The organism is Christiangramia flava JLT2011, assembly GCF_001951155.1.
GTDB classification, from domain to species: domain Bacteria; phylum Bacteroidota; class Bacteroidia; order Flavobacteriales; family Flavobacteriaceae; genus Christiangramia; species Christiangramia flava.
The window spans coordinates 2,178,090-2,235,760 of record NZ_CP016359.1 but is presented as its reverse complement, the minus strand read 5'-3'; the positions used below and the strand labels follow the sequence as shown (position 1 = coordinate 2,235,760).

46 protein-coding genes (2 of these 46 cut by a window edge) are annotated in these 57,671 nt (G+C 43.7%); 5 read left to right on the top strand and 41 right to left on the bottom strand.

Annotation, left to right across the window (positions count from 1 at the left end):
- From GRFL_RS09805 to GRFL_RS09645, 33 genes are all read right to left on the bottom strand, one after another.
- Nucleotides 1-1,003, bottom strand: partial view of an efflux RND transporter periplasmic adaptor subunit gene (locus GRFL_RS09805; protein ID WP_083644449.1) — the 5' portion only. Its footprint begins 275 nt before the window's first position; 1,003 of the gene's 1,278 nt are visible here — the first part of the coding sequence; the start codon lies at nucleotides 1,001-1,003; the stop codon falls past the left edge of the window.
- A gap of 7 nt (nucleotides 1,004-1,010) precedes the next feature.
- Nucleotides 1,011-2,441: a TolC family protein gene (locus GRFL_RS09800; protein WP_083644448.1), complete on the bottom strand. Its 1,431-nt coding sequence runs from the start codon at nucleotides 2,439-2,441 to the stop codon at nucleotides 1,011-1,013.
- Between the two features lie 60 nt (nucleotides 2,442-2,501).
- On the bottom strand, nucleotides 2,502-3,623 hold the full coding sequence (locus GRFL_RS09795) for an efflux RND transporter periplasmic adaptor subunit (RefSeq protein WP_083644447.1): 1,122 nt from the start codon (nucleotides 3,621-3,623) through the stop codon (nucleotides 2,502-2,504).
- Between the two features lie 24 nt (nucleotides 3,624-3,647).
- Entirely contained in the window at nucleotides 3,648-4,910 is a 1,263-nt protein-coding gene (locus GRFL_RS09790; protein ID WP_083644446.1) for an ABC transporter permease, read from the bottom strand.
- Nucleotide 4,911: 1 nt separating this feature from the next.
- The gene (locus tag GRFL_RS09785; RefSeq protein WP_083644445.1) at nucleotides 4,912-6,162 is read right to left on the bottom strand and encodes an ABC transporter permease; all 1,251 of its coding nucleotides are present in this window, start codon (nucleotides 6,160-6,162) and stop codon (nucleotides 4,912-4,914) included.
- On the bottom strand, nucleotides 6,155-6,856 hold the full coding sequence (locus tag GRFL_RS09780) for an ABC transporter ATP-binding protein (protein ID WP_083644444.1): 702 nt from the start codon (nucleotides 6,854-6,856) through the stop codon (nucleotides 6,155-6,157). Before GRFL_RS09780 ends, GRFL_RS09785 begins: the two co-directional genes overlap by 8 nt.
- Before the next feature lie 115 nt (nucleotides 6,857-6,971).
- Entirely contained in the window at nucleotides 6,972-7,205 is a 234-nt protein-coding gene (locus GRFL_RS09775) for a hypothetical protein (RefSeq protein ID WP_083644443.1), read from the bottom strand.
- 50 nt (nucleotides 7,206-7,255) lie between these two features.
- Complete coding sequence (locus tag GRFL_RS09770; protein ID WP_423738275.1) at nucleotides 7,256-7,792, bottom strand: DUF420 domain-containing protein; 537 nt, start codon at nucleotides 7,790-7,792, stop codon at nucleotides 7,256-7,258.
- Complete coding sequence (locus tag GRFL_RS09765) at nucleotides 7,789-8,523, bottom strand: SCO family protein (protein WP_083644442.1); 735 nt, start codon at nucleotides 8,521-8,523, stop codon at nucleotides 7,789-7,791. Before GRFL_RS09765 ends, GRFL_RS09770 begins: the two co-directional genes overlap by 4 nt.
- The gene (locus tag GRFL_RS09760) at nucleotides 8,520-9,179 is read right to left on the bottom strand and encodes a thioredoxin domain-containing protein (protein WP_083644441.1); all 660 of its coding nucleotides are present in this window, start codon (nucleotides 9,177-9,179) and stop codon (nucleotides 8,520-8,522) included. Before GRFL_RS09760 ends, GRFL_RS09765 begins: the two co-directional genes overlap by 4 nt.
- An 82-nt stretch (nucleotides 9,180-9,261) precedes the next feature.
- Complete coding sequence (locus GRFL_RS09755; RefSeq protein WP_083644440.1) at nucleotides 9,262-9,630, bottom strand: cytochrome C oxidase subunit IV family protein; 369 nt, start codon at nucleotides 9,628-9,630, stop codon at nucleotides 9,262-9,264.
- Between the two features lie 18 nt (nucleotides 9,631-9,648).
- Nucleotides 9,649-10,632 (bottom strand): cytochrome c oxidase subunit 3, encoded by a 984-nt coding sequence (locus GRFL_RS09750; RefSeq protein ID WP_083644439.1) that lies wholly within the window; start codon nucleotides 10,630-10,632, stop codon nucleotides 9,649-9,651.
- 45 nt (nucleotides 10,633-10,677) lie between these two features.
- Nucleotides 10,678-11,259, bottom strand: a complete 582-nt coding sequence (locus GRFL_RS09745) for a cytochrome c oxidase subunit 3 (protein ID WP_083644438.1) — start codon at nucleotides 11,257-11,259, stop codon at nucleotides 10,678-10,680.
- Complete coding sequence (gene cyoE, locus GRFL_RS09740) at nucleotides 11,250-12,161, bottom strand: heme o synthase (protein WP_423738274.1); 912 nt, start codon at nucleotides 12,159-12,161, stop codon at nucleotides 11,250-11,252. The genes GRFL_RS09745 and cyoE overlap by 10 nt, the downstream gene beginning before the upstream one ends.
- Nucleotides 12,162-12,240: 79 nt before the next feature.
- Nucleotides 12,241-14,388, bottom strand: coding sequence for a gliding motility protein RemB (locus GRFL_RS09735; RefSeq protein WP_083646060.1), 2,148 nt, complete (start codon nucleotides 14,386-14,388; stop codon nucleotides 12,241-12,243).
- A 117-nt stretch (nucleotides 14,389-14,505) separates the two neighbouring features.
- Complete coding sequence (locus GRFL_RS09730; RefSeq protein ID WP_083644437.1) at nucleotides 14,506-15,228, bottom strand: energy transducer TonB; 723 nt, start codon at nucleotides 15,226-15,228, stop codon at nucleotides 14,506-14,508.
- Between the two features lie 111 nt (nucleotides 15,229-15,339).
- Nucleotides 15,340-16,059 carry an energy transducer TonB gene (locus GRFL_RS09725; RefSeq protein WP_083644436.1) on the bottom strand — a complete coding sequence of 240 codons (720 nt, stop codon included), beginning with the start codon at nucleotides 16,057-16,059 and terminating at the stop codon, nucleotides 15,340-15,342.
- Nucleotides 16,060-16,081: 22 nt separating this feature from the next.
- Nucleotides 16,082-16,477 carry a VanZ family protein gene (locus tag GRFL_RS09720; RefSeq protein ID WP_236995784.1) on the bottom strand — a complete coding sequence of 132 codons (396 nt, stop codon included), beginning with the start codon at nucleotides 16,475-16,477 and terminating at the stop codon, nucleotides 16,082-16,084.
- The gene (gcvH, locus tag GRFL_RS09715) at nucleotides 16,467-16,847 is read right to left on the bottom strand and encodes a glycine cleavage system protein GcvH (RefSeq protein ID WP_083644435.1); all 381 of its coding nucleotides are present in this window, start codon (nucleotides 16,845-16,847) and stop codon (nucleotides 16,467-16,469) included. Before gcvH ends, GRFL_RS09720 begins: the two co-directional genes overlap by 11 nt.
- A 60-nt stretch (nucleotides 16,848-16,907) precedes the next feature.
- On the bottom strand, nucleotides 16,908-24,050 hold the full coding sequence (gene sov / locus GRFL_RS09710; protein WP_083644434.1) for a T9SS outer membrane translocon Sov/SprA: 7,143 nt from the start codon (nucleotides 24,048-24,050) through the stop codon (nucleotides 16,908-16,910).
- 26 nt (nucleotides 24,051-24,076) lie between these two features.
- Nucleotides 24,077-24,661, bottom strand: a complete 585-nt coding sequence (ruvA, locus tag GRFL_RS09705) for a Holliday junction branch migration protein RuvA (protein WP_083644433.1) — start codon at nucleotides 24,659-24,661, stop codon at nucleotides 24,077-24,079.
- A gap of 92 nt (nucleotides 24,662-24,753) precedes the next feature.
- The gene (locus tag GRFL_RS09700) at nucleotides 24,754-27,039 is read right to left on the bottom strand and encodes an NADP-dependent malic enzyme (RefSeq protein WP_083644432.1); all 2,286 of its coding nucleotides are present in this window, start codon (nucleotides 27,037-27,039) and stop codon (nucleotides 24,754-24,756) included.
- A 144-nt stretch (nucleotides 27,040-27,183) separates the two neighbouring features.
- Nucleotides 27,184-28,086 carry a tRNA epoxyqueuosine(34) reductase QueG gene (gene queG / locus GRFL_RS09695; RefSeq protein WP_236995783.1) on the bottom strand — a complete coding sequence of 301 codons (903 nt, stop codon included), beginning with the start codon at nucleotides 28,084-28,086 and terminating at the stop codon, nucleotides 27,184-27,186.
- Between the two features lie 123 nt (nucleotides 28,087-28,209).
- Nucleotides 28,210-29,541 (bottom strand): cytochrome P450, encoded by a 1,332-nt coding sequence (locus GRFL_RS09690; RefSeq protein WP_083644430.1) that lies wholly within the window; start codon nucleotides 29,539-29,541, stop codon nucleotides 28,210-28,212.
- 7 nt (nucleotides 29,542-29,548) lie between these two features.
- Nucleotides 29,549-30,577 (bottom strand): Holliday junction branch migration DNA helicase RuvB, encoded by a 1,029-nt coding sequence (ruvB, locus tag GRFL_RS09685; RefSeq protein ID WP_083644429.1) that lies wholly within the window; start codon nucleotides 30,575-30,577, stop codon nucleotides 29,549-29,551.
- A gap of 133 nt (nucleotides 30,578-30,710) precedes the next feature.
- Nucleotides 30,711-32,540, bottom strand: coding sequence for a cytochrome c oxidase subunit I (locus GRFL_RS09680; RefSeq protein ID WP_083644428.1), 1,830 nt, complete (start codon nucleotides 32,538-32,540; stop codon nucleotides 30,711-30,713).
- Nucleotides 32,541-32,566: 26 nt separating this feature from the next.
- The gene (locus GRFL_RS09675; RefSeq protein ID WP_083644427.1) at nucleotides 32,567-33,781 is read right to left on the bottom strand and encodes a cytochrome c oxidase subunit II; all 1,215 of its coding nucleotides are present in this window, start codon (nucleotides 33,779-33,781) and stop codon (nucleotides 32,567-32,569) included.
- A 34-nt stretch (nucleotides 33,782-33,815) separates the two neighbouring features.
- Nucleotides 33,816-35,219, bottom strand: coding sequence for a quinol:cytochrome C oxidoreductase (locus tag GRFL_RS09670; protein WP_083644426.1), 1,404 nt, complete (start codon nucleotides 35,217-35,219; stop codon nucleotides 33,816-33,818).
- A gap of 22 nt (nucleotides 35,220-35,241) precedes the next feature.
- Nucleotides 35,242-35,925, bottom strand: a complete 684-nt coding sequence (locus GRFL_RS09665; protein WP_083644425.1) for a c-type cytochrome — start codon at nucleotides 35,923-35,925, stop codon at nucleotides 35,242-35,244.
- Nucleotides 35,926-35,932: 7 nt separating this feature from the next.
- Nucleotides 35,933-36,457 carry a DUF3341 domain-containing protein gene (locus GRFL_RS09660; RefSeq protein WP_083644424.1) on the bottom strand — a complete coding sequence of 175 codons (525 nt, stop codon included), beginning with the start codon at nucleotides 36,455-36,457 and terminating at the stop codon, nucleotides 35,933-35,935.
- An 8-nt stretch (nucleotides 36,458-36,465) separates the two neighbouring features.
- A complete protein-coding gene (gene nrfD, locus GRFL_RS09655; protein WP_083644423.1) occupies nucleotides 36,466-38,271 on the bottom strand; it encodes an NrfD/PsrC family molybdoenzyme membrane anchor subunit in 1,806 nt (601 codons plus the stop codon).
- Between the two features lie 34 nt (nucleotides 38,272-38,305).
- Entirely contained in the window at nucleotides 38,306-41,353 is a 3,048-nt protein-coding gene (locus tag GRFL_RS09650) for a TAT-variant-translocated molybdopterin oxidoreductase (protein WP_083644422.1), read from the bottom strand.
- 31 nt (nucleotides 41,354-41,384) lie between these two features.
- On the bottom strand, nucleotides 41,385-42,740 hold the full coding sequence (locus GRFL_RS09645) for a c-type cytochrome (protein ID WP_083644421.1): 1,356 nt from the start codon (nucleotides 42,738-42,740) through the stop codon (nucleotides 41,385-41,387).
- Between the two features lie 226 nt (nucleotides 42,741-42,966).
- On the opposite strand from GRFL_RS09645, the gene GRFL_RS09640 reads away from it, so the two are divergent.
- Nucleotides 42,967-43,356 carry an SPOR domain-containing protein gene (locus tag GRFL_RS09640; protein ID WP_083644420.1) on the top strand — a complete coding sequence of 130 codons (390 nt, stop codon included), beginning with the start codon at nucleotides 42,967-42,969 and terminating at the stop codon, nucleotides 43,354-43,356.
- A 63-nt stretch (nucleotides 43,357-43,419) separates the two neighbouring features.
- On the opposite strand, the gene infB is transcribed toward GRFL_RS09640, so the two are convergent.
- From infB to rimP, 3 genes are read right to left on the bottom strand one after another with little or no spacing between them, the layout of a single operon-like run.
- Nucleotides 43,420-46,182 (bottom strand): translation initiation factor IF-2, encoded by a 2,763-nt coding sequence (infB, locus tag GRFL_RS09635; RefSeq protein ID WP_083644419.1) that lies wholly within the window; start codon nucleotides 46,180-46,182, stop codon nucleotides 43,420-43,422.
- Between the two features lie 52 nt (nucleotides 46,183-46,234).
- Complete coding sequence (nusA, locus tag GRFL_RS09630; protein ID WP_083644418.1) at nucleotides 46,235-47,467, bottom strand: transcription termination factor NusA; 1,233 nt, start codon at nucleotides 47,465-47,467, stop codon at nucleotides 46,235-46,237.
- Between the two features lie 12 nt (nucleotides 47,468-47,479).
- Complete coding sequence (gene rimP, locus GRFL_RS09625; protein ID WP_083644417.1) at nucleotides 47,480-47,941, bottom strand: ribosome assembly cofactor RimP; 462 nt, start codon at nucleotides 47,939-47,941, stop codon at nucleotides 47,480-47,482.
- 143 nt (nucleotides 47,942-48,084) lie between these two features.
- Between rimP and GRFL_RS09620 the strand changes: the two genes are divergently transcribed.
- Nucleotides 48,085-48,909 (top strand): universal stress protein, encoded by an 825-nt coding sequence (locus GRFL_RS09620; RefSeq protein WP_083644416.1) that lies wholly within the window; start codon nucleotides 48,085-48,087, stop codon nucleotides 48,907-48,909.
- Here GRFL_RS09620 and GRFL_RS09615 read toward each other — a convergent pair.
- Nucleotides 48,906-50,438: a hypothetical protein gene (locus tag GRFL_RS09615; RefSeq protein ID WP_083644415.1), complete on the bottom strand. Its 1,533-nt coding sequence runs from the start codon at nucleotides 50,436-50,438 to the stop codon at nucleotides 48,906-48,908. The genes GRFL_RS09620 and GRFL_RS09615 overlap by 4 nt on opposite strands.
- Nucleotides 50,439-50,624: 186 nt before the next feature.
- Between GRFL_RS09615 and GRFL_RS09610 the strand changes: the two genes are divergently transcribed.
- The 3 genes from GRFL_RS09610 (at nucleotide 50,625) to GRFL_RS09600 (ending at nucleotide 51,981) form a co-directional block, all read left to right on the top strand.
- Nucleotides 50,625-50,837, top strand: a complete 213-nt coding sequence (locus tag GRFL_RS09610; protein ID WP_083644414.1) for a hypothetical protein — start codon at nucleotides 50,625-50,627, stop codon at nucleotides 50,835-50,837.
- 66 nt (nucleotides 50,838-50,903) lie between these two features.
- Nucleotides 50,904-51,527: a metallophosphoesterase gene (locus tag GRFL_RS09605; protein WP_083644413.1), complete on the top strand. Its 624-nt coding sequence runs from the start codon at nucleotides 50,904-50,906 to the stop codon at nucleotides 51,525-51,527.
- A gap of 124 nt (nucleotides 51,528-51,651) precedes the next feature.
- A complete protein-coding gene (locus tag GRFL_RS09600) occupies nucleotides 51,652-51,981 on the top strand; it encodes a hypothetical protein (protein ID WP_083644412.1) in 330 nt (109 codons plus the stop codon).
- 50 nt (nucleotides 51,982-52,031) lie between these two features.
- On the opposite strand, the gene GRFL_RS09595 is transcribed toward GRFL_RS09600, so the two are convergent.
- From GRFL_RS09595 to GRFL_RS09580, 4 genes are all read right to left on the bottom strand, one after another.
- A complete protein-coding gene (locus tag GRFL_RS09595) occupies nucleotides 52,032-52,415 on the bottom strand; it encodes a response regulator (RefSeq protein WP_083644411.1) in 384 nt (127 codons plus the stop codon).
- Complete coding sequence (locus GRFL_RS09590) at nucleotides 52,412-54,763, bottom strand: sensor histidine kinase (RefSeq protein ID WP_083644410.1); 2,352 nt, start codon at nucleotides 54,761-54,763, stop codon at nucleotides 52,412-52,414. The genes GRFL_RS09595 and GRFL_RS09590 overlap by 4 nt, the downstream gene beginning before the upstream one ends.
- A gap of 147 nt (nucleotides 54,764-54,910) precedes the next feature.
- Nucleotides 54,911-56,248 (bottom strand): hypothetical protein, encoded by a 1,338-nt coding sequence (locus tag GRFL_RS09585; protein WP_083644409.1) that lies wholly within the window; start codon nucleotides 56,246-56,248, stop codon nucleotides 54,911-54,913.
- Between the two features lie 54 nt (nucleotides 56,249-56,302).
- A protein-coding gene (locus GRFL_RS09580) for a GumC family protein (RefSeq protein ID WP_083644408.1) crosses the window boundary here: on the bottom strand, nucleotides 56,303-57,671 show its 3' portion. The gene runs 1,034 nt beyond the window's last position; only the last 1,369 of its 2,403 coding nucleotides appear in the window; the start codon falls outside the window, past its right edge; the stop codon is at nucleotides 56,303-56,305.

The following is a 57,671-nucleotide window of genomic DNA, read 5'->3' as shown; positions in this document are numbered from 1 at the left end:
TCACGATAGAACTGATTGGCACAGCGATCACCTCTTTTGCCTGAGCCGTGATAATATCAACAGTGGCGGTCATTCCCGGACGGAACGGTGAAAAGTTTTCCGGTTTTCCTTCCAGAAGATCGCCATACGAATCTTTCAGAATACGCACTTTTACCTTAAAATTCGTTACCTGGTCTGTTGTCAATTCATTATCAGCCGTATTGGATATTTCAGTCACCACGCCTTTGAATTCCTTTTTCAGGTAGGCATCAACCTCCACCACAGTAGAATCTCCAACTGAAACTTTTACGATGTCGTTCTCATTCACGTCTACCTCAACCTCCATATTATCCAGGTTGGCTACTCGTAAAATTTCGGTTCCCGCCATTTGCTGGGTTCCAACCACACGCTCTCCTAATTCCGCATCCAGTTTGGAAATCGTTCCCGTCATTGGTGCATAAATATTGGTACGACCCAGGTTATCTGTGGCTTCGTTCACAGAAGCCGCCGCACTTTGCATGCTAAAATAAGCCGATTCTTTATTGGCCTGAGATACCTCAAAATCGCTGGTGATCTGGTCCCATTCAGATTTGGAGATCACCCCTCTTTCAAAAAGCGTTTTATTACGGTTGTAGTTCGCTTCAGATTGCTTCAAGGTTGCCTGCGCCTGCGAATAATTCGCCCGAGCATTCTGGTAACTGGCACGAACCCTCTCCAGGTTGGACTGGTAAATATCAGGATTGATGCGAACCAAAAGATCACCTTTCTGCACCTGCTGGCCTTCTACCACGGGAAGCTCGATAATTTCTCCGGAAACTTCCGAAGACAATTTCACTTCCACTTCCGGCTGAATTTTTCCAGTTGCCGAAACCGTTTCTACGATATCCATAGGCTTGATATCTGAAACTTCAACCTGTTCCACATTGTTGGAATTGCCGAACCAGCCGGCTTTCTTACCAACGATCAATAAAATGATGAGTACAGCGATGACTGCAACGATGATGAAAAGTGTCTTCTTTTTCATTCTTTATTTAAAATTTTAGGTCCCTTACCGGAACACCGAAATATAATTCTACGACTTTTAATTTGAAAATATAGTCATACTTCGCCCTTAAAACTTCGCGCTGGGCGTTCTCATAGCGCACTTTTGCCTGGTTAAAATCGAATGCATTGGTCAGCCCAACATCATAACGATCATTGGCATATTGAAAAGCTTTTTCCTGTGCTTCCGCAGCGGCGAGGGCCGCTTCATAACTTTCGTAAGCACCTTTAGCATCTGTATACGCCTGATAAACGTTCGCTTCCAGGTCAAGTTCAGCCTGCTCCAGGTTAAATTCTGCGCGTTTTACGGCAACTTCATTTCTGCGTACCTGGTTTCGGGTCGCGAATCCGTTTAAAATTGGAATATTTAGTTGAAAACCATAGGAAAAACCGTCGTTTCTGGAGAGCTGGTCAAAGAATGGGAGCGGTGCCCCAACGCTTGCCACCGTATTGGGCGTTACAACTGCCTGCTCCGTTTCCTGAACAAAACCAATGGTATTAAAAGTTCCATCAGCTGAAAAACCGGTGATCCTTCCCTGCCCAGATTCCCTGGTGTTGTAATTGAAGAAAGCTCCAAGGGAAGGCATATAGGCTCCTTTGGAAATGGCGACGTCCTGCTCTGCCAGGTCTTTATTGGCTTCGGCGATCTTAATCTCTGAACGCTCTTCCTTGGCTCGTTCGATAATATCATAAACCGAGCGGTCTAACATTTCATTTCCAATAATATCATAGTCCCGCTCTTCAATATCGAAAGTTTCGTAATCTTTGATGCCCAGGGTCTGCGCCAGCGAGATCAGGGAGATCCTGATCTGGTTCTGAGCGATGATCATTTGCTGGTTTTCATCAGCCATTGAGGCCCTGATCTCCAGTAAATCTCCTTCCGGAAGCACCCCGGCATCGACAAGTTCCCCGGTTCTATCAAGTTGTTGCTGAGTTACTTCGTTCTGAGCTTTCAGCACTTCCAGATTCTGCTTATTGAACAATACCTGCAGGTAAGCATCAGCTACGAAAAGCGCGATATCATCCTTCATCTTATCTAAAGAATACTGGCTTGCCAGTCTGGACAAACGGGCTCGTTGCAGGGATTTAAAGTTTCTTAGGCCGTCGAAAAGCGTCAGACTCGCGGTCGCGTTTGCTGAAAAGTTTCGTACGGTTTGATTCTGAAGAATACCCGTGGTCACGTTCTGTGTGAGACCGGTATTCCAGGCATTGGTAGCCTGTGCATTGAGATTTGGAATAAAATTCCCAATCGCATCTTTCTTTTCAATGTCGCTCAACTCCACGTCCAGTTCACTTTGTTTGATGGAAATGTTGTTTTCCAGGGCGTAGTTCACACATTCTTCCAGGCTCCATTTTTTCTCCTGTGCCTGAAGAATGCCACCGAAAAGCAATATAATGGCTAGTAAGCTATAATTTCTCATAATTGTATTCTGTAAGATATGTATGTAAAAAGTGCAGGATGTTACACCTGATTGTAAAAATTAGTTTTGGCCGATTTCGTTAGGTGCCGGTTTCAGCTGGTTCCAAACCTTGATCTTGTCGCCTTTCTTCACACCGCTGATCACCTCTACATTGATCCCGTCGCTCACTCCAAGTTCCAGGTCCTGTCTTTTGAATTCCTGGTCACCGGTCATGACTTCCACATAAGGCTTCTGGGTTTCGTCATCAAACTGCACCAGTGCTTCCTTGATAGCCAGCACATTTTCAGCTTTTGCCAGGATGATCGAGGCGTTCGCACTCAAGCCGGCGCGGATGAAAGTTGTATCAGCCTTGTCTAAAGTTCCTTTGATCTCAAACTGGATAGCGCCATTTTCCTCAACTCCTTTCGGGGCGATATAATCCAGTACAGCATCAAAAGATTTATTTTCAATCGCTCCTACTGTTACTTCCAGCGGAAGATCTTCCTTGATCTTCCCCACTTCACTTTCATCAACCTTACCTTCAAAAATCATATTATTAACGTTGGCCAGGGTCGCGATGGTTGTTCCGTCGTTGAAATTATTACTTTCGATCACCTGGTTTCCAGCCTTTACCGGAACATCCAGCACCATGCCTTCCACAGTTGAACGGATCAAGGTATTTGCCGCACTGCCAATTCCGCTGGTCGTACCGGTGCGAACGATCTCGTAATTCTGCTGGGCCGATTTATAATTTTGTTCCGCTCGTTTATAGGAAACTTCCACATTATCAAAATCGTTGGCAGAGATCACGCCTTTATCAAACAAGGCTTTCTGGCGATCGTAGTTTTTCTTCTCATTATCCAGGTTGATCCTCGCAGTAGAAACAGCGTCTTTAGCGCTTTGCAGAGAAGACACATTCGGAATGACCCGAATTTTAGCGATCAGATCTCCCTGTTTCACCTGGTCTCCGGCCTCAATATAAATCTCGTCAATAACTCCGGAAATATTTGGCTTGATGAGCACCTCTTCCTTCGGAACGATCTTCCCGGTAGCCACTGTTTTCTTCACAATGGTCTGCTCGAAAGGCTCTTCGGTTTGATAAACAACAGGGTCTTCTTGATTTTTCTCATACAAATAGTACAGAGCCCCGACAAAGGTAATGGCAATGACTGCCAGGATTAAGATGGTTACGTATTTTTTCATTTTTTGATTGTTTACACTTTAAATTTATTCGGTACGCAAAGCGTCTACGGGTTTAACTTTTATCGCTTGCTGAGCGGGAATGAGTCCTGCCAGCAATCCTGAAATGATCAAAATGGCCAGGGCCGTAAAGACCACTAAAAGATCTACGGAAGGATTCAAAAACATGGTTTCTGAAGTATCCACACCTTCCAGCTGTTGATTCACCAGCCAGATAAGACCGGTAGCCAGAATGATTCCCATCATTCCTGAAATGATTGTTAGGAAAATTGACTCCAAAAGGATCTGTCCCCTAATGGACCAAGGTGTTGCCCCAAGTGCTCTGCGCACTCCAATTTCATTGGTTCGTTCCTTGACCACGATGAGCATGATATTACTGATCCCGATAATTCCCGAAAGCAATACCAGGGTTCCCACAAAATAGGCCACACCTTTCAGCGCAATAAAGAGCTGGTTCACGCGATTGAATTCCTGGTAAAGATCAAAATTACCCACCGCACGGTCATCTTCCGGGTGAATAAGATGGCGCTTCTTCACCACATCCATCACGTCCTGTTTGAGATCGGTGATCGGGTGACCATCATCTGCCGTGATCGCCATCCAGCCAACGCGGTTGCCCATATTAAACGCCTGGGAAAAAGAGGTAAACGGTACATAGATCTCCTTTTGCATCTCCTCGGCATCACCGTTATTTCCTTTTTTCTTATAGATACCAATCACCATGAAGTTCACCCCGTTTATCTTGATATAGCTACCCAGCACTTCCTCCTCTTTATCATAAAGTCCGGCTTTGACCCCGCCACCAATGACCGCGACCTTCCGCTTTTCATTGATATCTGAATAATTTATAAACCGCCCCTCCAGGATATCCATGGGTTCCTGCTGAATGATCTCAGGGTAATCGCCATAAATATTATAGGCCCCGGTATTCAATCCCCTGGTGACATTATTATTCCCGCGAAAGCCTCCTAACTGATTACGCGGTGAAACAATCCGAAGATTAGGCACATCGTTTTTAATGGCCGCCACATCTTCCACTTCAAAATTATACCGGCGTCCTTTTGGCATCCCTTTATAAGGCTTGGAAGCCACCTGTGTCCACATGAACATGGTATTCGTGGCAATTCCGCCAAACCCCTGTTTAACGCCATTTTCAAGTCCTTTTCCGGCAGCCAGGAGAATTACAAGAATGAAGATTCCCCAAAGCACGCCGAATGCGGTAAGCAATGTCCTGAACCAGTTCGAGGTCAATGCTTCTATTATTTCGTTCCAACGATCCCTGCTAAACATATTATTCGTCTCTTAATGCTACAATAGGTTTAATTCTGGCCGCGCGCCAGGCCGGGAAAAATCCGGCAACAGCCCCCGCGATGACCAGTAGGATCACCGTATTTACAGCCACGGAAAAGTTTACAGAAGGATTGTAAATATATTCGGTGATATCTTTCACCTGTGGACCGAATACTTCCAGTAATAAAAGGCTTAAAATAAGGCCTGTAAATCCCGCAATGGCCGTTACGAAAATGGATTCGTGCAGGATCATCCCGATAATCGACCAGGGCTGCGCACCAAGTGCTTTCCTGATCCCGATTTCACGGGTGCGCTCTTTAACGATGATCAGCATAATATTGCTTACTCCAACAACTCCGGCGATAATGGTAAAAATCCCAACACCCCAGAAGAACAGCCTGATCATCTTCATAAGCATAAAGAATCTTTTGGCATTTTCCAGAGTATTATTGATATAGATCGCACTGTTGTCATCTGGCGCAATGGTATGCTGATTCTTCAGAAATTGTTCCAGTTGGCCTGTAAAATATTGAGAAGTTGCCACGGCCTCATCAAAATTATCGTCCTGTTTCAGAGTGATGTACATCCTGGCAATATCATTTCCACCGCCGTAAATGGTCTGGGCAGTGGTAATAGGAATAGCAAAACGTGATTCTTCGCGCTCACCACCGGGATCTGTAAACGTCCCGATCACCTTGAAACCTACCCCACCAATTTTAACCGTTTTCCCGATTGGATCTTCTTTTTTGAAAAGGTCCAGCTGAATTCTTCGACCAATCACCACTACTTTCTCACGGTTTTCGAGGTCATTCATATTGATAAACCTCCCTGCGGTTAAACTGATGTTCTCCAACACCTGAAAGGCGGGAAAAACCCCGTCTGAGCGATAACTTCCGTTTTCCTTTTTATATACCATATCTCCGGTTGGCAACTGGTACACAGCAGAAGTTTTATCCAGCATATCTGCATGCTGCAAAAGTATCTTGTTGTAATCTTCATTTTTCAACTGGATCCTTCGGCCGGGATTCAAACCTTTATATTCTTTGGAAGTAACACCTGGAAATACGAAAATCAGGTTGGAAGCATCGCGTTCAAACTCCCGGGCAATCCCATTTTGCATCCCCTGGCCAACACCTAAAAGAATTACCAGGATAAAAATTCCGGAAGCAACCGAAAGGCCGGTTAAAAAAGTTCGTAATTTATTTTTCCGGATGGTCTCAAAGATCTCATCCCATCTTTCCAAATCAAACATTTTCCAGAGCTCTTACTTGTTGAACCGGGGTGTCTTCGATTATCAGACCGTCCTTAAGGTTTACGATCCTTTTGGTCATATGAGCGATGTCATTTTCATGGGTCACCACCAGGATGGTTCGTCCCTCGTCGTTGATCTGCTGGATGAGATCCATTACCTCGTAAGAAGTTTTTGTATCCAAAGCCCCGGTGGGCTCATCTGCGAGCAGAACTTTTGGATCACTGGCCAGGGCTCTCGCGATCGCTACTCGTTGTTTTTGTCCTCCGGAAAGCTGATTGGGCAAATGCCCGCTCCAATCTGCAAGCCCCACCTTTTCCAGGTAGGCCATCGCACGATCCATACGTTCCCCGCGGGCCATTCCCTGATAGTACAAAGGCAAAGCCACATTATCCAAAGCCGATTTGTAGCTGATCAGGTTAAAAGACTGAAAAATGAATCCCAGGAATTTATTTCGGTAGCGAGCTGCCTGCTTTTCATTCAGGTTTTTAATGGTCACTCCGTCCAGGACGTACGAACCAGTATCGGCTTCGTCCAGCATTCCGAGGATATTCAGAAGCGTTGATTTTCCGGAACCGGAAGATCCCATAATGGAAACCAGTTCACCTTCTTTGACACTGAAGTTGATGCCCTTCAGTACATGTAAAGAATTAGAACCCGTTTTATAGGATTTGTGAAGGTTGGTAATCTGAATCATGATTGATGGTTATTAAGCGAAAGAGATGATCTTTCACTCATAAGACTACCAAAAAACCAAATTGTTACAATAAAATCTTAAAAGAGTAGAATTTCGATGAGTTTCTGCAGATAAATTATTCGGAAATCGTCTTTTTCTTGCGCCTGCTTCGATACACGGCATACCCCACACCGCCAATCAGCAGGTAAGGAAAAACCATAAGGTATAGGATCCCGTCATTGATGCCTTTGGCAGCGCTTTGATCGGCCTCGCTCTCGAGAACTGCGCGGCACATGGCACACTGCGCATCGGCAAGAGACGGCGTTAGCAGAAGCATCAAAACCAGTAAAATCAGCATTTCTTTCTTCATCTTCAGCAACTTAAGTGTAAGACTGCAAAGTTAAGGAAATTCCGGCAGAATTAGTAATAGGGATACATCAGCACGAACACCAACACACCGGTAACAGCCACATACAGCCATATTGGGAAAGTCCATCGAGCCACTTTCCGATGCTTTTCATAATCTCCGCTGAGTCCGCGATACATGGTGAACAACACCAACGGCACAATGATAGCCGAAAGCACAATATGGGTGATCAGGATAAAGAAATAGATATAGCGCAACACGCCATCGCCCCCGTAAGGCACCGGCTCATTGCTGATCTTGGAAAGCACGTAACTTACCAGGAAAATACTGGAAAGCCCGAACGCAGCGATCATCGTATTTCGGTGTTTTGTAAACTGCTTATTCAATTGGAAATTATAGCCTAAAATGAGTAAAAAGGCGGTTAGGAAATTCAAAATTCCGTGGAAGGTTGGAAAGGTAAGGCTATCTGTTCCGAAAAGATTGTACCGCTCAGGAAGCAGCATCAATATCAAAACGATTAATGGCACCGCCAGGGAAAGCCCAATGATCACAGGTACCGCGACCTTATCTGAAGTATTTATAGTTTTCACAGTAGTTGTTTTATGTCTTCAATAAGAATGTTGATTTGCGGCTCTTCTTCTCCTTCAGCAACACTTTTATTGCGCTTTACAGAGCCTTTGTAAAAAATAATCGGGTTTCCGAACTGGTCTTCCCGAGAACGCACATAACCGTCCTGATCGATCAGCACAAAAAATCCCTGATGAGCAAAACCTCCGGCAGCATCTCCATCTTCCCCGGCATAGATCCCGAATTGCTTATTAGCCAGGTTATAGATCGTATCGCGATCGCCGGTCAATAAATTCCAATTTGGGTGATTAATGCCGTGATCCTTGGCATATTGTTTTAAAACGGCAGGTGTATCATGACGCGGATCAATGCTGATGGAAGCGATCCCAAAGTCTTCCTGATTTTTGAACTCTTCCTGAATTTCCACCAAGTTGCTGTTCATGATCGGGCAAATCGTTGGGCAGGTGGAAAAGAAAAATTCCACTAAATAAACTTTTCCATCATAGAATTCATCAGAAATAGTATCGTCATCCTGGTTGACCAGTTCAAAACTGGGCGCTTTTTTACGCTCGCCATTGATCTCGATGTATCGTAGCGGTTTGGTATTTTCTGAAGGTTTTTCAGAAACACCGGAAGTAAGCCTGTCGGCATCCACTACATCACCATTTTGCACCCGGTTGATAATTTTCGGAATGAAGATGATCCCGAAAATCAGGATAATAAGGCTAACGCCTACGTAGGAGTAATTCTTCATTTCGTTAATTTTTGCTTTTCTTCATTATACTTCTTCAGTGCCAGGCGGTATTCTGCCAGAATCACTTTCACGTCATCGTTCATCTTATTATTCAACTCAGCCACCGATCGGGAATCGTAGCCGTAAAGTTTACCGTCTTTTGCATCCTCATCATCGGTACGACCGCGAAGACTTCCGTCTTTATCAATTATAAAGACATAAGGAGAATATGAATGTTCATCAAGCTGGTAGGGTGTTTGAAAACTGCTGAAAATCGCTGCAACTTCAGCGGGTGCGCCATAGGCAAAATGCCATTTTTCAGATTCGGAAATCTTTTTGAATTCCTCTACATATTGACGCGTTTGATTCTGCGCATTTTCCGGAAGGACGATCACGAACTGAAAATCATCAAAATCGTAATATTTTTCCAGGATCTTTTTATCGAGGTTGAAGGTATTGCCCTTGATGCTGTCCAGCTGAGAACCGAAAAACGCCACAATACTGATCTTATCCTGAAAACTCAGGCTGCTATCAGTTTCCGTCTGCAAATGGTCAATATCCTTCACATTTTCAGTAAGAACAGGAAGATGCGCGAAGTTGTTCTTTCCGGAGGCAAAAAACAAATAGGCAGTGATGGGCAGGGCAAAGAGAATCCCGAGAACCAGAAACTTTTTCATAAGCTGAAAAACCTGTTTTACAAAGGGCTACAAAAATAAAAAGACGGTTTAAGAAAACCGCCTTCAATTACTTTTTTAACTTTTAGAAGTCCCAGGCCATAAAGCCATTTTTGTAGACCTCGTAAATATAATCACCTTCCGTGAGCAAAATAAAGATCAGGTAAGAGATCAGGAAAATTCCTGTCCAGACAATAGATCTTCGCAAACCTTTTGATTCGTGTTCCAGATGCATGAATGCCCAGGCAATATAATATGCTTTATAAAGTGTTAGAACGATGAATACCCAGTTCAGGAGTCTCATGTTCAGGAAATAGGTATGTGTTAAGAAATGTGGTCTTATGATACCTAAAGCGACTTCAACGATTGTTACTGCGGAAAGAATGGCGAAAACGATCCAAATTCTTTTTACCGCGCCTTCGTGATGTCCTGTATGTTCAGTATGGTGAGCCATAACTATATTTTTCAGAAATTAAACCAGATAGAAGAATGTAAATACGAATACCCAAACAAGGTCTACAAAGTGCCAGTAAAGTCCCACTTTTTCGACCATCTCATAAGAACCGCGTCTTTCGTAAGTCCCAATCACCACGTTAAAGAATATGATGATATTGATCACGATTCCAGAGAATACGTGGAAACCGTGGAATCCAGTGATAAAGAAAAAGAAATCGGCAAACAATGGTGGGCCGTATTCGTTTTCTACAAGGTTCGCACCTTCCACAATTCCTACTGCATCATTATTTAGCCTTTCCAGCGATTCTTCACGGGAAAGAATGGTTTTTTCGTCCCTGTTCTCGTTCAGGTCCATGGTTCTGATCAGCAAATCTTCATTTGCAGCAAAACCAGCCTTTACTTCTTCCAGCGTGTACGTACTAAGACTTCCTTCAGATTCAAACCAGATGCCCTGGTCTTCTGTGTGGCGGGCTCTTTCGCTCACTCCCGGAACAGCAATTTCAGAGATCGCAACGCGCTCCCCTTCTGTATTCACCAGCTGAAGGATTTGCCCTCCGTGGGTTTTCACTGCTCCGTATTCCCCTTTAATGAAAGTACTCCATTCCCAGGCCTGAGAACCTACGAAAATAATACCTCCAATAATGGTAAGGAACATATACAGGATCACTTTTCCCTGCTGCATACGATGACCGGCATCTACTGCCAGCACCATGGTTACAGAAGAAAAAATCAGGATAAAGGTCATCAATGCCACGTAATACATAGGCGCTTCCACACCATGTAAGAACGGAAAGTGAGTGAACACTTCATCGGCGATTGGCCAGATGTCTATAAATTTAAATCTAGAAAAACCGTAAGCGGCAAGGAATCCTGAAAATGTTAAAGCATCGGAAAGGATGAAAAACCACATCATCATTTTTCCGTAGCTGGATTTTAGCGGCTCATTTCCGCCTCCCCAGGTCTTTCCTTCGGTGCCTGTTCTAACAACAGTAGCCTCCATAGAAGTAGTTTAATGTTAAAGGTTGCGCAAAAATACGCATTTTTATTATCTAAAGAAATATAAAAACAAAATCAAGTACAGCCAAAGAAAGTCAACGAAATGCCAGAAAGTCGCACCTAGCTCAAATCCAAGCATTTGACCCTCCTGGTAGCGCTGTTTAAAATGGTTATAAATTAACACCAAAAGCACGATTATCCCGGCCATAAGGTGAATAAGATGCACGACTACCAGAATGTAAATAAATGAGGTAGTGATCGAACTTTCACTCCCCGTAAAGTAGTATCCGTTGGCAATAATTTCTGAAAAACTGTAAAACTGGAACAGCACGAAAAGCACAGCCAGGATCAGTGTTCCAACTAATAAGGCGGAGGCGTTCTTTCTTTTATTCTGAAGAATGCTCTTTTTAGCCAAATACAAGGTGCCACTACTCAACAGGATCACGATGGTACTCCACAGAAAAGACTGCGGAAGTTCAAATTCATTCAGCCAGTCTGGCCGGTTCTTGCTCACCACGTACGCGCTGGTCAGGCCGGCAAAGGTCATCACCATACTAATAATCCCAAACCAGAGCATCATCTTCTTGGATCTGGCGGTCTTTACCTCTAAAGAATCTTCGGTTAAATCCATTGTCTGATAAATTTATCTAACACATATACAATTTGAAGCAAGGTGATGTAAGACACACTTGCGAACATTAATTTTTTGGCAGCCTCTGCCGTTTTTTCTTTATATAGTTGGAAGGCGTAGTACAACATTCCCAGTCCCAGGATAAGAATGATTGCTGCGGAAACCGGCGTGAGGAACAATTTTCCCGTAACACCAAAAGCAGGAATCAGCGACACCAGGATCGTCCAGCAGGTATAAAGAATCACCTGGATAGCGGTTCCACGATCTCTTTTGCCGGTGGGCAACATAAAAAACCCTCCCTTTTTGTAATCTTCAAACAACCACCAGCCAATAGCCCAAAAATGTGGGAACTGCCAGAAAAACTGGATCATGAATAAGGTTCCGGGCTCAATACTGAATTTACCAGTTGCGGCCACCCACCCCAACATGAACGGAATGGCACCTGGAAAAGCTCCAACAAAAACCGAAAGCGGCGTCTTGGTTTTCAAAGGCGTATAGATGCTCACGTATAAAAAGATACTGATCGCACCGAACATCGCGGTTTTTGGGTTGATGATATATAAAACTATCAGCCCCAGAATGGTAAAAATCGTAGCAATGGTAAAAGCAGTTCCAACGGTCATTCTCCCAGCAGGAAGTGGCCTGTTTTTCGTGCGATCCATCAGCGCATCCAGATTTCGTTCGATGATCTGGTTATAGGCATTGGAAGCGCCGACCATGAAATAGCCACCGATCGATAAAAGGAAAACCACTACAAAATCGATCGTTTCAGCACCCAGAAAATAACCGGCAACCGATGAAAAAACCACGCTGATAGCCAGCCTCATCTTGGTAATTTCCTTAAAATCTGAAAGAATGGAAGCGCTCGAAGTATGTACGCGGGTGCTGCTCAAAAAGGCCATTTTTTAACTGCCGCAAAGATACTCCTTAAAAAGGTTTTGGCAAGGTTGCCAGGCTGTTAATTTTCTGAAGGATTTTCTCCTAATAATCGAAGTACCAGTTGAAAATATCCGTCCGAACACCAAAATTCAGCCAGACGGTAGAATTATCAAAATGACTAACGGTATTTTGCAGCGTATTGAAATCGCGGTAAATTAACCTTCCGAAGAGTTTCAGATTGGTGGTGGGATTCACGATATAACCTGCTTCCAACGATCCAAAAATCGAATTCGTGGTATTTCCCTGACCTATCTTTACGCCGGTTTCCAGGGCACGCTCTTCTTCGGTCCTATATATATTCTGCCCGTAATTGGTATTGGATCCTTCATCCACAAAATCAAAACCACGCTTACCAATGATGAGCTTGGCATCACCGTACCAGCGATCCTTCCGGTATCTCGCGATCGCAATATACTCCCTGAAGTTCGCTCCCCACTGGTGTGCCATAGACTGGTTATTGTGACCATAATTCAGCACAATGCTATTATGGGAAAAAGTATAGGGTCGCACCTGGTTGTATTCTGCCTGCAGGAACAAATTTGGCACATCGAACGCTTTCGAATATTTCAGCCCCAACTGAAAGCCCAGCTTATTCTTCCAGCTGCCTTCCCCTCCAAAAACATCTACGGAGGAAAATTCATCGATCACCCATTGCCCGTAGGCATAAAGCTGATCGGTAAATTTGTATTTTCCGGTAAGGCCGATGATCGCATTTCCGCCGTCGGCGCCGGTAGAAAATTCAATGGCCCGGTAAAAAATCACCGGATTCAGGTAATTGATATCAAAACCACGACCGTTATCATTCTCCCACATGACCGACTCAAAGAAACCAATATTTAATCTCTTGGTCGCGTTCCAGCTCAGGTAATGATTCGCGATATATTTGGTTCGGTAAGAACCGCTATTCACCACGTCATCCCGAACGTCCCGCAAAGACATCCAGGTATTGGTATATTTCAATTTCCAGAAAGTGGTATTCAGCTTAAAAAAAGGGTAAGGAGAGGCATTGTCGCTCAATAACAACGAACGATAGCCATCCCCGATAAAATTCTTTCCGTGGCCAAACTGAATATTGATGAAATCCCCCGGCGAAAACGACAAATAGCCTTCCGCAACCGGGTAATCATACCCGTCGTTCATAAATTCCTTGGCAATACCACGACCGGGAACGATAGCAGGATCACCGCCAGCCGGACTTATAGACTCAGCATACCGGTTGTAATAACCGGCAAACCGCCCCTGGTTCTCGTAAACAACGGTGTAAAAATTCAGGTTCTTACCCAGGCCTCCCTGGATAATTGCCGCACGAGTATTGTTGTAGGTGAAATCAAATTCTTCATCTTCAAAATCCTTCCCGATTTCCAGGTCAAAACCGGCGTCGATCGTGAACCAGTAATCATCGGCTTGAAAGCGAATAAGGTGTTCATTCCATAATTTTCTACCGGCCAAGGTCGCGGTTGATCTCTGGAGTTTCCCTAATTCATCCTGAAAATCATAATACTTATTTACCTCGTTAAAAAGAAAGGGTTTGGAAGCGGAATGCGTGTTAAGGCCAATCTGATTAAAGGCCGCATCGAACCGACCATAAAATTCATGTGATAATGGAATATTGATCGAACTTTTATATCGCGGACTGGTAAATTCCCCGGAACGAATCTGGTCATATTCGTCCAGGCCTGTATCGCGAATGTCAGAAACAGGATTTTTAACTACTTCTTCTTCGGAAGAATCTGGTTCTTTTAACCTAATTTCATCCTCCCTCTTCACGGGATCCACGACACTGTTACGAGACAACGGAATTTGTATCGGCATTTTGAACTGCATATGGATTGGCCTGCCGTTATAAGTAGCCGGCTCGATAACCGGCAGCTGACCAAAGACCCGCTTCATTTCTTCTTTGAGCTCCTCATATGCTGCATCCTGATAAATCAGTTCGAATGCACCTTCTTCGGTAACTTCAAAAATAACGGTAAGCGTTCCATGATAATCTTCGGAAGCAACCTTTTCAGGAACCTGAAATGCGGATACCACCAGGTTGACAAGCGTTTGATCGAAGCATTGCTGCTGACTTTCATAAGCCGCGGTTTCACATTCAGGAAATTTCGGATAGATCTCAGAAAAATTAGTGGTTTCCTGAGCACTTAAGTATAAACCGGAAATGAGAAAAAGTAGTAGTAAAAAATGCTTCATATCCTCTGGGGCCTTTATTTCAAAGCGATCGTAATATACATTTTTTCTGAAAGCGAAGTAAGCGAAAATAAAAAATCCCGGCAAAACCGGGATTTGATAATATCATTATGGATGATCTTAGTCCTGAACTTTGAAAGCGATCGGCAAAGAGTACATTACCCCAACAGCTTTTCCTCGCTGCTTACCAGGCTTCATTTTAGGAAGGCTGTTGATCACTCGCGCAGCCTCCTGTTCCAGTCTTGGGTGGGGAGCACGAGCTCTTACCTGACCAATATTACCTTTCTCATCGATACGGAACTGCACGATTACACGGTTGATTCCCGTTAAACCAAGTTCTGCACCAAGATCAGTATCAAATTCTTTATTCACGTAATTCGAGATTTTCTCACTCATACATTTCTTACGCTCATTGTTGTTCGAAAATTTCTCACAACCAGGGAAGATCGGCACATCCTCAATAACCGCAAAAGGAACGTCTTCTACCTCTTCTTCTACCGGAGCTTCCACTACTTCTTCTACCTCAACGATCTCGTCCAGGTTAGTTTCAGTAGACTGGATCTCGTCTTCTTCCACTTCTTCCTCATCTTCAACAACTTCAATTACTTCAGGTGCTGGAGGTGGCGGTGGCGGTGGTGGAGGCGTATTCTGCATTTCAGTAATTGGCACATCCTCTTCATCTAGAGCGTCCATATTTACCTGTCCAATATCAATTTGGTCGGGATCGTACGTCTTCCACTCGATTGCCTGCCAAGTAATGAACAGTACAACGATAAGACCCAGCTGAAGGAAAAGAACACGGTTTTTGTTCAGATCAGCTTTAGGATTTTTCTTCGGTTCCATAATGCTTAGTATTATTAAGGGTTGCTAAAATAAAGATTTTTTCTAAAAAATTAAATTTATCACAAGAGAATAAGTAATTAATCATCACATCTCTCGTTAAGCGGATCATTTTCAGTCCTGAATCCGAAACCTGATCGGAATAGAATACTGTACCGGCACCGCTTTTCCTCCCTGCCTGCCGGGTTCCATTTTCGGCAATTTGTTGATCACCCGCCTGGCTTCTTCTTCCAGCCTGGGATGGGGAGCACGGGTCTTGATATCGGTAATTTTACCCTGGGTATCCACTGTGAACATAACCAGCACAAGATTCGTACCAGTAAGATTCAGGTCTTCACCTATCCCTGTGTTGAAATTTTTAGTCACAAAACTATTCACTTTATCATTGAGACAGGCTTTTCGCTTTTCATTTGAAGCCAAGGCATCGCAACCTGGGAAAAGCGGCACTTCTTCCACACCCAAGACATTGTAGATAATATCTTCCGGGTCGTCTGGATCTACGATGTCTATCACTTCCGAGATTTCATCAAACTCCAAATCAGTAGAAAGGGTCGCATCTTCTTTATCTAGCTCATCATCTTCGATAGGCTCGATCTTATCTATCAGCATTTTTGGAGGTGGCGGTGGTGGGGTAGTTTCTGGAGTAATAGTAGCAGGCGGGGTTTCTTCCATAATTATTTTCGGAGTAAGACCGGAAGTATCGGCTGGTTTGGCCACCGAAGTTTCCCATTCGATCGCCTGAAGGGTTAAGAAAAGAACAATAATGAGCCCTATTTGAAGGAATAGCACCCACCTCCGATTAAGGTCGGCTTTCGGGTTTTTCTTGGGTTTCATAATAAAGATTAGTTAATAAAGGTTATACGATCTTCTGTTTCCAGTTGATGATCTTCGGCGCCAGAACGATCAAAAACAGGGCAGCAATGGCAATTCCGGTAGAATTGGCGAGCACATCCCACCAATCAGGAGTCCGGTAACTGGTCATCGTTCCCTGAAGAACCTCAATTAACATACCAAAAAGAACACAGCCTAATCCAACCCACAGTAAATTAGACCGGTACGCTTCATTTTTTTCATTTCGGAAGATGAAGTAAGACTTCCACAAAAGCATCAAAAATAAATATGCTCCGGCGTGGAGCATTTTATCGGTAGGATTGAATCCGCCTATACTGATTTTTCCCAGGTGCGTTAAGGAAAGCCAGGTGATCAAACCAGTATAGGCAGCCGCAAGAATAAAAAAAATTCTAGCTACCAATTACTTCCTGATATTGTTCAGCAGTTAGTAATGAATCCACTTCAGAAGGGTCTGAAAGTTTTACTTTGATCATCCAGCCTTCACCGTAAGGATCATCGTTCACCTTCTCAGGCTCGTCTTCCAGGCTATCGTTAAACTCCACGATCTCACCGGAAACCGGCATAAAAAGGTCTGAAACGGTCTTCACGGCCTCAACCGTACCGAAAACCTCTTCTTTTTCGAGGGTGTCATCCAGGGTTTCTACCTCAACGTAGACGATATCGCCAAGCTCTCCCTGAGCAAAATCGGTCACACCAATGGTTGCGACATCACCTTCTACACGAACCCACTCGTGGTCTTTAGTGTACTTTAATTCTTGTGGAATGTTCATCGTTTCAAATTATATGAAGCAAAGTTAATTTTTTAGCTGAATTGTTCAAATAAGCCTGCGTTAATTTCCGAAATTATAGATAAGCGTAAAGCCAGAGCGAATCGTGGTTTGCGGGAAGGCCGTGGAAACAGCATATTTCGAGAAACTGTGATCGTAGTAGAAACGTGCGGTCAGGTTCCTGGTAAGTGCATAATCTGTCGTGAAATTGATGGCCCAGATGTCCTGCCCGGATATCGTCTGGTTATTCGAAAGATCCAGGTAGCGAACAATAGTCCTGTTCTTTCTATAGGAGACATCAGCCTTGAAATTCAGATCGCTGCTCAAAACCCTTCGGTTTCCGCCCAAATTTGTCACGATTTTCAGGTCTTTCAGCCTGTAACCCAAACCAAGAGTGTATTCATTTCCGGAGTATTCTGTCAATAAGTTATTGTCGAAACTGAAGGCCAGGGAGCGGTCTTTTTCCATCTGCGCCAGTATCTGGATGTTATCTTTGGTCTCAAAATCCACGCGTGCAAGCGGCGTGAATAATTCGGTCAGTACCACGTTAGAATACAGAATAGGGTTCTTGAAATCTCCCGCCTGGTTGCGCTCTTCGGTATTCTGCGGATCGTAATCCAGGTTCGTCTGGTACTGGTTCAGCGTATAATCTGATCGATACCCATGGTTGATCGAGAATCTTCTGAAATTGTCCCGGAACCATTTGATACGCATGAGCCCGGTATATTTAACATTCCAGTTTGGTAAAGGCGTGTTCCTGAAAGGTCCAAGCTTGATACTACCGGGATCTGCGCCGGTGTAGGCCGCAATAAATGCAGGAAGCAGCACCGCCTGGTTGCTTTTTCCAATCCCATCCGGGTAACCTTCCTCATCAACCTCGTTCGGGTCCAGGCCTCTTTCTGCAGCCAGTCTGCGAGCAATTTCCAGCCTGTTCTGCCGGAAGGTTTCAAAGGTTTCTGAAGAAATTTCCGTAGTTTGATTAAACGCGGTTTTGATCAAAATGGTGGAAATATTGAAATTCCCATAGGTATAAGGCGTTAAGGCCTGGTATTCCAGACTTACCGGGTCTATGCGGTAATTTTCTGAAAAATTCTCGGAATAATTTTTTCTGCCGGTCACTTCAATGGTCAAGTCTGGAAGCAGATCGATCGTGGCCTGTGCATCCAGCTGCTCATTTTCCACGGAAGTATACTGCTGGTTGAAATTCTGGAAAAGCGTAAGCCAGCCCCTTTCAGCGGCCATATACCTGATCTCGTCCTGGAAACCAAGCGTGAAACCAAAAGTAGGCCTGGTAGTGCCCATGAAACCAACGCTTGGCAAGTACCCAGGCAAAAAGATCCCGCGACTGTTTCGGTAATTCACCTGCAGGGTTTTTACCCCGGTAACGATCTTTACCAGGGTGTTGAAACCTTTGTTGGCATCAGATTTTGGAGCGACTTCAGGTTTCTGTTCCTGCTGCCGTTGTTGATCTGGTGGACCAATACTAGGAACTCCCCGGCTGCGTTCCTGGATACTGGTTCCAACCTTCTTTGGTTTTTTCTCCACCAGCCCCACATAATTGTACAAATCCTGCAAGTTCAAACTGGCATTGACCTGGTGAGAATTGGAATTCTGTACACTGTTCCCAATATTCGGGATATTTTCCAGCGTCTGGTATATCCTCGATCCACGCTGCCACTGGAAATCCCCGGTGTAAGAATACGTAGCCTTGATGAATTTTAAGGCTGGTATCTTCTGAAATGGCACTTCATAGTTTACCTGCAGCGTTTGATAATGAATATCAGGATTCCCAATATTGAAGAAATCATTCCAGATACCCACCGTATTGTCAGCAAAACCATCTTCATCAATATAGTTCCGGATGATGCGGTTATTGCTGGCGTTAAAAGAGAAACTCAGCGAACGTGTGAGGTTGTAATTCACCCCATACTGCCAGTCGAAAAGATAATTTCGCTGGTACAGCGTTGGGATACCGATATCGTTTGTGGAAAGCTCCAGCGAACGGAATTTCTGTTCATTGTACTGCCTGAAAATATTAGTACTGGCATTGATATTTGTAGGCAGATAATTGAAATTGAAATCCCTGAAGATCGCCAGGTAATCACTGCTGTCCAGAATGGCAATTTTGCGCAGAGGTTCGAGTTTCTTTTCCGGGAAACTATATTCGTAGGTTCCGCCTAATCTTACGCTTTGATCCACACTCTGTTCAATCTCAAAATCCCGATGTTCCACCTGGTTGTATGAGGAAGAGAACGTGAAATTTTCCACATCATAAGGCATTGGCTTTTTATCTCCGGTTCGTTCTTTTCGCAAGCCGATCACGTTCACGCTTTGTCGTTTCGTATACGACTGAGATTGCTTTTTAACGCGTTCCCTTTCGGTGTTATCTTCGATATTCGCCAGCCTGGTATCCAGTTCCACATCCAGGTATTCCTGGTCGTATTTAGGCGTGATCAGTTCTTCGCCCCTGGAATAATTCACCGGCACTTTAATCCCCCATTTCTTCGGAAGCAGTTGCCCCATATTCACGTTGGTCACAAAATCGTACTGCTGAAGATCCTCCCGACTACGCTGGTTTGGCCCCTGCTCGATACTACCGAAGCCTACGGTACTCCTTCTTCCGGTAGCTGAAACATTTGCAAAATCAGCCAGATTCCCGTCAACGCTCACCACCCCGGCCCAACCTCCTTCGTTCTTGAGATCAGAAAGTCGCAATTCATTGAACCAAACTTCCCCGCAAACGTCGGTTACCCCGTTGGTAGAAGTTCCGTTCTTCACGCCCAGCATCAGCAGCCTGATATTCCCAAAACTCGGATTCCCTTTTATACCCAATCGCAATTTCCCCATTTCGTAAGGTGCTTCGGCATCGATCTCCAGCAGGTCTTCAGTAAAGAAATTCAATTCCGTAGAGATCAGGGAAGGATCACCCAACACACTTGTTTTGACCTGCTGAAGCAGATCCAGGTCCAGGTTCAGGTTATTGATTTCAGGCCAGATCTCATCAGCCGTGCTTGCCCCAAATTGTGTTGGCGAAAGCGGAATTTCTATCTGGTAATAGTTATCGGTAAAATCAGTTCCCATACGAACAAAAGCTACCAATTGCCCATCTTTCAATGGCTGGCGATTTGGCAGCGATTCGGCATGCAGGAACATCTCCAGATTTTTGTACTGGCGCATGTCTACCTGGAAATTCTTGTAAACACCACGTGCATCCTGGGGCTGCAGATCACAGGTCGTCAAAGACAGGGACTGTTCGTTCTGCCGAATATTGGTGTTATTTTCATACAACTGCTCGCGGCGAACACCCGGAGGCAACACATAAGGAATAGGCTGGCGATTCTCATTTTCTTCTATGTTCACCGCCTTCACTTCAAATAAGGTATTCGGGTTTTCCTGTTGCCCGTCTTCTTCGATGAGGCTCTGCGTGTAGCGTCGGTAATCTCCACGAACCAGGTCCATCGTTCCAAATCTTAGCAGGATAGGGTTCTCAAAATCGGTCAAAAACATCCTGATAAACCTGATCGATCTAAAATCAGCAATTCCACCAATCGCATCGGTAGGTTCGAAAATCGGCACTTTGAACTGAATCCATCTCACCGGCAACTGCTGCCCATTTCGAAGGGTTGTGGTGATCTCTTTCACATCGGTGATATACCGGTTATTTTCGATATTCATCCCACGGAAGAATGGCACTTCGTAATCAAAATAACTATTGATGGTATTCATCGTATTATCGCGGTTAATATCTTCCGCCGTGGGAAGGGTGGTATTTCCACGATTGGTATCGGTTACGTCAGTTGGCGAGTTGCCCTGAGTCCCGTTATAATTGCGATAGCGCTGGAGGATGTTTCCTTCGGTATTCAGGAAATAGGTATAGTTATCAGCGGCAGGGTCTTCCAAAGAGCCAAAATTCGGAAACTGCACTGCTTCCTCCGTATCCAGCAACCCGTCATAACCGGCATCCTGGTTGACCCTCGCCTGCCCTTCCGTATCAAACGCATACACCAGGGACTGGTCTGCCGGGACCTGCCCGAAAGCCGTACTGATCACACTGGTATTATCCTCGCCTTCCGGAAGTCCGTTTTCATATTGTTTTCTGCCGTCTTTCAGCACATCTTCGGAAATATTTCCGAGGTTGAAGTGAATGGTTCCGGGCCCGTTCGAAGCATTTTCAGCATAAATATACGGGTCCATTACCCAGAACTGGATATACTCGACGTTAGATTGTTCAAAATTGGTGGTATTGATCGAACGCATGATCCCCCCGAAATTATCACGCGGATTGGGGATCGAATTGCTGCCGTTGGCCGACGGGTTGAAATTGTAGGGTCCACGTTCGGTAGGATCATAATTCACGTCCATCGTATAAACGACCTGAGGTTGCCCCTGCACTACATCGGTATTCGGGAAAATCTCGCTCAGGGCCACTCTTCTGGCCGCATAGGTGGAGATATCAGAATCTGAAATTCCCGCAGGCCTTCTATTGCTGTAAAAAATAGGGTCGATGGTATACCAGGAAAGTTTTCCACGTTTGTAACCCGCGGCAAGCTCCCCGTTGGCACGCTCTCCCCCGAAACCAATAGGCGCACTGGAAAGCTCCCAGCTCAACGGATTGTTAATATCTATACTGGTCTGTGCCGCCTCAAAATCATCAATATAAGTTGTTGCCTTTCCGTCAAAATCACTCAGGTTGGGCTGTCCGGGCAGTAAATACGCAAATTCCCCACGCACGGAAACGTTCGATTGCACATCGGTATCGATATTAGGCAGTTTATTGACCAGCCTGGTCAAAAATGGAACTTCTGTACTGTAATTCAGGTTGAAACCAAGAATGGTATTATTGATCGGCTCGTAACTGTAATTCGCCTTTTGAGTTAAGGGCCGCTCCTTCAGGTTGATAAAAGTACCGCCAATCAGGAAATTTTCATTGAACTGATGCTCCACATTGATCCCGGTAAAACGTTTGGTTTGCTGGCCGAACAGCGCATTGTTCTCCGTATTGACCTGGATCGGGATATCGGAAGCCAGCAAGGCTTCGTCCAGGATCTGGACACGGCCCAGCTCATAATTTACCACGTAATCCACGCCTTCCTGGAGCACACGACCACCGGCAGTCACGGTGACTGATCCTGGGGGCAGGTTAAAACCGATTGGAATCCCCTCCACTTCAGCTGATTTGTACCGGCCTTTTAACTGAAATTTGTTCTTATCAGCATCCAGCTGTTCCGCCTGGGTTTTGGTGGTTTCATACATGGAACGGAACACGTACTTCTGCTGGTTCTGGTTCCAGGTTTCCGGAATATCATAATCTTCGGTTCCGCCGTTCGGGTTGTCATCCAGCTTCTGAAAGAGCCAGCTTCCGAAGGGTTCCACCGTGGTAAAGATCACATTTCCATTCTGTGGATCGATCGTTATCTGCGGAACGTAATCAAAGAAACCATCCCCTCCCTTGATCGGGTCATTGTTCGTATTCAGCTGGTCTAACCTGAAAACGCGTAAAAGCGGAGTATCAGCCACATCAGCTGGCAGGGTCGTTCCCTCAGCGGGCTTGATATAATTCAGCGGTTGCGGATCGGTATAGAGAATATTCATTCGGAAATCTTCCCGCTCCAACTGGTAGGCCCCAAGACTGTAAATGTTTTTCATCATCAGGTCCCAAACCGGCTCGTTCACATTAGTAATTGTACTTTTCAGCAATTTCACCACGAGGTTCTGGTTAGCCCGCGGATTGGTACCCTGCTGCGGTTCCTCCTGATCTGTGGTACTGGTGGAATTTACACCATCATTGGCAAATTCTCCCACCTGGTATACCTCGCCATTAATCGTATACTGAAAGGCTACCGCCAACACCTCGTCGTTGCTCAGGCGCTGGTTCAGGGAAATATATCCTAGCTGAGAATTGACCGTATATTCGTTTGGTTTCAGCTGCCTGGCATTTTCCAGCTTCACATAATCGGTCCCTTCGGAAACCGTCACCCCGCCAAAGCCATTATCAACCGTAGCGATATCGCGAATTGCCGGTGTAAGCACCGATTCCCCCACGCCGGTAATCCCGAAGGGGTTGAAATCGTTGTTCGGGTTGTCAGGGAACGAACCGGCAGGCTGATTAAAGAATCCGCCGGGAACGGTAGCGAGCCCGATATTCCCCGGAACATCGGTTTCCCCAAGATCCTGGATCGCCACAATATTGCGGGTATCGGTTAAGTTTTGAATATTATTGGTCCTGTTCGTGATCCATACCTGGATACGCTTGATCTGGATATTAGAATCGATGAACGGGTAATCCTGCAGCGCTCCGTCATAATGATCACGGAAGTAATGCGCGAGGAAGAAGTGGCGATCCTGGTCATAATCCAGGATGAATTTTTCAAAATCTTCTACAGTGGCGCCGCCTTCCACGTTCACTGTTCTTCTTTCCGATTTTTGTTCTGAAAAGACTCCAGTCACGGTCGTTTTTCCAAACTGAAGCTGGGTCTTGAAACCAAAGAGACTTTGCGCTCCCTGAATCAGGGCGTTGTTCAGTGGCATGTTCACGTTACCCACCTCGATCTTCTGAACGATATCATCCTCATTGGGAGTGTATTCCAGTTTGAGCTGGTTCTGAAAATCGAAGGTTGATTCGGTATCGTAATTGGCAGTAACCTGAAGCCTTTCCCCGATCTGGCCCAACAGGCTTAAACTGATGCGCTGGTCAAAATCAAAAGACAGATTGCGACGGTTCCGGGGTGAAAAAGCGGGATTATCCTGCTTGGTATAGAGCAGGCCCAGATCCATTTCAACTGAACCCTGTGGCACAATATTGATCTCGCTTCCACCGAAAATACTTTCAAAGAAATTGTTGTTCACGTAAAAGTCGGGCAACAAATCCCGCTGAATATCTTCCGAACCTTCTTTTCTTCCGGTGAGTGCATCGTTCTTCAATTTAAAATAATTACGCATCTCCTGGTCAAGCACCATTTCTTCGTATTCTTCCGGAGTGAGCACCAAAGGCAGACCCAGATTCATCGAGCCGAGTTTCTCCTTAAAGAAATAACGGTCCAGGATAGGGTCATATTCATAAAAAGATTCTATGCTTTCGGGATCGGGAAGGGACAATTCGCCCAGGACAAAACCGGTCTTGGTGGAATCCTGCGAAGTTTCCTGCGCCGCAGCGTCCATGCAATAAACCAGTAATATCAGGAAAGTCAGCCTTACCGGCAAAGACATTTTCAGGTAATTGTTCCTCAATGTATTTACAGCTTTTTAAGAGCCAGTTTTATAATCGATTCTACGGATGAGTCAGGATCGTCGTTCAAAATCTTATCTACTACTTTCCCTGCCTGGCGACGGTTGTATCCCAAGACCTCTAATGCTGATAACGCTTCTTCCTTGTTTGTATTGCTTTGCGAGACTAAAACTTCATCACCTTCAGCCATCACTTTCAGAACTTTATCTTTGAGATCGAGAATTACGCGCTGAGCTGTTTTGGCTCCAATACCTTTCACGCTCTGGATGGTCACGACATCTCCATGGGCGATAGCGGTGGTTACCTCGCGTGGCTGCAGCGATGACAACATGGTCCTGGCCGTACTGGTTCCAACTCCGGAAACCGAAATTAGCAATTTAAAGATCTCCCTTTCAGATTTCTCCATGAAACCATAAAGGGTGTGCGAATCTTCCTTGACCTGTAAATAGGTATATAAACTAATAGCTTCTGAATTTGCCAGCAGCGAATAGGTATGAAGGGAAATATTGACCGTGTAGCCTACACCATTACAGTCTATTACTACATAAGTTGGGTTTTTCTCAATCAATTGCCCCTTTAAGTGATGAATCATGAAAAAGACTTAGGTTAGCACTCAAATGTAGTAAAATAAACTAAAGGCAGAAATTGTAATTCCCGCCTTCAGCTACTATAGTTTGAAAAACCTTATTTTTTGGCTCTTTTTTCCTTCTCCTGAGCATCCACTACTGCCACGGCAGCCATGTTCACCATTTCTTCCACGCTGGCTCCAAGCTGAAGTACGTGCACTGGTTTTTTCATCCCCATCATAATGGGACCAATGGAATCGACATTATTCAGTTCCTTGATAAGTTTGTAGGTGCTGTTCGCAGAATCCAGGTCTGGATAGATCAATGTATTCACCTTTTTACCAGCTAGTTTCGAAAATGGAAACTTACTCTGAAGCATCTCGCGGTTGAGCGCAAAATCTGTTTGCAATTCCCCGTCTACGCTAAGATCAGGATGAAAACGGTGCAAATAGGAGACCGCATCTTTTACCTTTTTCGCACGCGGATCTTTAGACGAGCCGAAGTTCGCATACGAGATCATGGCAATGACCGGCTCCATTCCGAATAACTGAACGGTACGTGCCGTCATTTGGGCAATTTTTGCCAGGTCTTTGGCAGGTGGATCAATATTAATCGAAGTGTCACTGATGAAAATAGGTCCTCTGGAAGTATTCATCACGTTGGTAGCAGCTACCCGTGAAACGCCTTTGGCCATCCCGATCAATTCCAGCATCGGCTTTACAACGGTAGGATAGGCTCTTGAATAACCTGAGAGCAGCGCATCTGCATCGCCCTCGTTAACCATCATCGCGGCGAAATAGTTTCGTTCGCGCATCAGTTTTTCCGCATCGTATTTGGTCACGCCGTTACGATGCCTGTTTTCCCAATATTTTTGAGCGTACCGGTCGAGTTGTTCCTGGGCTTCGTCAGATTTTGGATCGATAATGGCCACATCCGCATCAAAATCGATCTCGTTCATCAATTCCTTGATGATCTCATGTCTTCCCAGTAAAATTGGAATCCCAATTCCTTCATCATTTACGATTTGAGCCGCTTTCAGGACATCCAGGTGATCCGCTTCAGCAAAAACAATCCTTTTAGGATTGGTCTTCGCGCGGTTCATCAACAGCCTGGTGATCTTGTTGTCGCTACCCATTCGCTCCAATAACTCATCTTCATACTTCTGCCAGTCGGTAATTTCCTGTCTGGCCACACCGCTCTCCATGGCCGCTTTTGCCACGGCAGGCGGCACTTTGGCGATGAGTCGGGGATCGAATGGTTTCGGAATAATATATTCCGGTCCAAAATTCAGCCGGGTTTCGCCGTAGGCAATATTGACCTGCTCCGGCACGGCTTCTTTAGCCAGTTCAGCCAAGGCTTTGACCGCGGCCATTTTCATATCCTCATTGATCTTGGTGGCACGAACATCCAGTGCTCCCCTGAAAATGAACGGGAAACCGAGCACATTATTCACCTGGTTAGGATGATCACTACGACCGGTCGCCATGATCACATCTTTTCGGGTTTTCATCGCCAGTTCATAATCGATCTCCGGGTTGGGATTGGCCATTGCGAACACGATTGGCCTTTTCGCCATACTTTTCAGCATTTCAGGCGTCACAATATCAGCAATGGAAAGACCGATAAACACATCGGCATCCTTCATGGCTTCGGCAAGAGTATCTATTTTTCTGGAAGTCGCAAATTCTTTCTTTTCTTCGGAAAGGTTTTCGCGGTCTTTCCGGATAACCCCTTTACTGTCCAGCATGACAATATTTTCAGCTTTCGCTCCGAAGGCTTTATAGAGTTTCGTACAGGAGACCGCAGCAGCACCAGCACCACTTACCACGATCTTTACTTTTCCCATTTTCTTTTTAGCGAGCTCCACCGCATTGAGCAAAGCGGCAGCAGAAATGATCGCCGTACCATGCTGGTCGTCATGCATGACCGGGATATCCAGTTCTGCTTTCAAACGTTGTTCTATTTCAAAGGCTTCGGGCGCCTTGATATCCTCCAGGTTGATCCCGCCGAAAGTGGGCGCGATATTTTTGACCGTTTCAATGAATTTATCTACGTCTTTTGTATCTACCTCGATGTCAAAGACGTCAATATCAGCAAAGATCTTAAACAGCAGGCCTTTTCCTTCCATCACCGGCTTGGAGGCTTCCGGACCAATATCACCCAGACCCAGCACAGCTGTTCCGTTGGAGATTACAGCTACCAGGTTCCCTTTGGTGGTATATTTATAGGCATTCTCTTTATCTTTTTCGATCTCCAGGCAGGGCTCGGCCACACCGGGCGAATAAGCCAGGGAAAGATCACGCTGAGTCGCGTATTTTTTAGTTGGTACAACTTCAATTTTTCCCGGTTTCGGCTTGGCGTGATAAACCAGGGCCTCTCTTCGCTTTCTGGAAGAATTACTCATAGTTCTAATTTTAGAGGAGAAACAAAGTTAAGAAGCTTCCTATTCTAATTGAAAATTTTTGATATAAAAGATTTTAGCCGACTTTGATACAAAATAAACCTGTTTTGAAAACTGGCATTTTCTATGCGCAATACCTATCGCGGGCTAAGTACGTTTTTTCAAAAATTCCATATTGCGCCTCAAACCTTCAAATTTGGTTCTTTTGACAGCCGACTTCCGGAAAATCTCATTAAATGTCTCGCGAGTGATCTCTTCCCAGTCTTTTTTATCGTACTCCAGAATCGCAGGGTGAGGATCAAATAAAGGTTCCCGATGGGCTTTTGAAAATCGGTTCCACGGGCAAACATCCTGGCAAACGTCGCAACCGAACATCCAGTCATCAAACTGCCCAGCCATGGAATATGGGATTTCGTCTTTCAGTTCAATGGTGAAATAGGAAATGCATTTGCTCCCGTCTACTTTATAAGGTTCCACAATGGCGTTGGTTGGGCAGGCGTCGATACAGGCGGTACAACTTCCGCAGTGATCGGTAACCGCCGTATCATATTCCAGATCAAGATCAACGATCAGTTCGGCTATAAAATAAAAAGAGCCTGTTTTTTTAGATAATAAGTTGGAATGTTTTCCAATCCAGCCGAGACCGCTTTTCGCTGCCCAGGCTTTATCCAGAACTGGTGCGGAATCGACAAAGGCGCGGCCATGAAAATCCCCAATTTGCTCCTGAAGACCGCTTAATAATTGCTTCAGTTTATCCTTGATCACAAAATGATAATCCCGGCCGTAAGCGTATTTACTGATCTTATACGAATCTTGATTCTGAAGTTCTGAAGGATAATAATTCAGGAGAAGAGAAATGACACTTTTGGAGCCTGGCACCAGTTTCGTGGGATCAAGACGTTTATCGAAATAATTTTCCATATAACGCATTTCACCATGCATATTCTGCTCCAGCCAGCTTTCCAGCCTCGGTGCTTCCTCTTCCAGAAATTCGGCTTTACTGATACCACAAGACAAAAATCCGAGACGTTTGGCTTCAGATTTTATCAATTCGGAATATTTTGAAGACAGGCCGTTCAAATTTCAAATTTGCTGCCAATTTATGAAAAATTGACCCGTAACAGGGATTTGAAGAACCTGATTTGAGTAAAAGAAGGTACTTCGGAAAATAATTTAGCTTCGCTGTTCGAACTTCAGAATAGCATTTTTCGGCTTTAAGGTGATCAAGGGTTTTATGTCAATTTGAGGCTTTACTGGCTTAATCTTGTATTTTGAAATGATCTCCAGAACCGCCAGGATCATCTCAAACATTGCAAAATTATTACCGATACATTTTCGCGGCCCGGCACCGAAAGGAAAATACTGGGAACTATATTTCATGCTGTTTCCCCCAAAACGTTCCGGTTTGAAATCATCCGGATCTTCCCAGAAATCAGGATGGCGATGCATTTCATAAATCGACAAGAGCAAATTCGATCCTTTCTCAAATTTCATATTCTGAAATTCATCCTTTTCTATATTTACCCTATCAATGAAATATGCCGGGGGATACAAACGCATCGATTCTTCGATGACCATTTGAGTCGAGGGAGTTTGAGTGACCAAACTCATTAAGTCATTTTCTGAAGAAAGCTTGGCGTATTCTGCAAAAATTTTGTCCTGCCATTCGGGATGATGAGCCAGCAGCTGCGCAATAAAGCTCAACGCGTTGGAAGTGGTTTCATGACCGGCAGTAAAAAGGATCAGGATCTCATCTATAAGCTGTTCTTCATCCATAAAATTGCCATCCTCATAGCGCGCATCCAGCAACATATCCAGCAAATCATCATATTTTTTACCCGATTCCCGCCGATCATGTACGATCTTTTTCAGAATTTCACGCGATTCCCTGGTCAGGGCCAGGTAAGATTCCAGTTTTCCGCTTAGCTTGAAATACCAGCCGAGATAGGGTTGCCGTAATTCGCGAACCAGCATTTTCTGTGCTTCCTCTGTAATAAACTGCAGCCTGTTGATCTCTTCCTTGGAGGCCGCATCTTTAAAAAGGGATTTCACGACTGTTTGAAACGCCAGATCATTGAAAATTGGAAAAATATCGATCGATTTTTCCGGTTCGATCCGCCTTAATTCCTGCTGAATGGCTCGCTGAACCGAATCCAGCAATTGAGCGAGCTGCTTTTTATGAAAGGCAGGCTGGATCAATTTTCGTTGTCGTTTCCAGTGATCACCTTCGGCAGTGAGCAACCCACGACCAATATATTTTGCCAGGTCTTTGGTCTGAATCTCGGTTTTGGAATAATTCTTCTGATTTTTCTGAAGCACATATTCCGCTAGTGCCGGATCGCGGCTAAAAATGACCGATTTCCCGGGACCGATGTTCAGCCGAAACGTATCGCCTTTCTGCTCAAAATTCTGATGATGAAATGGCAGCGGATTCTTCAGAATTTCCAAAGAATGTTTCAGAAACCGAAAAAGAGATACTTCAGGAATATGGTCGTTTTTACCCATTTTGAGCTTATTGGTCAAAGAGTCCGCCCTGAGGACCACCTTTGATCCTTCCGAGGTGTTTGTAGGCCGCTTCCGTGACTTCCCGTCCACGCGGAGTGCGGTAAATGAACCCCTGCTGAATCAAGAATGGTTCATAAACTTCTTCGATCGTTTCGGCACTTTCGCTAACAGCCGTAGCCAGTGTGGTGATACCAACCGGTCCTCCTTTAAATTTATCGATAATGGTCGCCAGAATTTTATTATCCATTTCATCAAGCCCATGTGCATCAACATTCAGCGCTTTCAAACCATAGCGGGCGATCTCCAGGTCGATCCTTCCATTACCTTTGATCTGTGCAAAATCACGTACGCGACGCAGGAGTGCGTTAGCAATTCGGGGTGTTCCCCTGCTCCTACCGGCAATTTCAATAGCCGCGTCCAGGTTAATCGGAACTTTTAAAATTTCGGCGCTTCTTTCAACGATCCCTGAAAGCAGTTCTGTAGTATAATATTGTAACCGGCTAGAAATACCAAAGCGTGCCCTCATTGGCGCTGTTAATAGTCCTGAGCGCGTCGTCGCTCCAATCAGCGTAAACGGATTCAGATTGATCTGCACCGTACGTGCATTGGGACCAGTTTCCAGCATGATATCGATGCGATAATCTTCCATAGCTGAATACAGGTATTCTTCCACGATCGGGCTCAGCCTGTGAATCTCATCGATAAATAAAATATCTCTTTCGTCCAGATTGGTGAGCAACCCTGCCAAATCGCCAGGCTTGTCCAGAACAGGCCCGGAAGTAACCTTAATACCTACGTTCAGTTCATTGGCCAGGATATGAGCAAGCGTGGTTTTTCCCAATCCGGGAGGGCCATGAAACAAGGTATGATCAAGCGCATCGCCACGCATATTGGCCGCCTGTACAAAAACCTGAAGATTTTCCAGGACCTGTTCCTGGCCGGCAAAATCTTCGAAACTCAGCGGACGTAAAGCTCTTTCAATATCAAATTCTTCCGATGAAAAATTCTCTCCGCTTGGATCGAGGTTTTCGTTCATAAATACCAGATTAGTTCGTTTGAATATATGGAATTCGTATCAAATTCCGAAGAAATAGCAATGACTCAAAGATAATTAAAAAAGCCTCTCCGGTTTCCCGGAAAGGCTCTGATGTTTATTGAAGTAATCAATTTTAGTGATTTAGCTCTTCTTCGTTTTCCTGAAGCGGCACCGTTTGTGGCACAAAATCCTGACCCTGGATCACGTACTCACCGTTTTCCAGTTGTTTGGAATAGTCATAAGGCCAGCGATAAACTGAAGGAATTGCTCCAGGCCAGTTTCCGTGGATGTGCTCCACCGGAGTGGTCCATTCCAGGGTGTTCGATTTCCATGGATTCTGCGTTGCTTTCTTTCCGAAGAACATGGAGTGGAAAAAGTTGTAAATGAATACCAATTGTACCAATGCCGTGATGATGGCTGAAACAGTAATGATCGTATTCACATCAGCGAAATCCTCAAAATAAGGGAACGCTGTATTGGTATAATATCGTCTTGGAAGGCCTGCGATACCTATGAAATGCATTGGGAAAAATACCCCGTAAGCTCCTACTGCAGTCACCCAGAAGTGTATGTAACCAAGGTTCTTGTTCATCATTCTTCCCCACATTTTTGGGAACCAGTGATAAACCCCGGCAAACAATCCGTACAACGCGGAAATACCCATTACCAGGTGGAAGTGAGCCACCACGAAATACGTATCGTGAACGTTGATATCTAAGGTAGAATCTCCCAGGATGATACCTGTAAGACCACCAGTGATGAAAGTAGAAACCAAACCGATTGAAAACAGCATGGCCGGGTTCATCTGCAGGTTACCTTTCCATAAAGTGGTGATATAGTTAAATGCTTTTACCGCGGAAGGAATTGCGATCAACAAAGTGGTAAAGGTAAATACCGAACCAAGGAACGGGTTCATACCAGAGACGAACATATGGTGTCCCCAAACGATTGTTGAAAGGAATGCGATCGCCAGGATCGACGCCACCATCGCACGGTAACCGAAGATCGGTTTACGCGAGTTGGTAGCAATAATTTCTGAAGTGATCCCTAGTGCCGGAAGCAATACGATGTATACTTCAGGGTGACCAAGGAACCAGAAAAGGTGTTCAAAAAGAACCGGTGAACCACCCTGGTGACTTAATACTTCTCCCTGGATGAAGATATCACTAAGGAAGAACGATGTTCCGAAGCTACGATCCATGATCAGCAACAAAGCTGCAGAAAGAAGTACCGGGAATGAAACCACACCGATAATGGCTGTTACAAAGAATGCCCAGATCGTAAGCGGAAGTCTGGTCATAGACATTCCCTTCGTTCTAAGATTCAATACAGTTACGATATAGTTCAAAGAACCAAGAAGCGAAGAAGCAATGAAAATGGCCATAGAAACCAACCAAAGCGTCATCCCTGTTCCGGAACCGCTAACCGCTTGCGGCAGCGCACTTAAAGGAGGATAGATCGTCCAACCAGCCATTGCAGGTCCCGATTCTACGAAAAGGGAGCTAACCATGATCACACTCGATAGAAAGAACAACCAGTATGAAACCATGTTCAGGAATCCTGAGGCCATATCACGTGCACCGATCTGCAACGGAATAAGCAGGTTACTAAACGTACCACTCAAGCCCGCCGTTAATACGAAGAATACCATAATAGTACCGTGAATCGTTACCAGTGCCAGGTAAATACTTGGAGACATCACACCATCTGGAGCCCATTTTTCACCTAATAAGACTTTAAATATCCAGAAAGACTGTTCCGGCCAGGCCAGCTGGATACGGAATAGAATAGACATCGCGATCCCGATAATACCCATGATCAAACCGGTGATCAGGTATTGCTTAGAGATCATCTTATGATCTGTACTAAAGATATACTTGGTTATAAAAGTCTCTTTGTGATGATGATGTCCGTGATCGTCGTGGTGATCGTGTGCCGGTGCTGCGTTTGCAATTGCTGACATATCTCTAATTCTTTATCTTAATTTTTTTAATTTTCTTCTACAACAGCCACAGTAGTCTCTTCCTGAGTCCCTTCAGCTGATTCTCCGTTTTCGCTTCCATTTTCTCCTGCAGGAGCTTCGCCAGCTTCATCAGCCGGTTTTGGATCTTCGCTTGCAGCGTCTTCAGTTCCAGACTGGTTTTGCCCTTCCATAGTAGAAGCAAAAGTTGGCTGTTCGTCTAACCAGGCCTGGTAGTCTTCTTCAGACTCTACAACGATCTTCATCTGCATGTTGTAGTGACCCTGGCCGCAAATTTTGTTACACAGCAGGAAATATTCAAACTCGTAAGAATCTTTTGCCGGTTCTCCCTGCGCAGCCAATTCTTTGTTCTGTTCATTGATCAGATCGTTGACAGACTTCACCTTTTCCTGCATGTACTTGCTGGAACGCATCTCGTCTGAAGTCATGGTTGGAGTGAAACTGAATTGGGTGATCATTCCCGGAACCACGTTCATCTGTGCCCGGAAAAATGGGAAATAAGCGGAATGCAGAACATCCTGAGAGCGGAACTTGAAAAGGACCGGTCTATTCACCGGAAGGTGTAATTCGGTAGTGATCTTATCATCATCTCCGTAAGAATCAGATTCATCAACACCTAACTGATTCACTCCTTCAATAAAACGAACGTTGGCTTTTCCAAGCGTGTTATCTTCCCCAGAATATCTGGCTCGCCATGCAAACTGATAGGCGTAAATTTCCACAACCATCGGGTCTTCATCTTCATTCACATTCATGATGTCACTCCAGGTGAACAATCCGTAGATGATCAAACCAGCCAGAACAATCACCGGGATGATGGTCCAGATGAATTCCAATTTATCATTATCAGCATAAAAAAGTGCTCGGTTGTTCTTATTTCCTTTGTATTTAAAGGCAAAAATATGCAACAATCCCTGGGTTATGATCTGTACCACCATGATCAAGGCGATAGAAACAAACATCAGGGTATCATATTGTGACCCATGCTCAGAAGCTGCTTCCGGAAGGTAGAACTTTCCGTAGTTCCAGAAACAGAAGATGGTAAGGATATAAAGGAAAATTACAAATCCCAGCATCAGTTTACCATTCATGCGGTTGTCACTATCATTGGCAACCTGGGAAGTATCGGCATCTGGTTTTTTAGATAGCTGAACGATCTTGGAGATCTGCCAACCTGTTACTGCCAGAAGTGCTAGAACTATGATTACTAAAAATACGGTCATTTTATAAATTCTTCTTTAAACAATCAGTCTTTTATTAATAATGATAATGTTCACTCTCTTTCAGGAACGGGTTACCTTTAGGATACAGGTTGATCTTGCTCAACCCGCTGCCTACTACCAGAACGAATAGCCCAAGGAAGAACAGCAGCCCTCCAATTTCAGCAGGCCCTATACTCCAGTTTGGTCCAACCGTTGAAGGAGTTACCAGTAGGAAAATATCAATATAATGCCCTGTAAGAATTACCAATCCGGCCAATACGATAAAGATCGGCACACGTTTGTAATCGCTGTTCATCAAAAGCAGGATCGGGAACACAAAGTTCAGGATCAGCATTCCGAAGAAGAACAGGTTGTAATTTTCAATTCTCATGATGAAGTATGTAACCTCTTCCGGAATGTTTGCATACCAGATCAGCATGAACTGCCCGAACCACAGGTACGTCCAGAATACACTAAAGGCAAACATGAACTTTGCCAGATCGTGCAGGTGGCTGTCGTTCACGAACGGCAGGTATCCAGCTCTTCTCAGGAAGACCGTCACGATCGCGATCACGGTGATCGCAGATACGAACATACTTGCAAAGATATACCATGCGAAAAGGGTGCTATACCAGTGTGGATCCATACTCATGAACCAGTCCCAGGCCATCATTGATTCTGAAAGAATGAAGAAGATCAGGAAGAAAACAGCTGCCTTGAAACTTTTTCTGTAAGGCCTGTAATCTTTCCCGGTAACCTCTGCCTGCTCGCTTGAGAATTTCAAAGCGAAATATCGGTATAGGTTCCATCCTATAAGATAAAGGATCCCTCTAATCAGGAAGAACGGGAAGTTCAGGTATCCTGATTTTGCCTGTAGGATCTTATCTTCTGAAACTAGCTCTTCATTTTGCCAGGGATAGAAATGCGTTCCTGCGAAAATAACGATCAGGAATACAATGATCGATCCGGGTAGTAAGTAAGAGGTGATTCCTTCTAAAACTTTAAATAATACGGGTGACCAACCGGCCTGAGCTGCATACTGAATCGCATAGAACACCATGGCTCCAAGGGCGATCATAAAGAAAAAGAATGCAGCCACATAGATTGCAGACCAGGGTTTGGTTTGCAGCTGGTGTAGCAAATGCTCATAATGTGCATCTCCATGCTCACCTCCGTGTGCCGCTTCCCCGTGGGCTTCCTCGCCATGTTCTTCCGAAGCTGTTTCGTGGGATGCTTCAGCATGACCAGCAGCATTCATTTCAGCGTCTTCCATGTGCGCGGTTTCACCACCTTCTTCATGAGTAGCTTCAGCTCCATGATGGGCTTCCTGTTCAGCCATCATTTGCTTTACATCATCAATATTATCTGGTGCAGCCATGAATCCCCATACAATGCCAATAACACCTACAACCATTAAGATGATTGCACTTAACTTTAATTTGCTTGAAAACGTATACATACTAACAGATAGATATTATTGCTTATTCTTGACTTGCGGTTTCTGCACTGGCCATGTCTACTGATGTAGAGTCCTGACCGGCTTTCACCTTTGGAAACAAGGCTTCCTTATTAGTCATATTGGTTTTTTCAAAAGGTCTTTCTGCCTGACCGTCCAGCTGAGCTTTCAGGCTCATCACGTAGTAGTCAATTTGCCAACGCTCTTCTTCATTGGTCTGCACGGCATAAGAACCCATATTGTTGATCCCGTAATACATCACGTGATATACATCCCCTTCGGTGATGGCACGTCCAGCATCGTTATATGCCGGAACCCCCAGGATCTTCTCTCTCTGAACCAGGATCCCTTTTCCGTCTCCCTTGTCACCATGACAAACTGCACAGTAAATGGTATACAAAGCTTTCCCCTTGTTCAGGTTATCCTCGGTATACGGAAGTGGGTTTTGAAGATTTGCCTTGGCATCAGCTTTCCCTTCAGGAGTGTTTGGATACTCATAAGGCATCCAGCCTCTTGGAACTGAACCATCTACAGGAAGTTTTGCTTCCTGCTCGTTCTGAAAGATCGGGTATGCTCCGTAAGCCTCGTAAGGTACCGGCTCATACATATCCGGGAAATATTGATAATTTGGTTCATCCTTACCTGCACAGGAAACCAGCAGGCCTGCAAGGACAACAGCAAATATGGATTTATTGAACAAACTAGTCATTAGTTTTTTAATTTTCGATTAGTTTAATTTCAGCTGCACCGGTATTGTACAGAAAATCTGTTAACTTATCTACATTGTGATCAGATGCATCTACTTCAATTAAGAAGTGATCATCAGTAGTTCTTGGATCTGGATTTTCAGCTTTTCTGAAAGGCCACAACTTCGAACGCATGTAAAAAGTAATTACCATAAGGTGAGCTGCGAAAAATACCGTAAGCTCAAACATGATCGGGACAAAGGTTGGCATGTTCTGGTAAAAGTGGAAACTTGGTTTCCCACCAATATCCTGAGGCCAGTCCTGGATCATCATAAAGTTCATCATCAAAACGGCTACGGTAAGACCGGTAATACCATAAAGGAAGGAACAAATTGCCAGCCTGGTAGGTGCCAGTCCCATCGCTTTATCGATACCGTGTACCGGAAATGGCGTATAAACTTCGCCAATGTGATAGCGCGCATCCCTGATTTGCTTTACGGCCTGTAAAACAAGATCGTCGTCTTTGTAAATAGCGTGTATTAACTTTGAAGCCATCTCTTAAATTACTTTTTAATCTGTTTATTTGCCTGTGCAACCCAGTCCTCACGCTTTTCAGCATTTGGGAAACGCTCAATCACACGATCCAGCAATTCAAAATCTCTATCTTCTAACCTGGCCACCTGGTGGAATTTGTAGATTCCTACCTGATGCAAACGCTGTTGCATTAATGGTCCTACGGCCTTCAATTTCGTAAGTTCGTCAGCTTCTTCAGAAGCTGGATCATAAGTCCCGATGCGGTCCAGCATATTGTCCAGCTCATCTTTATCTACTTCAGAAAAAGTAAGCGCATCAGCATTTACGGTTTCGTTGTGATGTGGTTTCTCATCATCAAATTGAGAAGTCAAATCAGGATTGATATTTGATTCTGGCTCTACAGCGGTAGGATCATTATCTACATGTACGTGGCTCACATCATCACCATGCTCAGCTCTTAATCTCTTATACTTATCTCCTGAAGATTTCAAAATTGTTTTTACCTCTGCCTGTGCAATTACCGGGAAGGTACGAGCATAAAGAAGGAACAACACAAAGAAGAAACCGATAGTCCCGATAAATACTCCAATATCCACAAAGGTTGGAGAGAACATCGCCCAGGACGAAGGTGTTCTACCGTGGCTAAGATCCACCACGATAATGTTGAAACGCTCGAACCACATACCAATGTTAATGATCAGGGCTACGATGAACGTCCAAAGAATGTTTCTTCTTAGACTTTTCACCCATAAAGACAACGGCACGATAAAGTTGCAGGTAATCAATGCCCAGAATGCCCACCAGTAAGGTCCGGTTGCAGCACCATAAGAAAGATAGGTGTAATTCTCATAGCTACTTCCAGAATACCATCCAATGAAATACTCGGTGATGTAGGCAATCGAAACGATACCTCCAGTAAGCAGGATCACCTTGTTCATATATTCGATATGAAGCAATGTGATGTAGTTTTCCAGATTGATCACTTTACGCATGATGATCAATAACGTCTGTACCATCGCGAATCCAGAAAAGATCGCCCCGGCAACGAAGTAAGGAGGATAAATGGTAGAGTGCCATCCCGGAACAACCGAAGTTGCAAAGTCAAACGATACAATAGTGTGTACCGAAAGTACCAGTGGTGTCGCCAAACCTGCAAGAACCAAAGAAACTTCTTCGAAACGTTGCCAGTCTTTTGCACGTCCACTCCATCCAAAACTTAACAGACTGTATATTTTCTTCTGAAACGGTTTTGTTGCTCTGTCACGAATCATCGCGAAATCAGGAAGTAAACCTGTCCACCAGAACACCAAAGAAACCGAAAGATATGTCGAGATCGCGAAAACGTCCCAAAGCAGCGGAGAGTTAAAGTTCACCCATAAAGACCCGAACTGGTTTGGGATTGGAAGTACCCAATATGCTAACCAAGGACGCCCCATGTGAATAATCGGGAACAAACCTGCCTGAACAACCGCGAAAATAGTCATCGCTTCCGCAGAACGGTTTACAGCCATTCTCCATTTTTGACGGAATAACAAGAGTACCGCCGAGATCAGTGTACCAGCGTGACCAATACCTACCCACCAAACGAAGTTGGTGATATCCCAGGCCCAGCCTATGGTTTTATTCAAACCCCATACTCCAATACCAGTGGAAACGGTGTAAATAATACAACCCAATCCCCATAAAAATGCTACTAACGAGATAGAGAAAACAATCCACCAGGATTTGTTAGCTCTTCCTTCAATTGGAGCAGCAACATCTACGCTTACATCGTGATAAGATTTTTCCCCGGTAACTAGAGGCTCTCTTATAGGCGCTTCGTAATGTGACGACATATTTATTAACTAATTAGTTTTTTAATTCTGTTTTTTATGCTTCTGAAGTATTTCTCACTTTCATCTGGTACATCACATTTGGCTGAGTACCTAAATATTCCAGCAGATAATACTTCCTGTCATTTTCTTTCAACTTCACGATTTCAGCATCTTCATTGTTCACATCTCCAAACTTGATCGCTCCTTTATCACAAGCATCAGAACATGCTGTGCTAAATTCACCATCCTCAATCACTCTTCCGTCGCGCTTAGCATCAAGAATCGTTTTCTGAGTTCTCTGGATACACATAGAACATTTCTCCATGACCCCTCTTGAACGTACAACCACATCTGGGTTCAATACCATTCTTCCAAGGTCGTTATTCATGTGGTAGTCGAATTCATCATTCTGAGCATAGTTGAACCAGTTGAAACGACGTACTTTATAAGGACAGTTGTTAGCACAGTAACGTGTTCCAACGCATCTGTTATAAATCATCTGGTTCTGACCCTGTCTACCGTGTGAAGTTGCCGCAACAGGACAAACAGTTTCACATGGTGCATGGTTACAATGCTGACACATTACCGGCTGGAAAGCTACCTCAGGATTATCATATGAAGGATTTTCGATCACATCATAATTCTCAAAAGCTGGAAGCTCCTCAAGAGTCTTCTGCTCTTCCTTGAAAGTATCTCCGGCAGAGTAGTATCTATCAATACGCAACCAGTGCATATCACGGAACTTTCTAACCTCTTCCTTACCAACAACAGGTACGTTGTTTTCAGAATGACAAGAGATCACACAGGCACCGCAACCAGTACAGGCATTAAGATCTATTGAAAGGTTGAAATGATGCCCCACTGAACGGTCAAAAGAGGTCCAGATATCAGCATTTTTATCACTGGTCGGAATTTCTTCGTGGTTGTAGCTTACCTCCGGAACCGGATTGAAAGCATGTTTATCTTTAGTATTAAAGATTTCCAAAGTAGTTTCTCTCACCACTTCTTCACGACCCGCCATGGTACTCTGCATCTGCACGGAAGCAAATTCATGAACACCACCAGTTTTTTCAATTTTCACGTTCTGGAAAGACTTGAAGTCTTTGTAAAGCGGGTAGGCATTTACACCAACCTGCATTTCTTCCTGAACGCCTTCTTTTTTCCCGTAACCTAAAGCCAGACCTACAGAGCCTTTCGCCTGACCAGGCTGAACGATTACAGGTACATTTTTCAAAGTAATGTCACCAACAGTAAGATTTACATAATTACCGTTTAGCGCACCGTTCGAAACGATTTCATTCTCCAATTCTAAAGCATCAGCATCAGCTTTAGAGATCATTAAATAGTTATCCCAGGTAGTTCTGGTGATAGGATCTGGCATCTCCTGCAACCAAGGGTTGTTGAATTGCTTCCCGTCACCCATAGAGGTCTTGGTGTAAAGCACCATTTCCATACCACCCTGGCCTTCAGATAAACTTTCAGTTTCTGAAGCTGTACCGGCAGACATATCAGCAGTTACAGAAACAGGACTTGATCCTTCAAACACTCCATCATGAAGCGCTCTAGCCCATCCTTTTCCTGAAAGTTGTCCTGCCCAGGTTTCCTTTAAATAATCATGATAAGAAGTGTCATTATCAGTCCATGCCAATAAACACTCCTGAAACTGCTTAGTATCAAAAAGAGGCCTGATCGTAGGCTGCGTCAATGCAAACTGCTTAGCAGTGAACTGAACATCACCCCAGCTCTCCAGGTAATGAGGAGCAGCAGCGACAAATTTACAAAGCTTGGCAGTTTCATCTTCCTTTTCAGTAAAAGAAAGGGTCATACCCACCTGCTTCAAACCTTCTTTAAATTCAGCAGCGTTTGGCAAACTGTAGGCAGGATTTACACCCGCTATCAACAATGCACCTACGCTACCGGCATTCATATCTTCTACAAGCTGTTTTACAGCCTGAGCATTTCCCTGCCTGGTCATTCTGGCGTTATCAGTATCCATCACGCTGCTACCAAGAGCCTCGTTGATCTCCAACACCATTTGTTGAGCTTTTACATCTGGAATTCCAGACACTACCACCCCGTTACTTCCGGCTTTTCTTAACTGACTTGCAGCTTTCACCACTACATCATCCAAACCTGAAGGCAGATCACTGGTAGAACTTCCTCCTGCAACATAACCATGAAGCGCCGCCAGAACTTTCTTCTGGTCAGACGGCTTTACAGGCACACGCTTATCAGCTTTCGCACCTGTTTGAGTAAGATTTGCCTCGAACTGAATGTGACGAGACATTTTTCCATCCTTCGGAAGTCGGCTTTCCGCGTAGCTCACATCGTGGCCACCACCCTGCCAGTCTCCAAGGAAATCAGCTCCAACACCAATGATTACTTCGGCATCACAAAAGTCATAATTCGGTAAAGCTCTTTTTCCGTATTTGGAAGCGAAAGCATTTAAAGCCGCATCTTCAGAAACCGCATCGTACACTACGTGACGAACGTTTCCGTATTTTGAAGAAAACTCCTGGATCAACTTTGTGGTAGACGGGCTGGCAAAAGTTTGCGTCAATAACACAATTTCACCATCTGCACCTTCCAGAGCTCCTTTTACTTCTTTATCAAATTCTTCCCAAGAAACGTTGCGACCCTCGATCATCGGGCGCTTCACCCTCTTGGTATCATACAATGACAATACTGACGCGTTCACTCTCGCACCGCTACCAGCCTTAATAGTCGCCAGTTTATTCGACTCAATTTTGATTGGTCTACCCTCACGAGTCTTTACTAAAACAGGTGAGAAATCATAACCATCAGAAATTGCAGAGGCATAATAGTTAGCAACACCAGGAACGATTCTTTCCGGCTGAACTACATAAGGAATAGATTTGATCACCGGCCCTTCACAGGCAGCAAGCGAAGCTGCAGCAGTAGAGAAACCTACATACTTTAGGAAGTCCCTACGCGAAGTCTTCGAACTTTCAAGAGATTTTTTATCTCCTAAAAACTCATCAACCGGGATCTCCTCGGCAAATTCCTTATTTTTTAGCGTCTCAACAATAGAACTGTTATTCAGCTCTTCAACACTTTTCCAGTATTTTTTGTTTGATGACATATAGAATAAAAATTAACTTCTTAAAACAAGATTAGTAGTGACACTTACCACATTCGATTCCACCCATCTGTGCGGCGGTAAGTTCTTCCACACCATATTTCTTAGACAACTCCTCATGGATCTTTTCGTAATACTCATTACCTTCCATCTTAACGTTGGTTTCACGGTGACAATTGATACACCACCCCATTGTTAAAGGAGCTTCCTGATGCACTATTTCCATTTCCTGGATCTGCCCGTGACAGTGCTGACATTCAACCCCGGCAACACTTACGTGCTGAGAATGGTTAAAATACACAAAGTCTGGCAGGTTATGGATCTTCACCCACTTAACCGGCTTTTCTTCCCCGGAATAGGTTCTGGTTGCAGGATCCCAACCTACGGCATCATATAATTTTGCGATCTCTTTATCGTAATATTCTTTTGAATACTCTTCCGTAGCTGTTTCAGGCGCTACTTCAGAAATTGCCTTGTGACAGTTCATACAAACATTCAACGAAGGAATCCCAGAATGCTTGGAAACCCTGGCAGAAGAGTGGCAGTACTTACACTCGATCTGGTTATCACCAGCGTGAATTCTGTGAGAATAGTGAATTGGCTGAATTGGCTGATATCCTTGATCGATCCCAACCTGCATCAAAAATCCGTAAGCGAAATAACCTACCGACAACAACACAAAGATTGTAGTGACAACCAATAAAAACTGATTCTCCACAAAGGCTTTCCAGATTGGCTTTCTTTGCTCTTTTTGCGGAAGCACAATCCCGGAAGCATCAGCGAAATTACGAAGGGTTTTGTTCACCAGGAACAACACCACCAACAACACCACTAAAACAAAAACAAGAATCCCCAGGATCACGTTCACAGAAACTCCACCTCCAGAACCTCCACCCTGTTCACCAGAAGCAGCGCCAGCGGCTGCAGCTTTAGGCTCAGGTTTTGGCTGCTCTACATAAGCAAGAATATTATTGATATCATCATTGCTCAATTGCGGGAATGCCGGCATTTGAGTTTGATTATACTCTTCAAAAATAGCTTTTGCCTCCGCATCACCAGAAGCAATCAAAGCTGAAGAATTGTGCACCCATGAATGGATCCAGTCGATACTGCGCCTGCTCGTCACACCATTTAAAGCGGGACCAATACTTTCTGAATACGGCTTGTGACATGAAGCACATAGCGTATTGAATAATTCCTTTCCAGCAGCAGCATCTCCTAAAGCATCAGAAGAAGAAGCGGCAGCAGCATCACCTCCTCCAGATTGCTCGGTCGCAGAACTATCAGCAGCCTGCTCTTGAGCGAACCCAAAAAAAGTAAACGAAAACAAAAATGCTACACAGAAAAGTAGTTGTCGCGAAGTTGAATGGCGGTAATTCACCTTTTTCATATTGTAAGTTCGATTAGCGTCTAAACTTTGGTACGGTTTTTACACTCAGTATTTTAGGGCAAAAAACCTAAAAAGGTACCTTTAAATTCGTGCACAAAAGTAATACTTATAGACGATTTTAGGAATGTTACAGAACTGTTAATCGTTAATTTATAACAGTTCTAAATAATAAATTGGGAGCTGTTTAAGTTATTATATTTTACATTTGTCACAAAGCTGAATAGATATGAAAAAAATCAAATTATACCAACTCGCATTATACCTGTTTCTTATGTTGTTTTTCGTGCAGAAAAGCCAGGCGCAACAAGGAAATGTTAACATAAAACAAAGTGAAAAAATAGAGACCTTGATGGAGGTCAAAAAAGAACTGAATGAAGACGGGAAAATTGGCGATCGTTACGTAATCCAGCTTTTTTACGGCGATAATGGTGAAGCCAACGATATCTTGCAAAAATATCGAACCTCCTACAGCTATCCTTCCCGCATCACTTACGAAGCACCTAATTATAAGGTTTGGATAGGCAACTTCAGAAATAGAATGGAAGCAGATCGCGCACTTTTAAAGATCAAGGAGAATTTTCCTTCAGCTTTTATTCCTAAACCTCAACGACGATAAGACAAAATAACAGCATAAAAAAAGGCCGGTTTTCACCGGCCTTTTCTTTTATGGAAATCTATCTTATTTCAGAGTCTTTTTAACCTCCACCTCTCTAAAGGCTTCAATCACATCATCAACCCTGATGTCGTTATAATTCTTAACCTGCATACCGCAATCGTAACCTTTCTTCACCTCTTTCACATCGTCTTTAAAACGTTTCAATGAAGCAAGTTCACCAGTATACACCACCACTCCGTCGCGAATCAACCTTACACCGGCACTGCGGTAGATAGTTCCGGAAGTTACCATACAACCTGCAATGGTACCAATCTTCGAAATTTTGAAGGTCTCACGAATTTCAGCTGTACCGGTAATCTCTTCTTTCAATTCCGGAGAAAGCATTCCTTCCATCGCATCTTTCAGGTCATTGATCGCATCATAGATGATCGAATAGGTTCTGATATCGATTTCTTCTTTATCAGCTACCTGTCTCGCATTTCCTTGCGGACGAACGTTGAACCCGATAATGATCGCATCGGAAGCAGAAGCCAGCAACACATCACTTTCCGTAATGGCACCCACTCCTTTATGGATAATATTCACCTGAATCTCTTCCGTAGAAAGTTTCTGGAAACTATCTGTAAGCGCTTCCACAGAACCATCCACATCCCCTTTCAGGATAATGTTCAATTCTTTAAAGTCTCCAAGAGCGATACGTCTACCAATTTCATCAAGCGTAATGTGACGTTGCGTACGCACATTCTGCTCACGTTGTAATTGTGTTCTTCTTGCAGCGATATCTTTAGCTTCTCTTTCATCTTCCATCACCTTGAAACTGTCACCAGCCTGAGGCGCACCATCCAGACCCAGGATTGAAACCGGGGTTGACGGCCCAGCTTCCTTCACTTCGTGACCACGCTCATCATGCATCGCCTTGATCTTACCGCTGTGACGACCTGCCAGTACGTAATCCCCAATTTTCAGGGTTCCACCCTGAACCAGGATCGTTGCAACATATCCACGACCGCGGTCAAGATACGCTTCTACGACTGTACCATTAGATAATTTATCCGGGTTCGCTTTCAGGTCTAATAATTCAGCCTCCAGAAGTACTTTTTCAAGCAGTTCTTTCACACCGTTACCGGTTTTTGCCGAAATATCATGCGACTGAATCTTTCCTCCCCAATCTTCCACAAGAAGATTCATAGCAGCAAGCTTTTCCTTGATCTTTTCAGGATTCGCCGTTGGAAGATCAGATTTGTTGATCGCAAAAACGATCGGTACTCCAGCCGCCTGAGCGTGAGAAATAGCCTCTTTTGTTTGAGGCATTACGTCGTCATCTGCCGCAATAACAATAATTGCAATATCAGTAACCTGAGCACCACGGGCACGCATCGCCGTAAAGGCCTCGTGACCAGGAGTATCCAGGAAGGTTATTTTTTGTCCGCTTGAAAGCTGCACTCCGTACGCCCCGATGTGCTGAGTAATTCCACCACTTTCACCGGCGATCACATTTTCTTCACGAATGTAATCCAGCAAGGAAGTTTTACCGTGGTCAACGTGACCCATAACGGTAACGATCGGCGCTCTTGGCTTAAGATCTTCAGGATTTTCAACTACTTCTTCTTTTTCATCTTCTACATCAGCAGTAGTGAATTCTACCTCGTAGCCAAATTCTTCCGCAACAATACTTAAGGTTTCTGCATCCAGACGCTGGTTCATCGTTACCATCATCCCGAGAGACATACAGGCTGAGATCACCTTGGTCACCGGAACATCCATCATGGTAGCCACCTCACTTACTGTTACAAATTCGGTAACTTTAAGGATCTTTTCTTCAGATTCCTGCTTGGCATATTCCTGCTCGGAACGCTGACGGTGCTGATCCCTTTTCTCACGACGGTACTTCGCTCCTTTTCCTTTACTTGATTTACCCTGAAGTTTCTCAAGTGTTTCACGCACTTGTTTTTGTACTTCTTCTTCAGTAGGCTCCTCCTTGGTAATTGGTTTGGATCTTCTTTTTCCGCCTTTATTATTTCCGCGCTGGTTGTTATTACCACCCCCGCCTTTCACATCTTTACTGATGCGACGACGGCGTTTTTTGCGCTTGTCTTTCTTATCGTCTTCAGACTTTTTATCGTCTTTTTTCTTAGGTTTCTGAAACTGAGAGAGGTCAATTTTCTTACCGGTAAAGTTCGGCCCGTCGAGCTTAGTGTATTTGGTTTCAATACGATTAGACTCTTCAGCGGGCTTTTCTTCAACCTTTTCTTGTGCCTTTTCAGGCGCTTTCCCTTCTTTCTTTTCAGGCTTTTTATCTTCTTTCGGAGGTTCCGGTTTCTGGGCAGCAGGTTTTTCCGGTTTTGGCTCCTCCTTCACTTCGGCAGGCTTTTCTTCTTTCTGTTCTTTTGGCTCTTTCGGCTGTTTCGCTTCTTGTTTCACAGGCTCTTCCTGTTTAGCTTCCGGCTCTTCCACTTTTGGTTTCTGACCAGAATTTTTGTCAAGATCGATCTTTCCAACCGGCTTAAGACCTTCCAGTTTGGTACGGGAAGCTACGGGATCATCTTCCTTCTTCACCTCCTCAGCTTTACGCTTCTCTTCAATTTCCTTCCGCAACTCTTCTTTTTCCTTCTTGCGCTCCTCACCAACTTCTTTTGAAGCTACTTTTTTGCTCTTATCGGTTTGGAATTCATCAGAAAGCACCTCGTAGATTTCTCCCGAGATTTTTGTAGTAGGACGTGCGTCGATCTCATAGCCCTTGGAATTAAGATATTCCACTGCCCGGTCTAACGAGATATTGAACTCACGTAGAACTTTATTTAATCGCATTGTTTTTGCTTCTGCCATAAATTGCCCTCTAAATTAACCTCTTTTAAGTATTCTGAAATATTATTTTCTATTATTCTTCAAATTCTGCACGAAGTACTGCCATTACTTCACGCACAGTTTCCTCTTCAAGATCAGTTCGGCGTACCAGGTCTTCTACATCCTGCTCCAGAATACTCTTTGCAGTATCCAGACCAATTTTCGAAAATTCCACAATTACCCAGTCTTCGATCTCGTCAGCAAACTCTTTCAACTCTACATCTTCTTCTACTCCTTCACGGTACACATCGATCTCGTAACCGGTCAACTGCCCGGCAAGCCTGATGTTATGCCCTCCACGACCAATCGCCTTGGAAACCTCTTCCGGCTTTAACATCACCTCAGCAGTTTTTGCTTCTTCATCCAGTTTCATGGAAGTGATCTTCGCAGGACTCAAGGCCCTGGTGATGAATAACTGGTCATTATTGGTGAAATTGATCACATCGATGTTCTCATTTCCAAGCTCGCGAACGATACTATGGATACGTGAACCTTTCATTCCCACACAGGCTCCAACCGGATCGATACGATCGTCGTAAGAGTCTACTGCTACTTTCGCTTTTTCACCAGGAACGCGCACAACTTTCTTAATAGTAATAAGTCCATCAAAGACTTCCGGGATTTCCTGTTCGAATAGTTTCTCAAGGAAGGCCGGAGCCGTTCTGGACATAATAATGGTTGGCTTGTTACCTTTTAATTCGACGCTTTCTATGATTCCCCTTACATTTTCTCCTTTTCGGAAGAAATCTGAAGGAATCTGGCGGTCTTTTGGAAGCACGATCTCATTTCCTTCATCATCTAAAAGAATGATCGCTCTGTGCCTGATATGATGAACTTCTGCAGTATAAATCTCTCCTTCAAGTTCTTTAAACTGCTTGTAAATATTCGTGTTGTCATGCTCGTGGATCTTGGATATCAGGTTCTGGCGCAGCGCAAGAATCGCACGCCTTCCAAGATCGACCAGCTTTACTTCTTCAGAAACATCTTCACCCACTTCAAAATCGGGCTCGATCTTTCTTGCCTGAGTCAGGGAAATTTCCCTGTTAGGATCCTCCACTTCACCATCTGCCACTACGATCCTGTTTCTCCAAATCTCAAGGTCACCCTTATCTGGGTTTACAATAATATCAAAATTATCGTCTTCTCCATACTTTTTCTTTAAAGCATTTCTAAAAACATCCTCAAGAATCGCCATCAGCGTTACCCGATCTATTAATTTATCATCCTTAAACTCAGAGAATGACTCAATCAACGCGATATTTTCCATATCAATTTGTGATTAAAATGTTATTTTAACTTTTGCTTCCAGAATATCAGAATAAGGCAATACAACCTCCTTCTGCACCGTGATCTTCCCTTTACCTACCGGCTTGGGCTCCCTGGCTTTCCAGGATAATTTGATCTGTTCATCATTAGCCTCGTCAAGTGTACCCTCATATTTTTCCTGAGCGGTCGTGACTTTTAATTTGCGGCCTATATTCTTTTTATACTGCCTCGCCATGGAAAGAGGTTCCGACACCCCGGCAGAGGTTACTTCGAGAGAAAAATCTTCTTCATCCCTGTCCAGATTGTGCTCTATGGCTCTACTTACCATGATGCAATCGTTCACAGAAACTCCTTCATCCCCATCCAACACCAGCTTGATATTGTTATTGTCGTTCACATCAAGGCTGATTAAAAATAAGGATTTATTCTCTTCAAATACCTTTTCCGCAAGTTTTTCTACTTTCTCCTTCAGCATAACCTTATAAAAAGAGGGGACATCTGTCCCCTCGCTGTACTATTTTTAGTTTCAACGATGCAAATATAATAATTATTTCCGGAGTATAAAACGGTGATTACAAATGAAATATTCTTCGTAAATTTAAGATAAGATCCCTTGTCATGAAAAACATTTTAGTTCCAACCGATTTCAGCCCTCAGGCCGAAAATGCTTTGCGCGTGGCTGCACAACTTGCGCGCAAACACCAGAGTGAAATTTACCTGCTTCACATGCTTGAACTTCCCATGCAGCTTATAGATCCTATCCAGGGTGAAAGTCATAACCTGCCGGAAGCTCTTTTCTTTATGAAACTCGCCCACCAGCACTTTGCAAAAATTATGGCCAAACCATTCCTGAATGGCATCAAAGTGCATGAAACCGTTGAATTTCATCGCGCTTTTGACGGAATCATGGACATCAGCCAGGAGAAAAACTGTGACCTTATTGTTATGGGTTCTCACGGTATTAGTGGTCTTCGCGAAATGTTCATCGGCTCCAACACCGAGAAAGTAGTGAGATATTCTGAAATTCCTGTGCTGGTTATCAAGAATGACATTCCGGAATTTAAGGTTGAGAATTTCATTTTTGCGACCGATGCCAATCCTGAAAACGTTCACACACTTTTTAAAGCCGAAGAATTCGCTAAAACCATTCAAGCGAAACTGCATCTCCTATTCGTGAATACCCCCAATAATTTCCTCACCAGTGAAAATGCCCTGGAAAACCTGAAAGATTTCACCAGTCGCAGCAAACACCCGCATGAAATTCATATATATAATGACGTGAGCGTGGAAAAAGGTATTCTGAATTTTGCCGCGCGCATGGATGCCGGACTTATTGGGATCAGTACGCATGGCCGGAAAGGCCTTGCGCATTTCTTCAATGGCAGCATTAGTGAAGATCTGGTCAACCACGCCAACCGGCCAGTGGTCACTTTCAAGATCTAAAGAAAGGTTTTTAACGCACCGTTTTTAATACAGGTCCAGAGATAGTTCCAGAAAGATTTGGAACGATCGCGCTGTACCTCGATCGATTTATAATCGGCTTTTTCACTAAGAGCCTTATTCTTTACGATCAGGTTCGCAAGTGCTGAAACGATCTTATTCTTTTCGCTTCCGTCTTTTTTCAGGACTTCCACTTTAAAATCCTCGTAGGCTACTTTCATATTGCCCTGTGCCTGATACGCGTTCCCGGCAAAATAATAGTTCATACTCTGTATCACTCCTTCAGCTTTCACATTCATGGCAGGTTCCAGGAAATTATTAATCTGGCTGGCCTGCAAATCGTTCATACTGCCTGAAACCTCAAATCGGTCACTTTTATCAGCAATATTAAACTTCAGATCCATACTTACCGGGGCCTGCTTCATGAGGTTAGCATGTGCAATCACATGAGTCTCCGGAAAAGCTTTTCGACCCATACCGATATTGCTCAAATGATAGATCGTTCCGTTTAGACCGGAAAATTCTACCAGACCCGGTTCGCGGCCCTGCCGTACTTTTTCCTCATACCGAAGATATACATGAGAAACCCTGACACTGTCGATTCCCAGTTTAATCGGTAGTTCCCTGATCGTTTTACTGTACATTGGTTTTATACTGGGATCATCTGGTTGTAATTTATCCCGATAAATCCGAAAATCTCCGCCGCGTATCTCGGTGAAGGAATTGGTAATCTCCATCGTATCTTTATCTACATTCCAGTTGAAATTGTTCAACCTGATCGTGTCAATTTTCAGGTTATAGCGATCTTTTTCCACCCTGATGGTCTTTTGATGCTCGGCACGGGAATACTTCGGAATAATGCGGAAATCAGTGGTAAGAATATCAAAATTATCCATTTCAAAAGTGGAAGCGGTCATCGTGTGGCGGTCGTCCAGATCATAAAATAAGCTGTCACAGTACATCCTGATGAGTTCATAATCAAAAGGCACCGATTCCTTGACAGTTCTGGCGTTGATATGCACATTTTCCATCCGAAGCTTTTTCAGCGAAGTAAATAAACGATGCTGGCTACTGTCCTTTTCAAAAATCTCAAAACTACCACCGATTATCTTGACCCTCTTCAGCAACACCTCATTTTTAAATTCGGTTTCCTTTTCGGGTTTCTTCGGAATTGTATCAGATTGGTCGTCAGGAGGAAGGTTATATATTTTGATGACGGGATTGGAAATATTCAGATCTCCAATGATCAGGTTCTTTTTGGTTAGATAGTCCCAAAGATGGATATTATCTATTTCAATCGTATCTACCTTCAGTACTTTTCCCTTAAAGCGGAATTCCGGTTGAAAAATTTCGGCTTTCCTATTAAGCACCTTGACGTCTACTTTCTCAAAAGATGCATTGACCTTTTTCAAACTGGTCTCCAGCGAAGCCCTGATTTTCTTTTCCGCATAGTTATTGAAAACCAGAAAACCTATTGCCAGAAGGCCAATAAAAACCAGTGCGCCAATCGCAAATTTTAAAGATTTCTTCAAGGAAAATACGTGTTGATGAAGGCTTCAATTTACAATTAAGCCAGTACCTGTGATCATCGTTTAAGATTATTTAACTTAAATGATTGTAATACAGTAGACAGCAAAGTTAAATTTTCGTCAAACTTCCATTTTGCTGTTTTAACCAATGTTCTTCTACACTATATTTGCATCAAACACAACAGGGAAATGTTTTTCAAATTTGGACTTAAAATATTATTCATCGCGGTAGAGCTTTTCTTAGGTTTCTACAGCCTGGTGATTAGTGATAGCCTGATGATGAAATTCTTTTTCTTCGTGGTGACGGCAGCGATCATTGCTTTCATCATGATCAAGATGATCAATAAAGTACTTCCGCAGGACAAAGACTTTGTTTCTTTTGACCTGGATCAGGAAGAATAAATTTCAATAAAACAAACAAACAGAATCCGTTGACAACTTCAACGGATTTTTTTTTAAATTTTCCACATGCGCCTTGTTTGCCTTTCAGACACTCACAACCTCCACGAGAATCTGGTGATTCCGGAAGGCGATGTGTTAATCCATGCCGGCGATTGCACCGACGGGGGAACCGAACGGGAAACCCGGCATTTCCTGGACTGGTTTACGGCTCAACCCCATCCTGTAAAAATTTTGGTTCCGGGAAATCATGATTTCTATTTTGAAAAGGAGATGATCTCTGGTCACCCGGATCTTTATTTACTGATCGATGAAGAGCTTGTTATTAATAAAGTGAAATTTTGGGGATCACCTTATATACCCGGTCAGGAAAACTGGGCTTTTACCAAAGAAAGAGGTAAAGCCATCAGGCAGCACTGGAACCAAATCCCGCCTGATACTGATGTGCTGATCACCCATACTCCCGCTTATGGCATTCTGGATGAAATTAGAAGTGGCAGTAAATTGGGTTGTGAAGAACTGGTGTATCGCATCGGGCAGATCAAACCAGCCTATCATCTTTTCGGGCATATTCATCATGCCGCCGGAAGTGCTTTTTTACAGGGCACCCGGCATTTCAACCTTTCCATTCTGGATGAAAGATTTAGAATAATGCATTCTCCTAGGGTCATAAATGTGGATTTCGCAAAATAATTCTTAACTGCAGTTTTCGGAAGTTAAAAAATTATTAATCAGAGAAGTATTACATTTTTTTTAACATCATTTAAGCCTTCGCATAGTAATTTAGCCCTCGATGATAATGACGAAAATAAGACCTATGAGCATAACTACCACCCCGGAGATTCTAGATGAAGTCAAGAATCTTATTTCTTACAGCGTTGCCCATTTGGATAGAGAAAATTCTAATTTCCAAACAATGCACCGTGCGATCATCAAAAAATATTTTGAAGCCAAGCACGTGAATATTGATTATCAAAACCAATCCATAGACTTGAAACTTCCTGTTGGAGGTAAAAAATATACCGCAATTACTTTTGAATGCCAGGATCTAGAAAGATTTTTAAGATCCTGCCTGAAAAAGGACGAAAAAAGCCTTTATTTCTATCAAAATTTGCTGGTACATTATAATGTGATTTCAGCCGCATAAGACTTATTTCACCAATTGTTCAAAGCCACGGTCCCTACGCCGGGCTTTTTTTATGCTTTATTTTCAGCAACCTCTTTCAACTTTGAAATCGTAATAGGTTTGGTGATAAAACCTTTTAAGGCTGGGAACATTTTAGCTTTCTCCCGGTCACTTTCAGCAATCGAGGAAGAAACGATATAAATACTGGTCTGCTGAAAAATAGCCGGCTGATTCTCGCTAATTTCGCGCAATAGCTGCCAGCCGTCCATCTGCGGCATATTGATATCCAGAAGAACGATCTCGGTTAGTGAACCTTCATTTTTCAGATAATCCAAGGCCTGGATAGATTGAGTAAAGTATTTCGCTTCTGAAAAAGATCCCGAGCGCTCCACCATTTTCGATACGATCTTCTGGTAGATTTCGTCATCGTCTATAATGCAAACCGATTTTTTCATTTAAAAAATACTTTAAAACAGGTGCCTTCCCCGAGTGTACTTTCCACTCCTACCTCACCGCCCATCGCGTTTACCTGGTTTTTAGTGATGAACAGTCCAACACCACGGCTGTCCTTCCGATCGGTAAAAGTTTTATAAAGACCGAAAACTTTGTCCTTATGCTTTTCCAGGTCAATCCCAATCCCGTTATCGCAAACCTTCAGCACCCAGCGATCTTTTTCCTTTTCCGCGGAAATATGAACTTCCGGAATTGTATCTGGCCTGCTATACCGAAGAGCATTCGTGATAAAATTCAGCAAAATGCTTTCCATATAAGCCGGGTTGAAAATCACCTTCATATTTTCCGGCACCTCATTGATGATCTTAGCATTCATCGATTCGATCTGCAAACTCAAGACCGCCAGGGCTTTTTCCGTATATTCCCGAACCTGTATCTCTTCTGCTTTGATCTCCAGATTGGTGTTAATGGAAACCACCTCGTTAAGATCTACCAGCGTCTGATTCAAACTTGCCGAAACGTCCCGAAGTAAATTGATATAATTTTGTCTTTCTTCCTGGTCGTCTTCCAGGTCATATAACTCTAAAATAGACTCAAAATTGCTGGAATGGGAGCGCAGGTTATGAGAAACAATGTAGGCAAAGTTCAGCAGCCTTTTATTCTGCTCCATGACAAAATCGTAGGATTTCATCAGGTTGAGTTCCGCCTCCTTCTTTCCAGAAATATCGCGAAGGTTCACGACGTAGCCATTGATATTCTTTTCGTGCAGCATGTTCGTGAGCGTCGCGCTCATCCAAATGTAATGCCCCTGCTGCGCCTTGAAACGCATAATGATCTCTGAAAAAGGAACCCCTTCAGCATAATAAGATTCTTCTAATTTCTTGAGCATTACCGATCGTTCCACCGGGTGAATAAAAGATAGGATTTCATTTCCGAAAGTTTCCAGCTGGTCGTAACCCGTCACTTTTTTCAGGGAAGGTGAATGATAGACCACCTCGCCACGCCTGTTGATAATCAGGATAATCTCATTGGTATTTTCTACCAGCGAACGGAAGCGTTTCTCGTTTTCCTCTAATTTCTCCTTAGCCTTTACCTGGGCAGAAATGTCTTCAATCAGCGCAATATGTGAAGTAGCCGGTTCTCCCGGGGGCCAAAGCGGAGAGACATTCAGCTTGATCCAGATGGTCTTTCCATCTTTTCGTTTCAACCGCTTCTGAAGACTGTATTCCCGAAGTTGATTTTCCCGAAGCTTAGACATGAGCTGCGTATTATCAGTAATATCCTCAGGATGAGAAACCATGCGATAATCCATTTGCTGAAGCTCCTCGTTCGTATACCCCAGCAATTCCTGGAAACGTTTATTGGTTTCCAGTATCATTCCGGTGGTGGAATCTACCCGCACCATCCCGATGGCAGCCTGATTAAAAATGGTTCTAAAACGCAGTTCGCTTGCCGCGAGTTCCCCACTTTTCTTCCGAACCTGTTCTTCCAGTACCTGCGGCTGCTTCATGAATCGGTAAACCAAAAAAGCAAAAGCCAGCCCCAGCAGCAACACTAAAACCGAAACCGGCAACAGGCTATAAAAAATGTGATTTGGCTTATCCGGGACGATATATATTTTCCAATCTCCCTCGGGAAGAGTGACTTCTTCTGAATAGGAATGGTCGAGTTGGATAGAATCTAACAGAAAATCTTCTTCCCCGGTTTCCGGATTGACCTTGGCAAATTGAAATTTATAGTCTCCCGCTGAAAACTGTTCAATACCTGACGTCTCCAGGATCTTGTTAAAGTCGATTAAAACCGCGGTGAAACCCCAAAACTGATCTTTGATAAAAACCGGGAGTCGGCCAATAACGCTATAACCACCCTGGCGCAATTCAACAGGACCTGCAAAGAACATCTTCTTTTCTTCAATGGCGATCTGCGCTTCTGCGTTGCGGGTACTATCGGCCAGAATATTGTAACCGATTGCCGCCTTGTTCTGTTCGTAAGGATAAACCTGGTCTATGATTCCGCCCGGAACGGTTTCGATCCCATCGATATTGGAATTCTGATCTACGAGCTGGGAAGCGATATGATCAAAATCCTCGATCTCTCCATCTTCATTGATCTGAAGTGCCAGTGAAAGGGCTGCGGAATAACTGTATTTCAAAGACTGCTCAATGTTCTGCTCCACCACGTTAATGATTCCGGACATTTCGCGCTGGCGGGTTTCGATCATTATCTGGTATCGCTGCCAGAGAATGATAAAACCTATGATTACGACCAGTAAAAAAGTGAAAGCGCCAGCGAGCAGCGGTTTACTCCAAACCTTTTGAGAAGGGTTATTAACTATTTGTCTCCGTTCCATTGCGGGGCTGGCATTTTAATAACGGGAGATGAACCTCGATTCGAGCGGCAAATATATATAAAAGACTGATAACTTGTATTTTAATTATTGGAAATAAAAAAACCCGGCGAATGGCCGGGGGAATAGAATATTTTATTTTTATAAAAATTAGAATTGCTTAGAAATACTTAATCCTGTTCCGAATATTGGATTTGATACATTAGAAAATTCTGCTCCTAATTGAAGATCAAAATCTACAAAGCTTTGGAGTAACTTGATTTCATAATTGCCATAAAATTCCTTTCTTTTTGGATTGTAAGGTCTGAAATAAGCTCCTTCCTTAAAAACATATGAGACCGATAACTGATGAGGCTTACCTTGTATCTCTCCACCAAATGCCAAATGATACGCCGCAAATTTATTCCCGCCAACCAATTCATTATTGTAATCATAATCAAAAAATGGCACTCCTATTATTCTCCTTTTATAAGTCCAGCCATTCTTGTACATTGAAAAGCTATTGAAATAAAAATCATGTTCATGTGGCGCGCTGCTGCCGTCACTCTGATCTCTTGTATAATAAAACTCAAAAATTGCAGAATTTATTAATGAAGATGATACATCTTCTTCATAAAACAATCCATACCGACCATCGGGAAAATTGGCATACCGACTACCAGTACCATCTTCAAAGAAATGATTGTAGATAAATTGAAGTTTATAATTTGAGAATTTCTTTGTCACATATAGTTCATAAGTTCCGGAATGAGCTCCAATAACATTTTGTTGGTCTGGCTCTGCCGAATTATCGCCTCCTTCTCTACCTGTAATAATCTTCAAGTAATCTACAAATCCCTCAGGTTGTTTACCCCATTTTGGGGAAATGCCACCCCATATAGCATAGTGTGAGATCCCTCCTTTTATTTTGAAGGAAGTGGACGGATTATAGATCAAGAACAAACTTTTTGAGTGCAGCCTGGCACCCTTAACAAAACGATCATTCCCCATGAAATATTCAGCCCAGCTTATCTCTATACCTAATTTTTTATTCTGGTTGAAAAACAAAGGTCTTGATGTGCTTAATTCAATGCCGGGGAGCGGCCTTGCATTCATTGACCAGGCAAAGTTCTCATTCGTTGCACTTAAGCCTCTATAAAGTTCCTCTCTTTGCTTTCTACCCGCAATGACCTGCAACCATTTCCAATCAAATTCTGCGTATAATTCATCAATAGCTATTTCGTCTGAAAATTGATCATCGTATAACAATCCTCCACCAACTTCCAGAGAACTAATTTCAGAAAAATCATAGTTCAATTTAGCTGAAACCAGTCCTGAAAAATCAGTAGAATCTGAAATTCGGCCTCGCTGATTACTGTAAAACCAGAACGGTAGCTTTTTGGAATTACTATAAAAGCCATTCCCAGAGACTTTTCCTGAAAATTCAACCTGAGCAGAAGACTGCAACCCAATTGTAAAGAATATTAATAAAACAAATACTTTTTTCATATCAAAAAAATACCCTGAAGTTTCCTTCAGGGTTTAAATTTTATAACAGTATACTTAAACCGCTGCCGCCTTATTTTGCAGCCATTTAATAAAAGATTTTTTCTCCTCGCCATAAGTATAACCATACTTATTTCCATAACCGAAATTACTCCATTTCACATCATTTAGCACAAAACTAAGATCATGGAATTTTCCATCATTATTGGAATCTACTGCAAACTGAATAAGCTTTTTGGCAGTATGCCCTGCTCTTACCACATATAACGTAAGATCTGCATATTTATTTATTAAAAATGTATCTGTAACAAGTAAAGATGGAGCAGTATCGACTATCACGTAATCATACATCTTTTCAAGGTCTTTAAACATCTCCTCCGTTTTCTTTCTTCTCCATAATTCTGATGGATTAGGCGGAATCGTTCCGGAAGGTAAGATCTCAAGATTATCATTTTCATAACTAGACTCACGAATCAATCCGTTCAGCTTCAATTCATCATTTGCTAAATAGTCGCTTACCCCCGCATGTTGCCTGGCATCCTTTTCAAATCGTTGTAGCTGCGGATTTCTTAAGTCAGCTCCCACCAAAAGAACTTTTTTTCCGGTATTTGCCAAAGTGGCGGCGAGGTTAAACGAAACTAACGTCTTACCCTCACCTTTGATCGTAGAAGTAACGAAAATAGTGTTACCACGGTCTTTATCTGCCTTTGTTATAATAAGATATTGCAGGTTGGTATGTAAGATTCGGAATGCCTCGGCAAGAATGCTTCGGTCATTCTTCATGATCATCTCACTTTCTTTTTTATTCACTCGTGGAATTTCACCAACCACGGGTATTTCTTTCGCCGCTTTTTCCAGATCCTCTCTGCTTTTCACCTTATTGCTTAAAAGATGTTTTAGGTAGATCACCAAAAACGGAATCAGTAATCCAATAATTAAAGCTGCTAACAAAATGATCTTTGGCTTCGGAGAAATCGGAACAACCGAGCTATAGGCCCTATCAACGATTTTAGCTTTTGGAGCTGTTACAGCAAGACTTAAAGAATTCTCTTCTCTCTTCTGAAGAAGAAATAAATAAAGGGATTCCTTAATATTTTGCTGACGTTCGATACCTCGGTATTGCCTTTCTTTTGAAGGAACTGCTGCAATCCTGGAGTTGATTACAGAACCTTGCCTGTCTAATTCATTTTTTGAAACTCTTAGATTTGAACGCAGCCTTTCAAAACTTTCTAAAACGTTAGACCTTATCTGGCTAATCTGGCTGTTCAATCTTTGGACAACCGGGTTTTTCTCGGTGGAACCTGAGAGAATCCTATTTCTTTCCAGAACCAGCTCATTATAATTCTGAATACTTGTATTCACCGCCTGATCTTCAATTCCCAGATTTGCCGGAAGCAGATCTGCGCGCTCGTCACTTTTCAAATAC

Excerpts from the sequence above, each read along its gene's own strand:
- GRFL_RS09780 (WP_083644444.1), bottom strand. The coding sequence starts at position 6,856 with ATGATTCAGATTACCAACCTTCACAAATCCTATAAAACGGGTTCTAAT.
- infB (WP_083644419.1), bottom strand. The coding sequence starts at position 46,182 with ATGGCAGAAGCAAAAACAATGCGATTAAATAAAGTTCTACGTGAGTTC.
- GRFL_RS09700 (WP_083644432.1), bottom strand. The coding sequence starts at position 27,039 with ATGAGTAATTCTTCCAGAAAGCGAAGAGAGGCCCTGGTTTATCACGCC.
- GRFL_RS09725 (WP_083644436.1), bottom strand. The coding sequence starts at position 16,059 with ATGAAACCCAAGAAAAACCCGAAAGCCGACCTTAATCGGAGGTGGGTG.
- GRFL_RS09775 (WP_083644443.1), bottom strand. The coding sequence starts at position 7,205 with ATGAAGAAAGAAATGCTGATTTTACTGGTTTTGATGCTTCTGCTAACG.
- ruvA (WP_083644433.1), bottom strand. The coding sequence starts at position 24,661 with ATGATTCATCACTTAAAGGGGCAATTGATTGAGAAAAACCCAACTTAT.
- GRFL_RS09745 (WP_083644438.1), bottom strand. The coding sequence starts at position 11,259 with ATGGATTTAACCGAAGATTCTTTAGAGGTAAAGACCGCCAGATCCAAG.
- GRFL_RS09605 (WP_083644413.1), top strand. The coding sequence starts at position 50,904 with ATGCGCCTTGTTTGCCTTTCAGACACTCACAACCTCCACGAGAATCTG.
- GRFL_RS09640 (WP_083644420.1), top strand. The coding sequence starts at position 42,967 with ATGAAAAAAATCAAATTATACCAACTCGCATTATACCTGTTTCTTATG.
- GRFL_RS09660 (WP_083644424.1), bottom strand. The coding sequence starts at position 36,457 with ATGGCTTCAAAGTTAATACACGCTATTTACAAAGACGACGATCTTGTT.
- GRFL_RS09600 (WP_083644412.1), top strand. The coding sequence starts at position 51,652 with ATGAGCATAACTACCACCCCGGAGATTCTAGATGAAGTCAAGAATCTT.
- GRFL_RS09610 (WP_083644414.1), top strand. The coding sequence starts at position 50,625 with ATGTTTTTCAAATTTGGACTTAAAATATTATTCATCGCGGTAGAGCTT.
- nrfD (WP_083644423.1), bottom strand. The coding sequence starts at position 38,271 with ATGTCGTCACATTACGAAGCGCCTATAAGAGAGCCTCTAGTTACCGGG.
- GRFL_RS09595 (WP_083644411.1), bottom strand. The coding sequence starts at position 52,415 with ATGAAAAAATCGGTTTGCATTATAGACGATGACGAAATCTACCAGAAG.
- rimP (WP_083644417.1), bottom strand. The coding sequence starts at position 47,941 with ATGCTGAAGGAGAAAGTAGAAAAACTTGCGGAAAAGGTATTTGAAGAG.
- nusA (WP_083644418.1), bottom strand. The coding sequence starts at position 47,467 with ATGGAAAATATCGCGTTGATTGAGTCATTCTCTGAGTTTAAGGATGAT.
- GRFL_RS09590 (WP_083644410.1), bottom strand. The coding sequence starts at position 54,763 with ATGGAACGGAGACAAATAGTTAATAACCCTTCTCAAAAGGTTTGGAGT.
- GRFL_RS09665 (WP_083644425.1), bottom strand. The coding sequence starts at position 35,925 with ATGACTAGTTTGTTCAATAAATCCATATTTGCTGTTGTCCTTGCAGGC.
- GRFL_RS09730 (WP_083644437.1), bottom strand. The coding sequence starts at position 15,228 with ATGGAACCGAAGAAAAATCCTAAAGCTGATCTGAACAAAAACCGTGTT.
- GRFL_RS09680 (WP_083644428.1), bottom strand. The coding sequence starts at position 32,540 with ATGTCAGCAATTGCAAACGCAGCACCGGCACACGATCACCACGACGAT.
- GRFL_RS09755 (WP_083644440.1), bottom strand. The coding sequence starts at position 9,630 with ATGGCTCACCATACTGAACATACAGGACATCACGAAGGCGCGGTAAAA.
- GRFL_RS09650 (WP_083644422.1), bottom strand. The coding sequence starts at position 41,353 with ATGTCATCAAACAAAAAATACTGGAAAAGTGTTGAAGAGCTGAATAAC.
- GRFL_RS09765 (WP_083644442.1), bottom strand. The coding sequence starts at position 8,523 with ATGAAGAATTACTCCTACGTAGGCGTTAGCCTTATTATCCTGATTTTC.
- sov (WP_083644434.1), bottom strand. The coding sequence starts at position 24,050 with ATGTCTTTGCCGGTAAGGCTGACTTTCCTGATATTACTGGTTTATTGC.
- cyoE (WP_423738274.1), bottom strand. The coding sequence starts at position 12,161 with ATGGCCTTTTTGAGCAGCACCCGCGTACATACTTCGAGCGCTTCCATT.
- gcvH (WP_083644435.1), bottom strand. The coding sequence starts at position 16,847 with ATGAACATTCCACAAGAATTAAAGTACACTAAAGACCACGAGTGGGTT.
- GRFL_RS09645 (WP_083644421.1), bottom strand. The coding sequence starts at position 42,740 with ATGAAAAAGGTGAATTACCGCCATTCAACTTCGCGACAACTACTTTTC.
- GRFL_RS09790 (WP_083644446.1), bottom strand. The coding sequence starts at position 4,910 with ATGTTTAGCAGGGATCGTTGGAACGAAATAATAGAAGCATTGACCTCG.
- GRFL_RS09795 (WP_083644447.1), bottom strand. The coding sequence starts at position 3,623 with ATGAAAAAATACGTAACCATCTTAATCCTGGCAGTCATTGCCATTACC.
- GRFL_RS09800 (WP_083644448.1), bottom strand. The coding sequence starts at position 2,441 with ATGAGAAATTATAGCTTACTAGCCATTATATTGCTTTTCGGTGGCATT.
- GRFL_RS09760 (WP_083644441.1), bottom strand. The coding sequence starts at position 9,179 with ATGAAAAAGTTTCTGGTTCTCGGGATTCTCTTTGCCCTGCCCATCACT.
- ruvB (WP_083644429.1), bottom strand. The coding sequence starts at position 30,577 with ATGAACGAAAACCTCGATCCAAGCGGAGAGAATTTTTCATCGGAAGAA.
- GRFL_RS09690 (WP_083644430.1), bottom strand. The coding sequence starts at position 29,541 with ATGGGTAAAAACGACCATATTCCTGAAGTATCTCTTTTTCGGTTTCTG.
- GRFL_RS09785 (WP_083644445.1), bottom strand. The coding sequence starts at position 6,162 with ATGTTTGATTTGGAAAGATGGGATGAGATCTTTGAGACCATCCGGAAA.
- GRFL_RS09735 (WP_083646060.1), bottom strand. The coding sequence starts at position 14,388 with ATGAAGCATTTTTTACTACTACTTTTTCTCATTTCCGGTTTATACTTA.
- GRFL_RS09620 (WP_083644416.1), top strand. The coding sequence starts at position 48,085 with ATGAAAAACATTTTAGTTCCAACCGATTTCAGCCCTCAGGCCGAAAAT.
- GRFL_RS09750 (WP_083644439.1), bottom strand. The coding sequence starts at position 10,632 with ATGGAGGCTACTGTTGTTAGAACAGGCACCGAAGGAAAGACCTGGGGA.
- GRFL_RS09670 (WP_083644426.1), bottom strand. The coding sequence starts at position 35,219 with ATGTATACGTTTTCAAGCAAATTAAAGTTAAGTGCAATCATCTTAATG.
- GRFL_RS09675 (WP_083644427.1), bottom strand. The coding sequence starts at position 33,781 with ATGACCGTATTTTTAGTAATCATAGTTCTAGCACTTCTGGCAGTAACA.
- GRFL_RS09585 (WP_083644409.1), bottom strand. The coding sequence starts at position 56,248 with ATGAAAAAAGTATTTGTTTTATTAATATTCTTTACAATTGGGTTGCAG.